General features: G+C 71.6%; 55 protein-coding genes, 1 pseudogene and 1 riboswitch (2 of these 57 cut by a window edge). Of the genes and pseudogenes, 28 read left to right on the top strand and 28 right to left on the bottom strand.

Translation table 11 applies throughout. The annotated features are described in order from the left end of the window. The 5 genes in view from ACWC09_RS21810 to ACWC09_RS21790 are tightly spaced (at most 34 nt apart) and all read left to right on the top strand, a layout consistent with a single transcriptional unit that may run on beyond the window. Window positions 1-617, top strand: partial view of a sodium:solute symporter family protein gene (locus ACWC09_RS21810; RefSeq protein ID WP_450852224.1) — the 3' end only. It extends 925 nt beyond the left edge of the window; only the last 617 of its 1,542 coding nucleotides appear in the window; the start codon falls outside the window, past its left edge; its stop codon occupies window positions 615-617. Further along, window positions 614-1,180 carry a sigma-70 family RNA polymerase sigma factor gene (locus tag ACWC09_RS21805; RefSeq protein WP_450852223.1) on the top strand — a complete coding sequence of 189 codons (567 nt, stop codon included), beginning with the start codon at window positions 614-616 and terminating at the stop codon, window positions 1,178-1,180. Before ACWC09_RS21810 ends, ACWC09_RS21805 begins: the two co-directional genes overlap by 4 nt. Further along, window positions 1,177-1,437 (top strand): hypothetical protein, encoded by a 261-nt coding sequence (locus tag ACWC09_RS21800; protein ID WP_450852222.1) that lies wholly within the window; start codon window positions 1,177-1,179, stop codon window positions 1,435-1,437. The genes ACWC09_RS21805 and ACWC09_RS21800 overlap by 4 nt, the downstream gene beginning before the upstream one ends. A gap of 34 nt (window positions 1,438-1,471) precedes the next feature. After that, window positions 1,472-3,259, top strand: coding sequence for a glycoside hydrolase family 15 protein (locus tag ACWC09_RS21795; RefSeq protein ID WP_450852221.1), 1,788 nt, complete (start codon window positions 1,472-1,474; stop codon window positions 3,257-3,259). Between the two features lie 5 nt (window positions 3,260-3,264). Further along, window positions 3,265-4,020 carry an SDR family oxidoreductase gene (locus tag ACWC09_RS21790; RefSeq protein ID WP_450852220.1) on the top strand — a complete coding sequence of 252 codons (756 nt, stop codon included), beginning with the start codon at window positions 3,265-3,267 and terminating at the stop codon, window positions 4,018-4,020. 28 nt (window positions 4,021-4,048) lie between these two features. Here the strand turns inward: ACWC09_RS21790 and amaP are convergent, their stop codons facing one another. The 5 genes from amaP to ACWC09_RS21765 are packed head-to-tail and all read right to left on the bottom strand — an operon-like array spanning window position 4,049 to window position 6,381. Continuing rightward, window positions 4,049-4,627, bottom strand: a complete 579-nt coding sequence (amaP, locus tag ACWC09_RS21785; protein ID WP_450852219.1) for an alkaline shock response membrane anchor protein AmaP — start codon at window positions 4,625-4,627, stop codon at window positions 4,049-4,051. Between the two features lie 5 nt (window positions 4,628-4,632). Further along, window positions 4,633-5,274 (bottom strand): DUF6286 domain-containing protein, encoded by a 642-nt coding sequence (locus ACWC09_RS21780; protein WP_450852218.1) that lies wholly within the window; start codon window positions 5,272-5,274, stop codon window positions 4,633-4,635. Further along, window positions 5,271-5,660, bottom strand: a complete 390-nt coding sequence (locus ACWC09_RS21775) for an Asp23/Gls24 family envelope stress response protein (RefSeq protein ID WP_450852217.1) — start codon at window positions 5,658-5,660, stop codon at window positions 5,271-5,273. The genes ACWC09_RS21780 and ACWC09_RS21775 overlap by 4 nt, the downstream gene beginning before the upstream one ends. Next, complete coding sequence (locus tag ACWC09_RS21770) at window positions 5,657-5,842, bottom strand: hypothetical protein (protein WP_450852216.1); 186 nt, start codon at window positions 5,840-5,842, stop codon at window positions 5,657-5,659. The genes ACWC09_RS21775 and ACWC09_RS21770 overlap by 4 nt, the downstream gene beginning before the upstream one ends. A 44-nt stretch (window positions 5,843-5,886) precedes the next feature. After that, complete coding sequence (locus ACWC09_RS21765; RefSeq protein ID WP_450852215.1) at window positions 5,887-6,381, bottom strand: Asp23/Gls24 family envelope stress response protein; 495 nt, start codon at window positions 6,379-6,381, stop codon at window positions 5,887-5,889. 88 nt (window positions 6,382-6,469) lie between these two features. Here ACWC09_RS21765 and ACWC09_RS21760 point away from each other — a divergent pair, with 88 nt between their 5' ends. After that, a complete protein-coding gene (locus ACWC09_RS21760) occupies window positions 6,470-7,240 on the top strand; it encodes a nucleopolyhedrovirus P10 family protein (RefSeq protein WP_450852214.1) in 771 nt (256 codons plus the stop codon). A 4-nt stretch (window positions 7,241-7,244) separates the two neighbouring features. Here ACWC09_RS21760 and ACWC09_RS21755 read toward each other — a convergent pair whose 3' ends face one another. The 6 genes from ACWC09_RS21755 to ACWC09_RS21730 form a co-directional block, all read right to left on the bottom strand. After that, window positions 7,245-8,048 (bottom strand): enoyl-CoA hydratase/isomerase family protein, encoded by an 804-nt coding sequence (locus ACWC09_RS21755; RefSeq protein ID WP_450852213.1) that lies wholly within the window; start codon window positions 8,046-8,048, stop codon window positions 7,245-7,247. 124 nt (window positions 8,049-8,172) lie between these two features. Further along, window positions 8,173-8,394 (bottom strand): helix-turn-helix domain-containing protein, encoded by a 222-nt coding sequence (locus tag ACWC09_RS21750; protein ID WP_004002281.1) that lies wholly within the window; start codon window positions 8,392-8,394, stop codon window positions 8,173-8,175. Between the two features lie 335 nt (window positions 8,395-8,729). Then, complete coding sequence (locus tag ACWC09_RS21745; protein WP_450852212.1) at window positions 8,730-10,328, bottom strand: ABC-F family ATP-binding cassette domain-containing protein; 1,599 nt, start codon at window positions 10,326-10,328, stop codon at window positions 8,730-8,732. A gap of 189 nt (window positions 10,329-10,517) precedes the next feature. Next, on the bottom strand, window positions 10,518-11,924 hold the full coding sequence (locus ACWC09_RS21740) for a hypothetical protein (protein ID WP_450852211.1): 1,407 nt from the start codon (window positions 11,922-11,924) through the stop codon (window positions 10,518-10,520). Between the two features lie 166 nt (window positions 11,925-12,090). Further along, window positions 12,091-13,209: an alpha/beta hydrolase gene (locus ACWC09_RS21735; RefSeq protein ID WP_450852210.1), complete on the bottom strand. Its 1,119-nt coding sequence runs from the start codon at window positions 13,207-13,209 to the stop codon at window positions 12,091-12,093. A gap of 214 nt (window positions 13,210-13,423) precedes the next feature. Further along, window positions 13,424-14,155 (bottom strand): class II aldolase/adducin family protein, encoded by a 732-nt coding sequence (locus tag ACWC09_RS21730; RefSeq protein ID WP_450852209.1) that lies wholly within the window; start codon window positions 14,153-14,155, stop codon window positions 13,424-13,426. 196 nt (window positions 14,156-14,351) lie between these two features. Here ACWC09_RS21730 and ACWC09_RS21725 point away from each other — a divergent pair, with 196 nt between their 5' ends. The 10 genes from ACWC09_RS21725 to cobI all read left to right on the top strand — a co-directional run bounded on the left by ACWC09_RS21725 (window position 14,352) and on the right by cobI (window position 27,987). After that, a complete protein-coding gene (locus ACWC09_RS21725; protein ID WP_450852208.1) occupies window positions 14,352-15,101 on the top strand; it encodes a lysozyme in 750 nt (249 codons plus the stop codon). A gap of 98 nt (window positions 15,102-15,199) precedes the next feature. Continuing rightward, entirely contained in the window at window positions 15,200-16,438 is a 1,239-nt protein-coding gene (locus tag ACWC09_RS21720; RefSeq protein WP_450852207.1) for an anion permease, read from the top strand. 28 nt (window positions 16,439-16,466) lie between these two features. After that, window positions 16,467-16,694, top strand: coding sequence for a hypothetical protein (locus tag ACWC09_RS21715; protein ID WP_450852206.1), 228 nt, complete (start codon window positions 16,467-16,469; stop codon window positions 16,692-16,694). A 138-nt stretch (window positions 16,695-16,832) separates the two neighbouring features. Then, a riboswitch (cobalamin riboswitch) is annotated at window positions 16,833-16,972 on the top strand. A gap of 101 nt (window positions 16,973-17,073) precedes the next feature. Continuing rightward, window positions 17,074-18,015: a cobalamin biosynthesis protein gene (locus ACWC09_RS21710; protein ID WP_450852205.1), complete on the top strand. Its 942-nt coding sequence runs from the start codon at window positions 17,074-17,076 to the stop codon at window positions 18,013-18,015. Next, entirely contained in the window at window positions 18,012-19,586 is a 1,575-nt protein-coding gene (locus tag ACWC09_RS21705) for a cobyric acid synthase (protein WP_450852204.1), read from the top strand. Before ACWC09_RS21710 ends, ACWC09_RS21705 begins: the two co-directional genes overlap by 4 nt. Continuing rightward, window positions 19,583-23,239 (top strand): cobaltochelatase subunit CobN, encoded by a 3,657-nt coding sequence (gene cobN, locus ACWC09_RS21700; RefSeq protein WP_450852203.1) that lies wholly within the window; start codon window positions 19,583-19,585, stop codon window positions 23,237-23,239. Before ACWC09_RS21705 ends, cobN begins: the two co-directional genes overlap by 4 nt. Continuing rightward, a complete protein-coding gene (locus ACWC09_RS21695; protein WP_450852202.1) occupies window positions 23,236-25,233 on the top strand; it encodes a putative cobaltochelatase in 1,998 nt (665 codons plus the stop codon). Before cobN ends, ACWC09_RS21695 begins: the two co-directional genes overlap by 4 nt. After that, the gene (gene cobO, locus ACWC09_RS21690) at window positions 25,233-25,832 is read left to right on the top strand and encodes a cob(I)yrinic acid a,c-diamide adenosyltransferase (protein ID WP_450852201.1); all 600 of its coding nucleotides are present in this window, start codon (window positions 25,233-25,235) and stop codon (window positions 25,830-25,832) included. The genes ACWC09_RS21695 and cobO overlap by 1 nt, the downstream gene beginning before the upstream one ends. Then, the gene (locus ACWC09_RS21685; protein WP_450852200.1) at window positions 25,832-27,253 is read left to right on the top strand and encodes a cobyrinate a,c-diamide synthase; all 1,422 of its coding nucleotides are present in this window, start codon (window positions 25,832-25,834) and stop codon (window positions 27,251-27,253) included. Before cobO ends, ACWC09_RS21685 begins: the two co-directional genes overlap by 1 nt. Beyond that, window positions 27,238-27,987, top strand: coding sequence for a precorrin-2 C(20)-methyltransferase (cobI, locus tag ACWC09_RS21680; RefSeq protein ID WP_450852199.1), 750 nt, complete (start codon window positions 27,238-27,240; stop codon window positions 27,985-27,987). The genes ACWC09_RS21685 and cobI overlap by 16 nt, the downstream gene beginning before the upstream one ends. 11 nt (window positions 27,988-27,998) lie before the next feature. Here the strand turns inward: cobI and ACWC09_RS21675 are convergent, their stop codons facing one another. Then, complete coding sequence (locus ACWC09_RS21675) at window positions 27,999-28,733, bottom strand: ZIP family metal transporter (RefSeq protein ID WP_450852198.1); 735 nt, start codon at window positions 28,731-28,733, stop codon at window positions 27,999-28,001. Between the two features lie 105 nt (window positions 28,734-28,838). Here ACWC09_RS21675 and cobM point away from each other — a divergent pair, with 105 nt between their 5' ends. Genes cobM through cobC form a run of 6 tightly spaced genes read left to right on the top strand, consistent with a single transcriptional unit; the run spans window position 28,839 to window position 35,207 of the window. Continuing rightward, the gene (gene cobM, locus ACWC09_RS21670; protein WP_450852197.1) at window positions 28,839-29,657 is read left to right on the top strand and encodes a precorrin-4 C(11)-methyltransferase; all 819 of its coding nucleotides are present in this window, start codon (window positions 28,839-28,841) and stop codon (window positions 29,655-29,657) included. Window positions 29,658-29,662: 5 nt separating this feature from the next. After that, entirely contained in the window at window positions 29,663-30,904 is a 1,242-nt protein-coding gene (gene cbiE / locus ACWC09_RS21665) for a precorrin-6y C5,15-methyltransferase (decarboxylating) subunit CbiE (RefSeq protein ID WP_450852228.1), read from the top strand. Beyond that, a complete protein-coding gene (gene cobJ / locus ACWC09_RS21660; RefSeq protein WP_450852196.1) occupies window positions 30,901-32,625 on the top strand; it encodes a precorrin-3B C(17)-methyltransferase in 1,725 nt (574 codons plus the stop codon). Before cbiE ends, cobJ begins: the two co-directional genes overlap by 4 nt. Further along, window positions 32,622-33,224, top strand: coding sequence for a precorrin-8X methylmutase (locus ACWC09_RS21655; protein ID WP_450852195.1), 603 nt, complete (start codon window positions 32,622-32,624; stop codon window positions 33,222-33,224). Before cobJ ends, ACWC09_RS21655 begins: the two co-directional genes overlap by 4 nt. Further along, a complete protein-coding gene (locus tag ACWC09_RS21650) occupies window positions 33,221-34,150 on the top strand; it encodes a sirohydrochlorin chelatase (RefSeq protein ID WP_450852194.1) in 930 nt (309 codons plus the stop codon). The genes ACWC09_RS21655 and ACWC09_RS21650 overlap by 4 nt, the downstream gene beginning before the upstream one ends. Continuing rightward, the gene (cobC, locus tag ACWC09_RS21645; protein WP_450852193.1) at window positions 34,140-35,207 is read left to right on the top strand and encodes an Rv2231c family pyridoxal phosphate-dependent protein CobC; all 1,068 of its coding nucleotides are present in this window, start codon (window positions 34,140-34,142) and stop codon (window positions 35,205-35,207) included. Before ACWC09_RS21650 ends, cobC begins: the two co-directional genes overlap by 11 nt. Here cobC and ACWC09_RS21640 read toward each other — a convergent pair. From ACWC09_RS21640 to ACWC09_RS21605, 8 genes are all read right to left on the bottom strand, one after another. Next, entirely contained in the window at window positions 35,155-36,999 is a 1,845-nt protein-coding gene (locus tag ACWC09_RS21640) for a DUF2264 domain-containing protein (protein ID WP_450852192.1), read from the bottom strand. The two genes, cobC and ACWC09_RS21640, sit on opposite strands and share 53 nt — an antisense overlap. Beyond that, the gene (locus tag ACWC09_RS21635) at window positions 36,996-38,042 is read right to left on the bottom strand and encodes a LacI family DNA-binding transcriptional regulator (protein ID WP_450852191.1); all 1,047 of its coding nucleotides are present in this window, start codon (window positions 38,040-38,042) and stop codon (window positions 36,996-36,998) included. Before ACWC09_RS21635 ends, ACWC09_RS21640 begins: the two co-directional genes overlap by 4 nt. Window positions 38,043-38,088: 46 nt before the next feature. Then, entirely contained in the window at window positions 38,089-39,726 is a 1,638-nt protein-coding gene (locus tag ACWC09_RS21630) for an extracellular solute-binding protein (RefSeq protein ID WP_450852190.1), read from the bottom strand. Between the two features lie 17 nt (window positions 39,727-39,743). Next, window positions 39,744-40,631 carry a carbohydrate ABC transporter permease gene (locus tag ACWC09_RS21625; RefSeq protein WP_450852189.1) on the bottom strand — a complete coding sequence of 296 codons (888 nt, stop codon included), beginning with the start codon at window positions 40,629-40,631 and terminating at the stop codon, window positions 39,744-39,746. After that, a complete protein-coding gene (locus ACWC09_RS21620) occupies window positions 40,628-41,482 on the bottom strand; it encodes an ABC transporter permease (RefSeq protein ID WP_450852188.1) in 855 nt (284 codons plus the stop codon). Before ACWC09_RS21620 ends, ACWC09_RS21625 begins: the two co-directional genes overlap by 4 nt. A 184-nt stretch (window positions 41,483-41,666) precedes the next feature. Further along, on the bottom strand, window positions 41,667-42,608 hold the full coding sequence (locus ACWC09_RS21615; protein WP_450852187.1) for an SCO1860 family LAETG-anchored protein: 942 nt from the start codon (window positions 42,606-42,608) through the stop codon (window positions 41,667-41,669). Between the two features lie 220 nt (window positions 42,609-42,828). After that, window positions 42,829-43,920: an amidohydrolase family protein gene (locus ACWC09_RS21610; RefSeq protein ID WP_450852186.1), complete on the bottom strand. Its 1,092-nt coding sequence runs from the start codon at window positions 43,918-43,920 to the stop codon at window positions 42,829-42,831. A gap of 30 nt (window positions 43,921-43,950) precedes the next feature. After that, complete coding sequence (locus ACWC09_RS21605) at window positions 43,951-44,133, bottom strand: hypothetical protein (RefSeq protein ID WP_450852185.1); 183 nt, start codon at window positions 44,131-44,133, stop codon at window positions 43,951-43,953. 953 nt (window positions 44,134-45,086) lie between these two features. Here ACWC09_RS21605 and ACWC09_RS21600 point away from each other — a divergent pair. The 5 genes from ACWC09_RS21600 to thpD all read left to right on the top strand — a co-directional run bounded on the left by ACWC09_RS21600 (window position 45,087) and on the right by thpD (window position 49,165). Then, a complete protein-coding gene (locus tag ACWC09_RS21600) occupies window positions 45,087-45,614 on the top strand; it encodes a DinB family protein (RefSeq protein WP_450852184.1) in 528 nt (175 codons plus the stop codon). 317 nt (window positions 45,615-45,931) lie between these two features. Next, complete coding sequence (gene ectA, locus ACWC09_RS21595; RefSeq protein ID WP_450852183.1) at window positions 45,932-46,459, top strand: diaminobutyrate acetyltransferase; 528 nt, start codon at window positions 45,932-45,934, stop codon at window positions 46,457-46,459. 65 nt (window positions 46,460-46,524) lie between these two features. Next, window positions 46,525-47,796 carry a diaminobutyrate--2-oxoglutarate transaminase gene (ectB, locus tag ACWC09_RS21590; RefSeq protein ID WP_450852182.1) on the top strand — a complete coding sequence of 424 codons (1,272 nt, stop codon included), beginning with the start codon at window positions 46,525-46,527 and terminating at the stop codon, window positions 47,794-47,796. Window positions 47,797-47,826: 30 nt separating this feature from the next. Beyond that, window positions 47,827-48,261, top strand: coding sequence for an ectoine synthase (locus ACWC09_RS21585; RefSeq protein WP_450852181.1), 435 nt, complete (start codon window positions 47,827-47,829; stop codon window positions 48,259-48,261). 7 nt (window positions 48,262-48,268) lie between these two features. After that, complete coding sequence (thpD, locus tag ACWC09_RS21580; RefSeq protein ID WP_450852180.1) at window positions 48,269-49,165, top strand: ectoine hydroxylase; 897 nt, start codon at window positions 48,269-48,271, stop codon at window positions 49,163-49,165. A gap of 39 nt (window positions 49,166-49,204) precedes the next feature. Here the strand turns inward: thpD and ACWC09_RS21575 are convergent, their stop codons facing one another. The 8 genes and pseudogenes from ACWC09_RS21575 to ACWC09_RS21540 form a co-directional block, all read right to left on the bottom strand. Next, on the bottom strand, window positions 49,205-50,200 hold the full coding sequence (locus tag ACWC09_RS21575) for a maleylpyruvate isomerase family mycothiol-dependent enzyme (RefSeq protein ID WP_450852179.1): 996 nt from the start codon (window positions 50,198-50,200) through the stop codon (window positions 49,205-49,207). Between the two features lie 25 nt (window positions 50,201-50,225). Continuing rightward, window positions 50,226-50,831: an RNA polymerase sigma factor gene (locus ACWC09_RS21570; protein WP_450852178.1), complete on the bottom strand. Its 606-nt coding sequence runs from the start codon at window positions 50,829-50,831 to the stop codon at window positions 50,226-50,228. Between the two features lie 127 nt (window positions 50,832-50,958). Then, complete coding sequence (locus tag ACWC09_RS21565) at window positions 50,959-52,014, bottom strand: aminotransferase class V-fold PLP-dependent enzyme (protein ID WP_450852177.1); 1,056 nt, start codon at window positions 52,012-52,014, stop codon at window positions 50,959-50,961. Window positions 52,015-52,121: 107 nt separating this feature from the next. Further along, window positions 52,122-52,838 (bottom strand): DsbA family oxidoreductase, encoded by a 717-nt coding sequence (locus ACWC09_RS21560; protein ID WP_450852176.1) that lies wholly within the window; start codon window positions 52,836-52,838, stop codon window positions 52,122-52,124. Between the two features lie 68 nt (window positions 52,839-52,906). Then, a complete protein-coding gene (locus tag ACWC09_RS21555) occupies window positions 52,907-53,410 on the bottom strand; it encodes an N-acetyltransferase family protein (protein WP_450852175.1) in 504 nt (167 codons plus the stop codon). Further along, window positions 53,407-53,685: pseudogene (locus ACWC09_RS21550) on the bottom strand (helix-turn-helix domain-containing protein); the annotation flags it as partial. The pseudogene ACWC09_RS21550 and the gene ACWC09_RS21555, both read right to left, overlap by 4 nt. Window positions 53,686-53,699: 14 nt before the next feature. Further along, the gene (locus ACWC09_RS21545; protein ID WP_450852174.1) at window positions 53,700-54,308 is read right to left on the bottom strand and encodes a DUF1349 domain-containing protein; all 609 of its coding nucleotides are present in this window, start codon (window positions 54,306-54,308) and stop codon (window positions 53,700-53,702) included. Window positions 54,309-54,355: 47 nt separating this feature from the next. After that, on the bottom strand, window positions 54,356-55,885 hold the full coding sequence (locus ACWC09_RS21540; protein WP_450852173.1) for an aldehyde dehydrogenase (NADP(+)): 1,530 nt from the start codon (window positions 55,883-55,885) through the stop codon (window positions 54,356-54,358). A gap of 130 nt (window positions 55,886-56,015) precedes the next feature. Between ACWC09_RS21540 and ACWC09_RS21535 the strand changes: the two genes are divergently transcribed. Beyond that, on the top strand, window positions 56,016-56,306 hold the 5' portion of the coding sequence (locus ACWC09_RS21535) for an IclR family transcriptional regulator (RefSeq protein WP_450852172.1). The gene runs 483 nt beyond the window's last position; 291 of the gene's 774 nt are visible here — the first part of the coding sequence; it begins with the start codon at window positions 56,016-56,018; its stop codon lies off the right edge, out of view.

Below are 56,306 nucleotides of genomic sequence, written 5' to 3'. Positions count from 1 at the left end.
AGGCGGCCGTACCGATGCTGGTCGACCGGCTGATGCCCGGGCCGCTCGCCGGGCTGGTGTTCGGCGCGATCACCGTGGGAGCTCTGGTCCCGGCCGCCGTCATGTCGATCGCGGCCGCCACCAGCTTCGTACGCAATGTGTATGTCGAGTACGTGCATCCGACGGCCACGCCCAAGCGGCAGGTCCGTATCGCCAAGGCCGTCTCGCTCACCGCCAAGGTCGGAGCCGTGGCCTTCGTGTTCGGGCTGCGCGACCAGGACGCGATCAACCTCCAACTGCTCGGCGGGGTCTGGATCCTGCAGATCTTCCCGGCCGTGGCCGTCGGCCTGTTCACCGGGCGGCTGCATCCGCGGGCGCTGCTCGCCGGGTGGGGCGTGGGAATGCTGGCCGGGACCTTCATGGTCGTACGCGAGGGGTTCTCCTCCATCGTCCGCCTCGGTTTCGGACCGCTCCAGGTCTACGCCGGCCTCGCCGCCCTGCTGCTCAACCTGACCGTCGCGGTGGCCGGCACCGCCCTCCTCGAACGTCTCGGCGTCCCGCGCGGCGCCGACCTGACCGACCTGCCGTCCCGCCTGACCGTCAGGCGGCGCCCCGAGACGGGAGCGAACCAGCCGTGAGACGCAGACCCCCGATACCCGTGCCGGAGCCGCGCGTGGAGCCCCTCGCGCCCGCGCCGGCCGATCCGGCCGAGCTGGAGCGCGAGGCAGGGCTCGCGCGCCTGTTCGAGCTGCACTACTCCTCGATGCTGCGGCTGGCCGTGCTGCTCGGCGCGGACGACCCGGAGAACGTGGTCGCCGAGGCGTACTACCAGATCTACCGGAAGTGGCGGCGCCTCAGGGACGTCGAGGCGGCGGAGGCGTATCTGCGCTCCACGGTGTGCAATCTGACCCGGATGCGGATACGGCATCTCCAGGTGGCCCGCAGGCATGTGGAGAACCCGCCCGAGGAGACCGCCGTCTCCGCCGAGAGCGCGGCGCTGCTCCGCGACGACCAGCGCGTCCTGATCGACGCGCTCCAACAGCTGCCCTCCCGGCAGCGCGAGGCGCTGGTGCTGCGGCACTGGCTCGGGCTGAAGGAGAGCGAGATCGCCGCCGCGATGGGCATCTCCGGCGGCTCGGTCAAGACCCACACCTCCCGCGGCCTCGCCGCACTGACCCAGGCGATGGAGGCCCGGCGATGAACGACACCGAGCGCGAGTTGAGCGAGGCCCTCGCCGCCCTCGCCGACGGGGTGCGGCCCGCGTCCGACGCCTATCGCACGGCGCGGGGCGAGTGGCTGCGGCGCGAGCGGAGACGTCGGCTCGTCCTCGCCGTACTGATCACCGTGGTCTTCGCCCTGGCCACGCTCATCGGCCTGTGGGTACTGAACCAGACCCCCTCGCACCCGGGGGTGATCTTCTCCGGCCTGGGACCGTCACTCACCCGGCCCACGCCCTGATTGCCCCCCGGCCCCTCCGGGAACCCGGAACCTCGTGCACCCCCGCATCGAGGACTACGCCCTCATCGGCGACGAACAGACCGCGGCCCTGGTCGGCCGGGACGGCTCCGTCGACTGGCTGTGTCTGCCCCGCTTCGACTCCGCGGCCTGCTTCGCGCGGCTGCTCGGCGACGAGGACAACGGCCACTGGCGCATCGCCCCCAAGGGCGCCGACGGGCCCTGCACCCGGCGCGCCTACCGCCCCGACACCCTTGTCCTGGACACCGAGTGGGAGACGGACGAGGGCGCGATCCGCGTCACCGACCTGATGCCACAGCGCGACCGGGCCCCCGATCTCGTACGCGTCATCGAGGGGTTGAGCGGCAGGGTGACCGTCCGCAGCACCCTGCGCCTGCGCTTCGACTACGGCTCGATCGTGCCGTGGATGCGCAAGTCCGACGGACACCGCGTCGCCATCGCCGGGCCGGACTCGGTGTGGCTGCGCAGTGAGCCCTCCGTGCGCACCTGGGGCGAGGACTTCGGCACGCACTCGGAGTTCGCCGTCGAGGAGGGCGAGAAGGTCGCGTTCGTGCTGACCTGGCACCCCTCGCACGAGTCACGGCCGCCGCTCGTCGACCCGTACAAGGCGCTGCTCGCCAGCGTCCGGGGCTGGGAGAAGTGGGCGTCCAAGTGCCGCTACGACGGCCCCCACCGGGACGCCGTGATGCGTTCCCTGATCACTCTGAAGGCCCTCACCTACCGGCCGACCGGCGGCATCGTCGCCGCCGCGACCACCTCCCTGCCGGAGGAGCTCGGCGGAGTGCGCAACTGGGACTACCGCTACTGCTGGCTGCGCGACTCCACTCTCACCCTCGGCGCCCTGCTCACCTGCGGCTACCACAAGGAGGCCGAGGCCTGGCGGAACTGGCTGCTGCGCGCGGTCGCGGGCGACCCGGCCGACCTGCAGATCATGTACGGCCTGGCGGGCGAGCGACGGCTGCCGGAGTTCGAGCTGCCGTGGCTGTCCGGCTTCGCGGACTCGGCGCCCGTACGGATCGGCAACGAAGCCGTGAAGCAGCTGCAGCTGGACGTGTACGGCGAAGTCCTCGACTCGGTGTTCCTGGCCCGGCGTTCGGGCCTGCCCACCAAACCCCATATGTGGGACATCCAGGCCGCCCTGCTGGAGTGGCTGCAGTCGGAGTGGCGACAGCCCGACGAGGGCCTGTGGGAGGTACGCGGCGGCCGGCGCCACTTCGTCCACTCCAAGGTCATGGTGTGGGTGGCCGCCGACCGTGCCGTACGCGACCTGGAGACCAACCCCAAGCTGAAGGGCGACCTCGACGGCTGGCGCACCCTGCGGGACGAGGTGCACCGGGAGGTGTGCGAGAAGGGGTACGACGCCGAGCGGAACACCTTCACGCAGTCCTACGGCTCCCGCGAACTCGACGCCGCGCTGCTGCTGATCCCACGGGTCGGGTTCCTGCCGCCGGACGACCCCCGGGTGATCGGCACCATCGACGCGATCCGCGAGGAGCTGGGGCACGGCGATCTCCTGCGGCGGTACAGCACCGACGAGACGACGGTCGACGGACTCCCGGGCGACGAGGGCACCTTCCTCGCGTGCTCGTTCTGGCTGGCGGACGCGCTGCACATGACGGGCCGGACGAAGGAGGCGCGGGAGCTGTTCGAACGGCTGGTGGGGCTCGCCAACGACGTGGGGCTGCTGTCCGAGGAGTACGACCCCGTCGCCGGCCGCCAGCTCGGCAACTTCCCGCAGGCCTTCAGCCACGTCGGCCTGGTGAACACCGCCCTCGCCCTGTTCGGGGACGGGGAGGCAGGATAGGGGCCATGGATCTTGGACTGAAGGACCGGGTGTACGTCGTGACGGGGGCCACACGGGGGCTCGGCAACGCGGTGGCGCGGGAGCTGGTGGCCGACGGCGCGAAGGTGGTGGTGACCGGGCGCGACGAGGCGCGTGCGCTCGCTGCCGCGGGTGAGTTGGGGCCGAATGCGTGGGGAGTGGCCGTCGACAATGCCGATCCGGAGGCGCCGGCGCGGCTCATCGCTGCCGCGCGGGAGCGGTTCGGGGGGTTCGACGGGATTCTCGTGAGCGTCGGGGGGCCGTCGGCGGGGTTCGTCGCCGACAACACGGACGAGCAGTGGCGGGCCGCGTTCGACTCGGTGTTCCTGGGAGCGGTCCGGTTGGCTCGGGCCGCCGCGGAGGAGTTGGAGGCGGGGGGTGTCATCGGGTTCGTGTTGTCGGGCTCGGTGCATGAGCCGATTCCCGGGTTGACGATTTCGAATGGGCTGCGGCCCGGGCTCGCCGGGTTCGCGAAGTCGATCGCGGACGAGTTGGGGCCGCGGGGTATTCGGGTGGTGGGGTTGCTGCCGGCTCGGATCGATACGGATCGCGTGCGGGAGCTGGACTCGATGTCGGCGGATCCTGAGGCCACTCGGGCTGCGCATGAGTCTCGGATTCCGTTGCGGCGGTATGGGAGGCCGGAGGAGTTCGGGAGGGTGGGGGCGTTCTTGTTGTCGCCGGCCGCTTCGTATCTGAGCGGGATCATGGTGCCTGTGGACGGGGGGATGCGGCATGGATTCTGAGTGCCCCGCGCCCCTCAAACCAGGAACCTCAGCTGACCCTCTCCTGGCGATGTTTGACTGCCTTCATACGGACCTCTGCCGGCATTTTCTCCAGGCCTGCTGAATTGCGGGCGTGGGTCAGGGCTTGAACTGCCAGGTGGTGCAGGGCTGTCGAGGGGTCCACGTGGGGTTCCAGGAGCAGGTGGACCCTGGCCTCCGGGGCCGTACGAGTGCCGGTCAGGTGGGCGTGGGCCTGGGCCACGCCGTCCAACTCGCCTGCCTCGCTTGCCAGTACGCCCTCCAGGGCCCGGCCCCGCAGCAGCGCGCCCTCGCCGTCTCCCGTGTCCACCAGGACCTCGGTCAGGCGGCGTCGGCGCAGGACTGCCGTCAGCCACCACAGGGCCAGCAGGACGAGGACGGCCAGGGCCGCGATGACTGTCGGCCACCACCAGCCGTGGTCCTGCCATTTCGTGCGCTCGGCGTTGCTGAGCAGTACGTCGTGTCGGCCGTTGTGGATCCACCATGACGGGGCCGGGGCCCCCAGACCGATCGCGAGGACCGAGCCGCCGACCACGAGCAGTACGAGGCCCACGATGCCGATCAGTACGCGGTTGACGATGCGGAGCATGCCGGTCATCCCTTTCGGCCGGGGCGTCGTACGTGCACCGACAGCGACGGTGGGCGGGACAGGCCCAGGCCCCTGATCGCCTCGTCCAGGATCTCGTTCAGATCGGCCCGTACGTCGCCCAGTTCGCGGAAGTGGGCGACCGCGCGCACATCGGCGCGGGCGCGGCCCATACGGACGCGTACCGACTGCACGCCGGCCACCTCCATGGCGCGGTCGCGCAGGGCGAGGGCCGCCGCCTCGCGGTGAAGGCCGGCTCGGACGTCGGCCTCGGGGCGTCGCATCGGGAGGACGGCGCGCAGGCCGGGCGTGGCCGCCAGCAGCAGGAGCCAGAGGCCCAGGACGGCGGCGACTGAGGCGCCGACCAGGACCCAGGTGTCGTCGAGGGGGCGTGTGGCGAGTTGGTGGGCCAGTTCGCGGCGCCAGGCCATCGCGGGACGGTGCGCCCGTACCGCCGCGATGTCGTAGAGGAAGGTGCCGGTGACGGCCAGGAGCAGCACCGCCACGACGGCCGCGGGGACGCGGCGCGCGGACCAGAAGCGGCCCTCCCTGCCGCCCTCGAACTCCTGCACCGGCGGGGGCTCGTACTCCGCCTTCTCGATGACCGGCAGTCGTTGTGTGGTGCCCTCGGAGCCCTGGAGCTCGCTCATCGCGTCCTCCCCTTGCCCGGTACCGCGCCGTGCGCCGGAGTCAGGTGCAGCCGCTCCACTTGGACGGCGACCTCCGGCACCTCCATGCCCACCAACGCGCGTACCCGCGAAGCGACATGTCGACGCACATCCGCGCAACGGGCGCCGATATCGGTCGGGTAGTCGAGTTCCAGGTGGACTCGGATGTGGGCGGCATCATGGTGCACGACCACGGTGGCACGGGGCCGCGCGGTCTCCCCGGACTGGTCGGCGAGCCGTTCTCGGGCCGCCTGCCCGGCGATCTTCGCCACGACCCGGTCGGCGATCCTGGTGGCACCGCGCTCGCCCGGCGCGACAGCGGCCCGGGGTCTGCCCAGCTCACCGACGCCGCCGCTCACCGAGGTCACCGCCGGCGGTCTTCACGCGTACGGAAGAAGTCGCCGATCTCCAGATCTCCCTCCAGGAAGCGGCCGGCCACGAACCCGACCGCGCCCAGCGCGGCCACCAGCAGGAAGGCCCCGAACCCGCCGAAGTATCCGGCGAAGCCCAGTGCCATCCCGGCGATCATGCCGACCACGGCCTTGCTCATCGTGCGCTCCCCTCAAGCGGTGCGGTTGTCCGGTCGCCGACCGGTCACTGAAGCCGGGGCTCCGACTCCTCGTCCTCTTCCTCCGGCAGCTTCACATCGCTCACCGCGATGTTGACCTCGACGACCTCGAGACCGGTCATCCGCTCCACCGCCGCGATCACGTTCTCCCGGACGGCGCGGGCGACATCGGAGATCGACACGCCGTAGTCGACGACGATCTCCAGGTCGAGCGCCGTCTGCACCTCGCCGACCTCGACCTTCACCCCACGCGTCACGGACTTGGAACCGCCGGGCACCCGGTCCCGCACGGCCCCGAAGGTACGGCTGAGCCCGCTGCCCAGGGCGTGCACGCCGAGTACGTCCCGCGCGGCCAGCCCGGCGATCTTCTCCACGACCCCGTCGGCGATCGTCGTCCGGCCCCGGCCGCCGGGATCTCCCCCGCCTCGCCGGGTCACTTGTGCCTTGTGCGCCCCAGGGGTCTCCGGCACTTCCCTCTCGACTCCGGGGGTCCTCGTCCGGTTCTGCTCCGTGTCGGTCATCGCCGTACGTCCCTTTCCGTTCGTCGTCCTGTGACCACCGTAAGCGGGGTTACGCCATCGCGCGCCGGGGATGCGGCAGGCTGGAGGAATGACGGCGGAAAGATGGGCACAGGTCGTGCGGCACCAGGTGGGGCTGGGCAGACTCCTGCCCCTGGGCGGCTCGCGCGACGGCGCGTGGATCTCCGAGCAGGCGGCCGAAAGCGTGCTACGGCGTGCGGTCGATGACCTTCGCGGGGTACGGGTGGATGCCCTCCGCATCGCCCTCGCCGACCCCGAGGACGTGACCGACCCGGCCGTACCGCCCCCGCCGAGCGCCCTGCCGCCGGGACCGCTACGGGTGACGGCGGAGTTCGCGGCGACGGCCGCCGAGCCGCTGCCGTCGACGGCCGCTCTCCTGCGTACGGGGCTGGCGACCGCGGCGACGGAGCGGCTCGGGCTGATGGTGGAGGAGGTCGACCTGCGGGTCACGGCCCTGCTGGACGAGGAACCGGAAGCGGTTCCGGCACGAGCGGCAAGAGCCCGGACGGCCGACGGGCCAGCGGCTCCCGACGGCGAGCGCGGCTCCGTGGAACCGCGCGCGGTCGCGGCGCCGGACACCCCCGACGAGGAGCGCGTGATGGCGGCCGTCCTGGCCGTGCCGGGCGTGGCCCGGCTGACGTGCGACCTGAGCCGCCGGGCCGTCCACCTCGAGGAGCGCCGCGAGGCCGAGGGCACGCTGCCTCGCCGGCACGCGCGCGTGGAGCTCGCGGTCGACACGGACCACCGGGCCCTGGACGTGGCCCGGCAGGTCCGCGCGGCCGTCTCCGAAGCGCTGCCGGATCACCCGACGGTGGCGGTACTGGTGACGGCGGTCGGCTGAGGGATCAGTCGCCGAGGCCCGCCAGGTCCCGCAACCGCCGCGCCTGGGCAGCGCGCTCCGCGGCGCGCTGGTCGTCGTAGGAACGGCCCTGCGCGCCGCGGATCAATGCCTTCGTCTCGACGACGGCGTCCCGAGGTGCGGCCAGGATCGCCGTCGCCAGGTCCTGTACGGCGCTGTCGAGCTGGTCGGCGGGGACGGCGAGGTTGGCGAGGCCGGTGCCGACGGCCTCCTCGGCCCGGACGGCGCGGCCGGTGATGCAGATCTCGAGCGCGCGGGCATACCCGAGCAGCCCGACCAACGGGTGCGTGCCCGTCAGGTCCGGCACCAGGCCCAGGCTGGTCTCGCGCATGGCGAACTGCACGTCGTCGGCGACGACGCGCAGGTCACAAGCGAGGGCAAGCTGGAAACCGGCTCCGATGGCATGCCCCTGGACGGCGGCGATGGACACGAGGTCGCTCCGCCGCCACCAGGTGAAGCCCTCCTGGAACCCGGCGATGCTCGCGTCGAGTTCACCGTCGCTGCTGCGCGCGAGGTCGATGAACGTCGGCTCGCCCTCGATTCCCTCGGGCGTGAACATCTGCCGGTCGAGACCCGCCGAGAAGGACTGCCCCTCGGCACGCAGCACGACGACACGGACGGACCCCGGCAGGACCCGCCCGGCCTCGGCAAGCGCTCGCCACATCGCGGGGCTCTGCGCATTGCGTTTGGCCGGGTTGGTCAGCGTCACCGTGGCGATCGCGTCGTCGACGGTGAGCCGTACGCCGTCCTTGTCGAGTACGGGACCAAGGTCCTTGGTGGGCGTGGCCATGGGGCGCCTCCGATGAGTGCGGTCAACAGAGCAGAGCAAAGCTAGCTAAGTGACTGCACAGTAACCACCCGGCCGGTCGGCTGACCGACCGGGTGGCCACCATCGAAGCCGATGGGCCGCCCGGTCAGGACGAGGCGGCCTTCTTGCCCCGTGTCGCACCGCCACGCCCACGAAGCGTGACGCCCGACTCGCTGAGCATCCGGTGCACGAAGCCATACGAGCGGCCGGTTTCCTCGGCCAGTGCCCGAATGCTCGCACCGGAGTCGTACTTCTTCTTCAGGTCTGCCGCGAGCTTGTCGCGCGCGGCGCCGGTTACCCGGCTGCCCTTCTTCAGAGTCTCGGCCACCCGTGCCTCCTCATGGGAAGTGCGCTCTGGTCCCCTCATGATCACCCCTCCAGGGCTTCATGGCCACCCATTCGGCAAGGTCCGTGAGACAGGGTTTTGACGACAGGAGCGCATCCCCACAAGCGGAATCTGTAATTCCACCATGCGGCGTTCGTACCGCCGAACGAGTTCCTTTGTGAAGTACCAGGTCAGCGACGTACGACGGCCGAGCCCTTGTCGATAAAGGACTCGGCCGCGAAATGGATGTAGGACACACGACGGTACGAGGAGATCTCACACAGATGATGGATCACCGATCGGCCGAATGATCCATACGCCGTTGATCACGTATTCGATCAAGCGAGGGCGACGAGGTCCGCGTAGTCGGAGCCCCACAGGTCCTCGACGCCGTCCGGCAGCAGAATGATCCGCTCGGGCTGGAGTGCCTCGACGGCGCCCTCGTCGTGGGTGACGAGGACGACGGCGCCCTTGTAGGTGCGCAGCGCGCCGAGGATCTCCTCGCGGCTGGCCGGGTCGAGGTTGTTGGTGGGCTCGTCGAGGAGCAGGACGTTCGCGGACGAGACGACCAGGGTGGCGAGGGCGAGGCGGGTCTTCTCGCCGCCGGAGAGGACTCCGGCCGGCTTGTCGACGTCGTCGCCGGAGAACAGGAAGGAACCCAGCACCTTGCGGACCTCCACGAGGTCCATGTCGGGGGCGGCGGAGCGCATGTTCTCCAGGACCGTGCGGTCGGCGTCGAGCGTCTCGTGCTCCTGCGCGTAGTAGCCGAGCTTGAGGCCGTGGCCGGGGACGACCGCGCCGGTGTCGGGCTGTTCGGCACCCGCGAGGAGCCTCAACAGGGTTGTCTTTCCCGCGCCGTTGAGGCCGAGGATGACGACCCTCGATCCCTTGTCGATGGCCAGGTCGACGTCGGTGAAGATCTCCAGGGAGCCGTACGACTTCGACAGGCCCTCGGCCGTCAGCGGGGTCTTGCCGCAGGACGCGGGCTCCGGGAAGCGGAGCTTGGCGACCTTGTCGGAGACGCGGACCGCCTCCAGGCCGGAGAGCAGCCGGTCGGCGCGCTTGGCCATGTTCTGCGCGGCGACCGTCTTGGTGGCCTTGGCGCGCATCTTGTCGGCCTGCGAGTGCAGGGCGGCGGCCTTCTTCTCGGCGTTCTGCCGCTCGCGCTTGCGGCGCTTCTCGTCGGCCTCTCGCTGCTGCTGGTAGAGCTTCCAGCCCATGTTGTAGACGTCGATCTGGGCACGGTTGGCGTCCAGGTAGAACACCTTGTTGACGACCGTCTCGACCAGGTCGACGTCGTGGGAGATCACGATGAAGCCGCCGCGGTAGGTCTTGAGGTAGTCCCGCAGCCAGATGATCGAGTCGGCGTCGAGGTGGTTCGTCGGCTCGTCGAGGAGCAGCGTGTCCGCGTCGGAGAACAGGATCCGGGCCAGCTCGATACGGCGGCGCTGACCGCCGGAGAGCGTATGGAGCGGCTGGCCGAGCACGCGGTCGGGCAGGTTGAGCGCGGCGGCGATCGTGGCGGCCTCGGCCTCCGCGGCGTACCCGCCCTTGGTGAGGAACTCGGTCTCCTGGCGCTCGTACTGCTTGAGTGCCTTCTCGCGGGTGGCGCCCTGGCCGCCCGCGATGCGCTGTTCGTTGTCGCGCATCTTGCGGATCAGTACGTCGAGGCCGCGGGCGGACAGAATCCGGTCCCGGGCGAGGACGTCGAGGTCGCCGGTGCGGGGGTCCTGCGGGAGGTAGCCGACCTCGCCGGAGCGGGTGATGGTGCCGGCCGCGGGGATGCCCTCGCCGGCCAGGCACTTGGTGAGGGTGGTCTTACCGGCGCCGTTGCGCCCGACCAGACCGATGCGGTCGCCCTTGGCGACCCGGAAATTGGCGGACTCGATGAGGACTCGGGCGCCGGCGCGCAGCTCGATACCGGAGGCGGAGATCACGGACAGACTCCAGGGCGGACAGAGGTTGACGGATGGGCGGCTGAGGACGTTCCCGCCGTCTAATGCGCGAGGAGAATGGCCATGGGACAAGTCTAACGGGGCCGTGCAAGCACTTTTTCTGCGTTCGGGCGTTCGGTACCGGGGCCCCGGCGTGAGCTACGGCACGCCGGGCAGCGCGGCGGAGATCGCCTAGCTTCCGCCGGTGTGCACCTGGAAGGCGGCCCGGCGGACTGCCTTGGCCAGGGCCGGGTCGGGGTGGGCGGCGGCGAGGGCGACCAGGACCTGGACGGTGCGGGGGTGGCCGACGGCGCGGACCTCGTCCAGGAGCATCGGGACCGTGGGCTGCACCGCCGACTCCAGGTGGCGTACCAGCATCGGGGACTCGCCGTGGTCGGCGACGGCGGCCGCGGTGTCGACCCACAGCCAGGTGGCCTCCTCACGGGTGAGCACCTCGTGGGCGTCCTCGGGGTCGATGCCGTCGTGCTCGGCCAGCCAGAGCAGGGCGTACGGCCGCAGGGTGGGCTCGTCGGCCACGGAGCGGACGTCGGGCTCGGCGGGGGCGCCGACCACGCGCAGTGCCTCGAAGGCGAGGCCGCGCAGCAGGGCGTCGTCGCCCCGGGCCGCGTCGATGAGTTCGGTGACGGCGCTGCCCACGGTGCGGGCGGCGAGCCAGGCGCGGTACTCGGCGCGGGCCGCGTTCGGGCGGAGCTGGGCGCAGCCGCGGAGCATCTCCTCGGCGACGGCCTCGATGTTGCCGGCGGGGCTCTGCGCGGCCACGCAGATCTGCTCCAGCTTGACCCACACCGCCCAGCTGCCGAGCGGGGTGAGCGTGGCCTGCGCGGCGTCGTAGGTGAGGGCACCGACGGAGGCGAGGGCGTGCAGGGCCCATTCGAGGAGGGGCGCGAGGGGCGCGAGCGGGGTGTCGGCCGTGGGCTGCGGCACGGGTTCGGCCTGCGGGCCGTAGGGGATCTCGCAGCGCTCGGTGCGCAGTTCGGTGACGCGCTGCTCCAGAAGGTCCAGGAGCTGCTCCACGGGAACCGGGCCGGCGGACAGCTGGAGGAAGGAGAGCACCTGCGGCATGGCCGAGACGACTTCGGCGACGGCGGCGGGCTCGTGGTCCGCGGGCTCGGGGTGGGCGAGCGACCAGGCGTCGAAGAGAGCGACCCAGCCGCGCAGTACGGCGCTGTCGTCGCGGTCCCAGGCGCGCAGCCGCCAGCCGGGACGGGCGCTGTCCCCGTGCACCTCGACGAGGCCGGCCAGACGGGCGGTGTCCCAGTCGGCGCGGACCTGAGCGACGGTCAGGGCGAGGTCGCTCGCCGCCCGTTCGGCGGTCGCGTCGGAGAGGGTGGCCTTGCCGTCGGCTGTCGCCGCGTCGCCGCCGGGGCCGAGGGCGGTGTCCGCCCAGCGGGCGACGCGAGCCGCGTCGGCCAGACCGGAGCGAGCCATTCTGGCCAGTTCCGCGGGTGCCGGTGTGCCCTCCGGCGGGCGGGGCGCGGGGCGGCGTGGGCGCCGCTGGTTCACAGCTGAGGGGGCGGCGGCCAGGGGTCGCGGGCGGACGAGTCGAAGCCTGGAGTCGCGCGGGATACGGGACGTCACGGGTGCAGTCTTCCGGTTGACGGTCCGAAAACCCAAACGGAAGGTCACCGCGGGCGACGGGACTGGCCAACGCCGGGCCCGTGCGGGGCGCTCGGGGCCTGGATCCGGCCAGCGGTTCGACGTTAAACGGAACCGGGGCGGACGGTTCGCCACGACGCCCGCGAGCTCACATCAGCGGGGTCAGGAAGCGGCGCAACGCCTCTTCGTAGGCTTTGGGGTCGGCGTTCCACATCGCCGCGTGCGGGGCCTGGCGGACGGTGTGGAGGGCGACCAGGTGGGGGTGGGCGTCGGCGAGGCGGCGGGAGTGGGCCCAGGGGGCCAGGGTGTCGTCGGGGCCGTGGAGGATCAGGGTCGGGACGGTGAGGCGCGCGGTCTCGGCGGTGTGGCCGGTGTCCAGGCCGGTGCGGCCCTGTGCCGCCCGTACCGCGAGCGGGAGCAGGGCACCGGGGGTGCGACGGGCCGCGGCGAGGGCGCGCAGGGTCGTCGGCCAGTCGAGGACGGGTGAGTCCAGGATCAGGCCGGAGACACGGTCGCGTACGCCGGAGTGGGCTGCGGCGCGCAGCGCCATGGTGGCGCCGGTGGACCAGCCGTGCAGGACGACGCGCTCGGCGCCGTAGCGCACCGCGTAGCGGATCGCCGCGTCCAGGTCGCGCCACTCGCTCTCGCCGAGGTGGTTCAGGCCGTCCGGGGAGCGGGGTGCGCCCAGGTCGCCGCGGTAGGCGAGGTCGAGCACCGGGAAGCGCTGGCGGTGCAGGAACTCCATGACGTTCATGGGGTGTTCGCGGGTGGCGCCGAGGCCGTGCACCGTGATCACCCAGGTGGGCCGCACCCCGGGGACGAACCAGGCGGGCAGGGAGCCGAGTTCGCCGGGGATGTCGACGTCGGCGTGGTCGAGGCCGAGGGCGGTGCTCGGGTTGCCCACGTGCACGTTCGGGGTGAGCCACACCTTGTCGCCGGGTTCCAGGGTGCCGTGCGTGACGCGTTCCAGGCGGCGTACGACGGTGTCGACGGAGTGGGCCGCGGCGGTCAGGACGGGGCCGACGACCGCGTGGGAGGCGTCGCCGGCCAGGCCGTAGGTGCCGGGGCGCAGGGCCGCGAGGTCGCGGGTGAGGGCGATCTGGCCGGCCGCCGTGGCGTGCACGGTGAGGCGGGGTTCGGTGGGCAGGGGTTTGCCCGGTGGCGCCTTGAGCGCGGCGCCGCTGGCGAAGCGGCCGGCGGCCACGGAGGCCGCGCCGGCGGCGAGGGCTACGGTGACGGCCGCGGCCGTTGCTTTGACGGTGCGCACCTGTCCAGTGTCCTGGCCGACCTCGCTTGCGGCCAGCGGGAGGGCGGGGGCGAGTGACGGGGGGTGCGGGGAGGTTGGGCACCGCCGGGTACGTGCGTCGTGGCCGGGCGCCGTCGCGGCGGGACGAGAAGACCGGCGTGGCGAGGGAAGCCGACCTGGGGAGCGGCGAGCGGCGGAGGCGGTGGACCGACCCGGCCGAGCGGACGGCCCCCGTTCAGCCCCGCTGCCCGTACCCCCTCAGCTTCTCCCCCGCCTCGGCCACCTGCTCCGGGGACAGCAGTGTCGGCGACAGTCCCGGTACCGAGGACGCCGTCAGCCACAGGCGGCACATCCACTCCAGTTGGGCCGTGCGGTCGTAGGCCTGGGTCAGGGTCGTGCCGTAGGACATCGTGCCGTGGTTCTGGAGGAGGCAGGCGGTGCGGTCGGCGAGGGCGCGGAGCATGTTCTCGGCCAACTCGTCGGTGCCGTACGTCGCATAGGGGGCAACTCGGACGGGTCCGCCGAGGCCGGCGGCCATGTAGTGGATCGCCGGGAGCTCGGGGACGAGCGTCGAGACGGCCGTCGCGTGCACGGCGTGGGTGTGGACGACGGCGCCCGCGTCGGTCGAGCGGTAGACGGCGAGGTGCATGGGGAGTTCGCTGGTCGGGACCAGGGTGCCGAGGACCTGTCGGCCGCCGAGGTCGACGCCCGTGATGTCGTCCGGCGCGAGGCGGTCGTAGGGGACGCCCGACGGCGTGACCAGCACGGTGTCGCCGACGCGCACGGAGACATTGCCGGAGGTGCCGACGACCAGGCCGTCGGAGACGGTGCGGCGGGCGGTCTCGACCAGAGCCTCCCAGGCGCGCGCCTCCTCGGGGAGCGCACACCTCCCCCTCACCTCGGGCACATCCTGTGCGCCCGCCCGGGCGCCCCGCTCGTCACCCTGTTCCCGCCGCTGCTCAGCCATGCCGCGATCCTGTCAAACGGAGCGCCAAGTCGCCCGCGGGCCGGGGCACTTTAGGGCGGAAGCCACGCCTTCGAAAGAGCACAGATGAGGACATATCACTCTGTTGCCGTGCTTGGCCTGAGATCAGCGAACATGCGCTGATCTTCCAGTAATCTCCCCGTGTTTTGTCGTGCACGTCGCCATTCCGGGGGGAAGCATGGCCCGTGATCGCCAACCGTTCCGCCGCCGCACCCGCGTCATCGCGGTCTTCGTGGCGGCGCTCGCCGTCGGAGGGACCGCGGCCACCGGGCTGCCGGCGTCCGCCGCGAGTCTGCCGAAAGGACACGACGTCTCCTCGCACCAGAAGAACGTCAACTGGTCGAGCGCGAAGGCGAAGGGCGCCAGGTTCGTCTACGTCAAGGCGACCGAGTCCACGAACTACGTCAGCCCGTACTTCGGCCGGCAGTACAACGGCGCCCGCAACGCCGGCATCATCCGCGGGGCGTACCACTTCGCGGTGCCGAACAGGTCGTCGGGCCGGACGCAGGCGGCGTACTTCGTGAACCACGGCGGCGGGTGGCGGGCGGACGGCTGGACGCTGCCGCCCGCGCTCGACATCGAATACAACCCGTACGACACGAAGCACCGGTGCTACGGGATCAGCAAGGCGAGCATGGTCGGCTGGGTCCAGTCGTTCAGCGACGAGGTCAAGCGGCTCACCGGCCGCCGCCCGGTGATCTACACGACCGCCCACTGGTGGAACACCTGCACCGGCGGCAGCCGCGCCTTCGCCTCCAACCACGCACTGTGGATCGCCCGCCACGGCTCGGCGGACGCCGGAGCGCTGCCGAGCGGCTGGTCGTTCTGGACCTTCTGGCAGTACGACAACAGCGGCAGCCTGCCGGGTGATCAAAATCTCTTCAACGGGTCGCAGGCCCAACTGAGGAAGTTCGCTCGCGGCTACTGACGGTTCTGGACACCGTGTAGCCCACCTCAGTTCATCTTCCGTTTACCCAGGTTGCCTACGGTCAACCGACCGATGACTTCGAACGATTGCCTGGGTAAATGGAAAACTTCTCGCTGATCCTCGCGATTGTGGTGGTAACCGCACTTGCGTTTGATTTCACGAACGGTTTCCACGACACCGCCAACGCGATGGCCACGACCATCTCGACCGGTGCGCTCAAGCCCAAGGTGGCCGTGGCCATGTCCGCCACGCTCAACCTTGTGGGCGCCTTTCTCTCGGTGGAGGTCGCCAACACGATCTCCAAGGGTCTCGTCGACGAGACCGGCATCCGTCCCGAGGTCATCTTCGCCGCGTTGGTCGGCGCGATCCTCTGGAACCTGCTGACCTGGCTGGTGGGCCTGCCCTCCAGTTCCTCGCACGCCCTCATGGGCGGTCTGATCGGCGCCACCATCGCCTCGGCCGGCACGGGTGCCGTCCACGGCGACGTGCTCGTGACCAAGGTGCTCATCCCGGCGCTGGCCGCCCCGATCGTCGCCGGTGTCGCCGCGATGCTCGCGACCCGCCTGTCCTACACCGTCGGCAAGAAGGCCGACGGCAAGGCCGCCGAGAAGGGCTTCCGCGTCGGCCAGATCGCCTCCGCCGGCCTGGTCTCGCTGGCCCACGGCACGAACGACGCGCAGAAGACGATGGGCATCATCACCCTCGCCCTGGTCGCCGGCGGCGTCGTCGCCCCCGACGCCGACCCGCCCACCTGGGTCATCCTCTCCGCCGGTCTCGCCATCGCGCTCGGCACCTGGCTCGGCGGCTGGCGCATCATCCGCACGATGGGCAAGGGCCTGACCGAGCTTCAGCCGCAGCAGGGCTTCGCCGCCCAGACCAGCGCGGCCACGGTCATCCTGGCCTCCTCGCACCTCGGCTTCTCCCTCTCCACCACCCACTCGGTCTCCGGTTCGGTGATGGGCGCGGGCCTGGGCCGCAAGGGCGGTGTCGTGCGCTGGTCGACCGCGACCCGGATGCTGGTCGCCTGGGTCCTCACCCTCCCGGCCGCCGCCCTGGTCGGCGCGGGCGCCGAGTCCGTCACCGACCTCGGCGACTGGGGCACCGGTGTGGTCGCCGTCTTCCTGGTCGCCTCCAGCGCCGCGATCTGGAAGATCTCCCGCCGCGAGGTCGTGGACGCGTCGAACGTCAATGACACCGACGAGCCGGCCGGGGTCGTCACCACGGCGATCGCCGCCGTGACCCCGCCGCCCGCGGGCACGGTCGCCGAGGACCTGACGGCCACGATCCCCGCTCCCGCCACCGGCACGGAGTCGGCCACCCCGCCGGCCACCGTCTGAGCCCCCGGTACGAAGGAAGAGAAGCAGCATGAAGATCGACTGGGCAGCTCTCGGCTCCGTCTTCGGCGTCAGCCTCGTGGTCACCGTGGGCCTCGTCGCCCTGTTCACCCTCGGCATCATGGGCCTGTCCCGCCGCGAACGGGCGGTGGCCGAGGGCAACTCGGCGACCCTCGCGGTCGCGGGCGCGTACGTGGCGTTCGCCGGGTGCGCGGCGGCGGTGGCGTACGGCATCAACCTGATCATGGCGAAGAGCTGACGCCCGACTCACAACAGATGTGCGCGTGGTGCCGGGACGGTGATCCGTCCCGGCACCACGCGTTTCCGTGACCCCGGCGACCACCTGCGTGTGGGCCTCAGCACACTCTCCCGTCGCAGGTCAACGGCAAGTTGACGGGTCTTCCAACCCCGTGGTGGACTGCCGGAGCCATATACGGCGGCAAGGGAGGAAGCCGGTGCGAGTCCGGCGCGGTCCCGCCACTGTCACCGGGGTAGCCATCCCCGGGAGCCAGGAACTCCCACCGCCGGTCTCGTCGAACCAGGGCGCGGACACCCTGAGTGAGGACATGTCGCCATGCCAGCCTGCCGATTGAGGCACAGCACCAGGTCACTGCCCGAACCCACGGCCGGCTGAGCCGATGCGTGCCGATCGCGTCTTCGCGTACGGCGCCGCCGCCGGACTCCTCGGTGACCATCTCCTCGGCGATCCCCGCCGCGGGCATCCGGTCGCCGCGTTCGGACGGGCCGCGGGTGCCGTGGAGAGAGTGCTGTGGCGGGACCACCGCGGGTGGGGTGCGCTGCACACCGCCGTGTGCGTGGGCGGTGCGGTGGGCCTGGGTGCCGTCGCGGCTTCCGTCGTACGTCCGTCCCGTACCGCCTCCGTCGCGCTGACCGCCGCCGCCACATGGGCCGTTGTCGGCGGGACCTCGCTCGCGCGCGAGGCCCGCGCCATCGGGCGGGCCCTGGAGGCCGGGGACATCGAGGGGGCGCGGGAGCGGCTGCCGCATCTGTGCGGGCGGGATCCGCAGGCGCTGGACGCGGACGGGATCGCGCGGGCCGTCGTCGAGTCCGTCGCCGAGAACACGTCCGACGCGGTCGTGGGGGCGCTGGTGTGGGGAGCCGTCGGCGGAGTGCCGGGGCTGCTCGGGTTCCGGGCCGTGAACACGCTGGACGCGATGGTCGGGCACAAGTCGGCCCGGTACCGGCGGTACGGGTGGGCCTCGGCGCGGCTGGACGACGTCGCCGGGTGGCCGGGGGCCCGGCTGACGGCTGTTCTGGCGACCGTCGCCGGAGACGACCCCCAAGGGGCGGTACGGGCCTGGCGTGCCGACGCCGGCAAGCACCCGAGCCCCAACGCGGGGCCGGTGGAGGCGTCGTTCGCGGGGGCGCTGGGCGTGCGGCTGGGCGGGACCCTGTCGTACGGGGGGCGGGTCGAGCACCGGCCCGTGCTCAACACGCCGGGACGCGCCGTCTCGGTACCCGACCTCGAGCGAGCCGTACGGCTCTCCCGGCGCGTCGGTCTGCTCGCGCTCGGCGTCAGCGCCGCCGCGCGCCTTGTCGTGAAGGGACGTAGGTCATGAGCGGTGGTGGTCTTCTCGTCGCCGGTACCACCTCCGACGCCGGCAAAAGTGTCGTCACCGCCGGGATCTGTCGCTGGCTGGTGCGGCAGGGCGTCAAGGTCGCGCCCTTCAAGGCGCAGAACATGTCCCTCAACTCGTTCGTGACACGCGAGGGCGCCGAGATCGGGCGGGCGCAGGCCATGCAGGCCCAGGCGTGCCGGATCGAGCCGACGGCGCTGATGAATCCCGTGCTGCTCAAGCCCGGTGGCGAGCAGAGCAGTCAGGTCGTGCTGATGGGCAAGCCGGTGGGCGAGCTCAGTGCGCGCGGTTTTTTCGGGGGGTCCGGGGGGTCATCCCCCGGGGAAAGGCTGCACGGGGGGCGCCAGCAGAAGCTTCTCGGCACCGTTCTCGACTGTCTCGCCGAGTTGCGGGGCACGTATGACGCGGTGATCTGTGAGGGGGCGGGCAGTCCTGCCGAGATCAATCTGCGGCGGACCGACATCGTGAACATGGGGATCGCGCGCAATGCGCGGCTGCCCGTGGTCGTGGTCGGCGACATCGATCGCGGCGGGGTGTTCGCCTCCTTCTTCGGGACCGTCGCGCTGCTCTCGCCCGAGGACCAGGAGCTTGTCGCCGGTTTCCTCGTCAACAAGTTCCGGGGGGATGTCAGCCTTCTGGAGCCCGGGCTCGACATGCTGCACGGGCTCACCGGGCGGCATACGTACGGCGTCCTCCCCTTCCGGCACGGCCTCGGCATCGACGAGGAGGACGGGCTGCGGATGTCCCTGCGGGGCACGGTCCGGGAGTCGAACACCGCTCCGCCCGTCGGGGAGGACGTGCTGCGGGTCGCCGTCTGTGCGATCCCGCTCATGTCCAACTTCACCGATGTCGACGCGCTGGCCGCCGAACCGGGTGTCGTCGTGCGGTTCGTGGACCGGCCCGAGGAGCTGGCCGACGCCGATCTCGTGGTGATTCCGGGGACGCGGGGGACCGTGCGCGCGCTGGAGTGGTTGCGGGAGCGGGGGTTGGCGGAGGCTCTGCGGCGCAGGGCGGCCGAAGGGCGGCCCGTGCTGGGCGTCTGCGGTGGCTTCCAGGTGCTCGGTGAGCACATCGAGGACGACGTCGAGTCGCGCGCCGGGCAGGTCGAGGGCCTCGGCGTGCTCCCCGTCCGGGTGCGGTTCGCCCGGGAGAAGACCCTCACCCGGCCGGTGGGCCAGGCCCTCGGCGAGCGGGTCGAGGGGTACGAGATCCATCACGGGGTCGCCGAGATCAACGGGGGTCAGGCGTTCATCTCCGATGACAACGGACACAGCCTGGACGGGATCCGGGTCGGGCAGACCTGGGGCACCCACTGGCACGGTTCGCTGGAGTCGGACGGTTTCCGGCGGGCCTTTCTGCGCGAGGTGGCGGCCGCCGCGGGCCGCCGTTTCGTGCCGGCCGAGGACACGTCGTTCGGCGCGCTGCGCGAGGAGCAGCTCGACCGGCTCGGCGACCTGATCGAACAGCACGCGGACACGGACGCGCTCTGGCGGCTCATCGAGTCGGGCGCGCCGCAAGGACTGCCCTTCATTCCACCGGGAGCGCCCGCATGAGCACAGTGTTGTTGTTGTCGACCGCCGACACGGATCTGTTGGCCGCCCGGGCCGCGTCCGGCGCCGACTACCGGATCGGCAACCCGATGCGGGTGGATGTCGAACAGGAGCTCCCCGGTCTCCTCGACGGCACCGACATCGCCGTCGTACGGCTGCTCGGTGGCAAGCGGGCCTGGGAGGACGGGCTGGCCGCGCTGAAGGCGTCCGGCGTTCCGACCGTGCTGCTGGGCGGCGAGGCCGTGCCGGACGCGGAGTTGATGGCCGAGTCGTCCGTGCCGGCGGGTGTGGTGGCCGAGGCGCTCAGGTACCTCGTCGAGGGCGGGTCCGCGAACCTCGTGGAGCTCGCGCGGTTCCTGTCCGACACCGTGCTGCTGACCGGTGAGGGGTTCGTCGAGCCGCAGAAGATGCCCGAGTACGGCGTCCACGGTGAGCGGGAGCTCGTCGAGGGTCGGCCGACCGTCGGCGTGCTCTTCTACCGGGCCCATGAACTGAGCGGCAACACCGCCTTCGTGGACACCCTGTGCGACGCGATCGAGGCGCGGGGCGCGTGCGCCCTTCCCGTGTACTGCGGTTCGCTGCGCGGTGCGGACGCCGGGCTGTACGAGATCCTCGGCCGGGCCGACGCCGTGGTCGCCACCGTCCTGGCCGCCGGTGGCACACACGCCTCGCAGGCCTCGGCGGGCGGCGACGAGGAGGCCTGGGACATCGGGGCGCTCGCGGACCTCGACATCCCTGTGCTCCAGGGGCTTTGCCTCACCTCGTCGCACGCGGCCTGGGACGAGTCGGACGCCGCCGTCTCCCCCATGGACGCGGCGATGCAGGTCGCCATCCCGGAGTTCGACGGCCGGCTCATCACCGTGCCGTTCAGCTTCAAGGAGCAGGGGCCGGACGACGTCCCGGTGTACGTCGCGGACCCCGAGCGGGCCGCGCGGGTCGCCGGAATCGCCGTACGGCACGCGCAGTTGAAGCACAAGGCGAACGCCGAGAAGAAGCTGGCGCTCGTCTTCACCGCGTACCCGACCAAGCACTCGCGCGTCGGCAACGCGGTCGGTCTGGACACGCCCGCTTCGGCGGTACGGGTGCTGGACGCGCTGCGGGACGCGGGGTACGTCGTCGAGGGGCATCCCGACAACGGTGACGAGCTGATCCACCGGCTGATCAACGCCGGTGGGCACGACGTCGAGTGGCTCACCGAGGAGCAGCTGGCCGCCGCGCCCGCGCGTGTGCCGCTCGCCGACTACCGGGCGTGGTTCGACGAGCTCGACCCCGAGTTGCGGGACGGGATGCTGGAGGCGTGGGGCGAGCCGCCGGGCTCCCTCTACGTCGACGGGGACGACATCGTGCTCGCGTCCCTCCAGTTCGGGAACGTCGTCGTGATGATCCAGCCACCGCGCGGCTTCGGCGAGAACCCGATCGCGATCTACCACGACCCCGACATGCCGCCGTCCCACCACTACATGGCCGCGTACCGGTGGCTGGAGAACAGTTTCGGCGCCGACGCGATCGTCCACATGGGCAAGCACGGCACGATGGAGTGGCTGCCGGGCAAGGGACTCGGGCTCAGCGGGGGGTGCGCTCCGGACGCCGTCCTCGGGGATCTCCCTCTCATCTACCCGTTCATCGTCAACGACCCCGGTGAGGGCACCCAGGCCAAACGGCGCGGGCACGCCACGGTCGTCGACCATCTCGTGCCGCCGATGGCCCGTGCGGACACGTACGGCGACCTGGCCAAACTGGAGCAGCTGCTCGACGAGTACGCGCTCGTCTCCGACCTGGATCCGACGAAGGCGCCGGCCGTGCGCGCGCAGATCTGGACGCTGGTGAAAACGGCCGAGCTGCATCACGACCTGCACATCGACGAGCAGCCGGACGACGGCGACTTCGACGAGTTCGTCATGCACATCGACGGCTATCTGTGCGAGATCAAGGACGTGCAGATCCGCGACGGCCTGCACATCCTGGGTGGCGGGCCGGTCGGTGAGCCGCGCGTGAACCTCGTGCTCGCGGTGCTGCGTGCCTCGCAGGTGTGGGGTGGACAGGCGAACGCGCTGCCGGGGCTGCGGGCCTCGCTCGCCGCTCATTTCGGGCTCAGCGAGAAGGAGTTGCTGGCCGAGCCCGGCGTTCCGGTGAAGGTGCCGGTCGAGCTGACGGACCTCGTCGAGGGGCCCTCCCGTACGGGCGCCGACGCGATCGACCTGCTGGAACAGTTGTGCCGGCGGTTCGCGGAGGGCATGGAGGAGCGCGGGTGGGACGTCACCGAGAGCCGGCCCCTCGCCCGTGACGTCCTCGGCACCGAACTCCCGGACGCCGTAGCGGTGTTGGAGTTCGCCTGCAACGAGGTCGTGCCCCGGCTGGAGAAGACGACCGACGAGATCGGCCACATCCTCAAGGCACTTGACGGCGGATACGTCCCGGCGGGGCCGTCCGGCTCACCGACACGCGGTCTGGTCAACGTCCTCCCGACCGGCCGGAACTTCTACTCCGTCGACCCCAAGGCCATTCCCTCCCGGCTGAGTTGGGAGGTCGGCCAGTCCCTCGCCGACTCGCTCGTCCAGCGGTATCTGCAGGACACCGGCGAGTACCCGAAGTCGGTCGGCCTGACGGTGTGGGGTACGTCCGCGATGCGCACCCAGGGCGACGACATCGCCGAGATTCTCGCCCTGCTGGGCTGCCGTCCGGTCTGGGACGACGCCTCGCGCCGGGTGACCGGCTTCGAGGTGATCCCCCTCGACGAGCTGGGCCGACCGCGCATCGACGTCACCGTCCGCATCTCCGGCTTCTTCCGGGACGCGTTCCCGCACGTCGTCGGGCTCATCGACGACGCGGTCCGCAAGGTGGCCGAGCTGGACGAACCCGCCGACCTCAACTTCGTCCGCGCCCACGCCGACGAGGACACCGCCGAGCACGGCGACCGGCGGCGCGCGACCGCCCGTATCTTCGGCTCCAAGCCGGGCGCGTACGGCGCCGGTCTGCTGCCGCTGATCGACGCCCGCAACTGGCGTTCCGACGCCGACCTCGCCGAGGTGTACGCGGTGTGGGGCGGTTACGCGTACGGGCGCGGGCTCGACGGGCGGGCGGCGCGCGGGGACATGGAGACGGCGTTCAAGCGGATCGCCGTGGCCGCCAAGAACGTCGACACCCGCGAGCACGATCTCGTCGACGCCGACGACTACTTCCAGTACCACGGAGGCATGGTCGCGATGGTGCGCCATCTGACGGGCGCCAGCCCCGAGGCGTACGTCGGCGACTCGGCCGTCCCCGACCAGATCAAGACCCGGACGCTGGGCGAGGAGACGCACCGCGTCTTCCGCGCGCGGGTCGTCAACCCCCGCTGGATGGCGGCCATGCGCCGGCACGGCTACAAGGGCGCCTTCGAGATGGCGGCGACCGTGGACTACCTCTTCGGGTACGACGCCACGGCCGGTGTCGTCGACGACTGGATGTACGAGAAGCTCAGCGCCGAGTACGTCTTCGCCCCGGAGAACCGGGAGTTCATGAAGCAGTCCAACCCGTGGGCGCTGCGCGGGATCACGGAACGGCTCCTGGAGGCCGCCGACCGTGGACTGTGGGCCGAGCCGGACGCGGAGACGCTGGAGCGGCTGCGCGCCACCTACCTGGAGCTCGAAGGCGACTTGGAAGGCGACGACCAGTGACCACCCCCTTCCCCTTCACGGCCGTTGTCGGCCAGGACGACCTGCGGCTCGCGCTGCTGCTGAACGCCGTCTCCCCGGCGGTCGGCGGTGTGCTGGTGCGCGGCGAGAAGGGCACCGCCAAGTCGACGGCGGTACGAGCCCTTTCGGCGCTGCTGCCCGAGGTCGCCGTCGTCCCCGGCTGCCGTTTCTCCTGCGACCCCACGGCGCCGGACCCGTCCTGCCCGGACGGACCGCACGAGGTCGGGCCCGGCGCTCGACGCCCCGCCCGTATGGTCGAGTTGCCGGTCGGCGCCTCCGAGGACCGGCTCGTCGGCGCCCTCGACATCGAGCGGGCACTGGCGGAGGGCGTGAAAGCCTTCGAGCCCGGGCTCCTCGCCGACGCGCACCGCGGAATCCTGTACGTGGACGAGGTGAATCTCCTTCACGACCACCTCGTCGACCTGCTGCTCGACGCCGCCGCGATGGGCGCCTCCTACGTCGAGCGCGAGGGTGTGTCCGTGCGGCATGCCGCCCGCTTCCTCCTCGTAGGGACCATGAACCCCGAAGAGGGCGAGCTGCGGCCGCAGTTGCTCGACCGGTTCGGGCTGACCGTGGAGGTCGCGGCCTCCCGGGAGCCGGACCAGCGGGTGGCGGTCGTACGGCGGCGGCTCGCGTACGACGACGATCCGGCCGGTTTCGCGGCCCGTTGGGCGGACGAAGAGACTTCCGTACGTCAACGGATCGTCGCGGCACGGGAGTTGTTGCCGTCGGTGCGCCTGGGCGACGGGGCACTGCGGCAGATCGCGGCGACCTGTGCCGCCTTCGAGGTGGACGGTATGCGGGCCGACATCGTGATGGCGCGGACCGCCACCGCGCTGGCGGCGTGGGCCGGGCGGACCGAGGTGCTCGCGGAGGACGTGCGGCAGGCGGCTCTGCTCGCGCTGCCGCATCGGCGCCGGCGCAATCCCTTCGACGCGCCGGGGCTCGACGAGGACAAGCTCGACGAGACGCTGGAGGAGTTCGGCGAGGGCGACGACGATCCGGACCCCGGTGACGGCGGGCCGGGCGGCGGAGGCGGACAACCGTCGCCGGACGCGGGCCCGCAGGACGGCGGTGACACGGGTGCGCGGACCGAGGCCGGTGAGGGCGGACAGCCGCAGGCCTCCGGCGCGGCCGAGCAGTCCGCCGTACGGGCCTCCGAGCCCTTCCGGACCAAGGCGCTGAGCGTGCCGGGGATCGGCGAGGGGGCCGCGGGGCGGCGTTCGCGGGCGCGGACCGAGCACGGTCGGACGACCGGGGCACGGCGACCGCGAGGTGCCCTGACCAAGCTGCACCTGGCGGCGACCGTGCAGGCCGCGGCGCCGCATCAGCGGGCGCGGGGTCGGTCCGGTCCGGGGCTCGTGGTGCGGCGGGACGATCTGCGGCAGGCGACGCGGGAGGGGCGCGAGGGGAACCTCGTGCTGTTCGTGGTCGATGCCTCCGGGTCGATGGCGGCCCGGCAGCGGATGAGCGCGGTGAAGGGGGCTGTGCTGTCGCTGCTGCTGGACGCCTATCAGCGGCGGGACAAGGTGGGGCTGGTGACGTTCCGGGGAGCGGCCGCCGATGTGGCGTTGCCGCCGACCTCGTCCGTGGACGCTGCGGCGACCCGGCTGGAGTCGTTGCCCACGGGTGGGCGGACTCCGCTGGCCGCGGGGCTGTTGAAGGCCCATGAGGTGCTTCGGATCGAGCGGTTGCGGGATCCCGCGCGGCGGGCGCTGGTGGTCCTGGTGACGGATGGACGGGCCACCGGTGGGCCCGAGCCTGTGGCGCTCGCGGGACGGGCGGCCCGGCTGTTCGCCGCCGAGGGTGTCGCGTCGGTGGTCGTGGACTGTGAGTCGGGGCCGGTGCGGCTGGGGCTCGCCGGACAGCTCGCGGGTGAGCTGGGCGGGACGGCGGTGACGCTCGACGAGTTGCGGGCGGACAGCATCGCCGGGCTGGTGAGGGATGTGCAGGGGACTTCGAGGAGGGCCGCGTAATGCCGCAGGGGCAGCCGAGTGTCGTACCGGATGACGGGCTCACGACGCGTCAGCGTCGCAACCGTCCGCTGGTCGTCGTCCACACCGGGATCGGGAAGGGCAAGTCGACCGCCGCCTTCGGGCTCGCGCTGCGGGCCTGGAACCAGGGGTGGCCCATCGGGGTGTTCCAGTTCGTCAAGTCGGCGAAGTGGAAGGTCGGCGAGGAGAACGCGCTGCGGGTACTGGGCGCGTCCGGGGAGGGCGGCTCCGTCGACTGGCACAAGATGGGTGAGGGGTGGTCCTGGGTTCAGCGGGACGAGCAGCTGGACAACGAGGAGAAGGCCCGGGAGGGCTGGGCGCAGGTCAAGCGGGACCTCGCCGCCGAGACGTACAAGCTGTATGTGCTGGACGAGTTCGCCTACCCGATGCACTGGGGGTGGGTCGACACCGACGAGGTCGTCGACGTGCTCCGGAATCGGCCCGGGACCCAGCATGTCGTCATCACCGGGCGGAACGCGCCCGAGAAGCTCGTCGACTTCGCCGATCTCGTGACCGACATGTCCAAGGTGAAGCATCCGATGGACGCCGGGCAGAAGGGGCAGAGGGGCATCGAGTGGTGATGTCTTCCGTCCCCCGGCTGGTCATTGCCGCGCCTTCTTCGGGCAGCGGCAAGACCACCGTCGCCACGGGGTTGATGGCCGCGTTCGCCGCGCGGGGGCTTGTCGTGTCTCCGCACAAGGTGGGGCCGGACTACATCGATCCCGGGTATCACGCGCTCGCGAGCGGGCGAGTGGGGCGGAACCTCGACGCGTATCTGTGCGGGGCGGAGTTGGTGGCTCCGTTGTTCCAGCACGGGGCGCGGGGCTGCGATGTCGCGGTCGTCGAGGGGGTGATGGGGATGTACGACGGGGCCGCGGGAGAGGGCGAACTGGCGTCCACCGCGCATGTGGCGAAGTTGCTGCGGGCGCCGGTGGTGCTTGTCGTCGATGCCTCCTCGCAGTCCCGGTCGGTGGCCGCGCTGGTGCATGGGTTCGCGTCCTGGGATCCGGAGGTGCGGGTCGGGGGCGTGATTTTGAACAAGGTGGCGTCGGACCGGCACGAGGAGCTGTTGCGGGAGGCGTTGGACTCGGCGGGTGTGCCCGTGTTGGGGGTGCTGCGCCGGGTGGCTCAAGTGGACACGCCTTCACGGCACTTGGGGCTGGTGCCGGTCGCCGAGCGGAGCGCCGCCGCTGTCGAGGCCGTGGGGGCGATGGCGGCGCAGGTGGCTGCCGGGTGCGATCTGGAAGGGTTGCTGAGGCTGGCGCGGAGTGCCGGCGGGTTGTCGTGTGCGGCTTGGGATGCGGCTGAGGTCCTGGGGGCTGCGCCCCCAGACCCCCGTCGGCCCGAAGGGCCTCGTCCTCAAACGCCGGACGGGCTGGGTTTGCCTGGACTGGGCTCAGAAGTGCGCGTTGCCATCGCCGGCGGTCCCGCCTTCACCTTCTCCTACGCCGAGCACGCCGAGCTGCTCACCGCCGCCGGTGCCGAAGTCGTCTCCTTCGATCCCCTTCGTGATGAGCAACTGCCCGATGGAACAAGTGGGTTGGTCATCGGGGGCGGGTTCCCCGAGGTGTACGCCTCCGAGCTGTCCGCCAACGAGTCCCTCCGCAAGGCCATCGGTGAGCTCGCCCTCGGCGGGGCCCCCGTCGCCGCCGAGTGTGCCGGGCTGCTCTATCTGTGCCGGGAGTTGGACGGGCAGCCCATGTGCGGGGTGTTGGACGCGACCGCCCGGATGTCCGAGCGGCTCACTCTCGGGTATCGGGATGCCGTTGCCGTGAGTGACAGTGTGCTGGCCGTCGCCGGGACGCGGATGCGGGGGCACGAGTTTCATCGGACCGTCGTCGAGCCGGGGGCGGGGGCGGCTCCCGCGTGGGGCGTGCGCGCCCCTGACCGGCGGGTCGAAGGTTTCGTACAACAAGGTGTGCACGCGAGTTATCTGCACACGCACTGGGCGTCCGAGCCCGGTGTCGCCCGTCGGTTCGTGGAGAGGTGCCGGACGTCATGAGCAACAGCAGCAGGCTGATCGGGGTCGGGGTCGGGCCCGGCGATCCCGAGTTGGTGACGGTCAAGGGCGTCAATGCGCTGCGGGCCGCCGATGTCGTCGTCGTGCCCGTCATGGACACGGGTGAGAAGGGGCGGGCCGAGGCGACCGTTCTGCACTACGTGCCCGAGGAGAAGGTCGTCCGGGTCGTGTTCGCGCTCAACGAGCGGAGTGACCGGGGGCGGCGGGAGGCCGCGTGGGATGCGGCCGGGGAGCAGGTCGCCCGGTTGCTGGGTGAGTACGGGAGCGTCGCCTTCGCGACCATCGGCGATCCGAACGTGTACTCCACCTTCACCTATCTCGCTCAGACCATCGCCGAGCTCGTGCCGGGGACCGTCGTGGAGACCGTGCCCGGGATCACCGCCATGCAGGACCTCGCGGCGCGGTCCGGGGCTGTGCTGACCGAGGGCACCGAGCCGCTCACCCTCGTCCCCGTCACCGCGGGTGCCGCCGTGCTCAAGGACGCGCTCAACGGGCCCGGCACCGTCGTCGCCTACAAGTTCGGCCGACAGGCCGCTGAGGTCGCCGAGGCGCTGCGGGAGACCGGGCGGATCGGTGACGCGGTGTGGGGGTCGGCGCTCGGGCTGGAGAGCGAGTCCATCCGGCCGGCCGACGAGCTCGACGGCGGCCCGCTGCCGTACCTCTCGACGCTCATCGCGCCCGCGCGGCGGGACGGCGGGCGGGGCGGCAAGTTGTGACCAGCCGCGGATCAGCTCGCCATGCCGACGACGAACCAGATGAACAGCACGCCCGCGACCGTGCACAGCAGGGTCGAGCGGGCGGGGTGTTCGTGGTGGGCCTCGGGGAGGATCTCGGCGGCGGCCAGGTAGAGGAGTACGCCGCCGAAGAGGCCGAGATAGCCGCCGAGCAGGCCCTCCGGGATGGTGACGAAGGCCGTCGAGGCGGCGCCGATCACCGGGGCCGCGGCGTCCGCGAACAGCATGGTCAGGGCTTTGCGGCGGGCGTTTCCGTACAGGCTGGTGATCGTGTACGTGTTGAAGCCGTCCGCGAAGTCGTGGGCCACCACGGCCAGGGCGACCGCCGCGCCCATGCCGCCGCCGACCTGGAAGGCCGCGCCGATCGCCACGCCGTCCATGGCGCTGTGGCCGACCATCGCGGCCGCCGCCGTCAGGCCCACCTCGGGCGCCCGGCCGTGGGCCTCGGACTCCTCGCCGCCGTGCGCGGCCTGGCGGGCGGCGAGCAGGCGCTCGACCAGATGAGCCAGGAGGAAGCCGGCCACGAAGAGGAGCAGGGCCGCCGGCACGCCGAAGACCTCGTCGCCGGCCGCCTGAAGCGCCTCCGGCAGCAGGTCCAGGCCGACCACGCCCAGCATCAGTCCGCCGGCCAGTCCCAGGACGAGATGGCGACGGTCGGTCACGCGCTGTGCCGTCCAGCCGCCGGCCAGCGTCATCAGGAACGCGCCGAGCGCGACGAAGACCGCCATGGGGCCTTGTTATCCGATCAACGGCCGTTCGTGCACATCGTGCGGCCTCCACGGCCGCGATCGTAAGACGTTTTGACCGAGTTGTACATGAGAGGACCGATTTTCATGGCCGATGCCTCCACCGGCAAGGTGACCTTCGTCGGTGCCGGCCCCGGCGCCGCCGACCTGCTGACGTTCCGTGCCGCGCGCGCCATCGCCGAGGCCGACGTGGTGATCTGGGCCGCGAGCCTGGTCCAGGCAGAGGTCCTCGAACACGCGCGCGATGGTGTGGAGATTCTCGACTCGGCGACGATGTCGTTGGAGGACGTGGTCGCCGTCTACGAGCGGGCGCGGGAGGAGGGGCTGCGGGTTGCCCGCATCCACTCCGGGGACCCTGCCCTCTGGGGCGGTACGCAGGAGCAGCTCGACCGGTGTGCCCGGATCGGCATCGAGACCGAGGTCGTCCCCGGTGTCTCCGCCTTCTCCGCAGTCGCCGCGCTCGCGCGGCGCGAGCTGACGATTCCCGAGGTCGCGCAGTCCGTCGTCCTGACGCGGCTGGGCGGTGGCAAGACACCGATGCCGCCCGGGGAGGAAGTACGGGAGTTCGCGCGGCACGGCACCACCATGGCGATCTTCCTGTCGGCCGCGCGCAGTGGGCAGCTGGTGCGGGAGCTGCTGGAGGGCGGCTATCCGACCGCCACCCCGGTCGTCGTCGCCTATCAGGCGACCTGGCCGGAGGAGCTGCTGGTCCGCTGCACGATCGGGACGCTGGAGGAGACGGTCAAGGAGCACAAGCTCTGGAAGCACACGCTCTTCCTGGTCGGCCCCGCGCTGGACGCCGAGGGCACACGCTCGCACCTCTACCACCCCGGCCATTTCCACGGGTTCCGCAAGGCCGACCCCCAGGCCCGTCGGGCGCTGCGCGAGCGAGGGGCGAGTACGTGAGCGGCCTGATCACGGTCGTCGGTACGGGGACGGGGGCGCCGCTCCCGGCCGACGTACGGGAGGTGCTGGCGGGGGCCCGGCTGGTCGTCGGCGGGCGCCGGCACCTGGCCGCGGCTCCGGTGCCGGACGACGCCGAGCAACTCGTCCTCGGTCCGCTGGCGCCGGCGCTGGACGTCGTCGAGCGGCACCTGGAGAAGGAGGGCCGGGTGGTCGTGCTGGCCTCCGGCGACCCCGGGTTCTTCGGGATCGTACGGGTGCTGGCGGAGCGGTTCGGGCCGGAGCGGCTGGAGGTGCGGGCGGGGGTGTCGTCCGTCGCCGCCGCGTTCGCGCGGGTCGGGTTGCCGTGGGACGACGCGGTGGTCGTGAGCGCCCATGGGCGGGAGCTGCGGACCGCGGTGAACGTGTGCCGGGCGCGGGCGAAGGTGGCGGTGCTGACGGGGCCGGGGGCGGGGCCCGCGGAGTTGGGGGCGGCGTTGCCGCACACCTCGCGCACTCTCGTCGTCGCCTCCTCGCTCGGTTCCGAGAACGAGCGCGTGGAGTGGGTCACGCCTGCCGAGGCCGCGGTACGGGACTGGGGATCGGACGTCAGTGTGGTGCTGTGTCTCGACGAACGGCAGGTCCTCGGCGGTGTGCGTACCGTCGCCGGAGCGCCGGCCGGGCCCTCCCCATGGGCCCTGGACGAGACCGAGTTCGCCCATCGCGACTCGATGATCACCAAGTTCGAGGTGCGGGCCCTGGCGCTCGCCCGGCTCGGGCCGCACCTCGGTGAGCTGGTGTGGGACATCGGCGCGGGCTCCGGTTCCGTGGCCGTGGAGTGCGCGCGGTTCGGGGCCGCCGTGGTCGCCGTGGAGAAGGCGGCGGACGGCGTCGAGCGGATTCGCGCCAACGCCCTCGCCCACGGCGTCGACGTACAGGTCGTGCACGGCTCGGCGCCCGCCGTGCTGGACGGACTCGACGATCCCGACGCCGTGTTCGTCGGCGGTGGCGGGCGCGAGCTGTCCGACATCGTCACCGCGTGCGCGCACCGCGCCCGGCGGACCGTCGTCGTCGCCCTGGCCGCGCTGGACCGGGTGCCGGCGGTGCGCGAGGCGCTGACCGGTGCCGGGTTCGACTGCGACGGGGTGCTGCTGCAGTCGTCGCGGCTCGCGCCGTTGCCCGGGGACGTGAGCCGGCTCGCGGCCACCAACCCCGTGTTTCTGTTGTGGGGAGTCCGAACTCCCGCCTCTCGTGAAGGAGTTGCCCAGTGATCGGCCTGATTTCCGCCACCTCGGCGGGGGCGGCGGCGCGCGACCGGCTGGCGGCCGCGTGGCCGGACCGTACGCGCGTGTACGAGGGTCCCGTCGGGGACGCCGTACGGTCCGCGTTCGCGGAGTGCGAGCAGCTCGTGTGCTTCCTGGCCACGGGGGCGGTGGTACGGCTCGTGGCGCCGCTGCTGGGTGACAAGAAGACCGACCCGGGTGTGGTGTGCGTCGACGAGGGCGGACGGTTCGCCGTGTCGCTGGTCGGCGGACACGGGGGCGGCGCCAATGAACTCACCGCAGAGGTCGGGGAGTTGCTGGGGGCGCAGCCTGTGGTGACGACGGCGACGGACGCGGTGGGCGTGCCGGGGCTGGACACGCTCGGGTTCCCCGTCGAGGGCGATGTCGCGGGGGTCTCCCGGGCTCTGCTGGACGGTGAACCAGTGGCGTTGAAGGAGGAGTTGGCCTGGCCGCTGCCTGCTCTGCCGGTCTCCACCGAAGGTTCGTACGCCATCCGCCTGTCGGATCGTGCCGTCGAGCCCGGCGACAACGAGGTCGTTCTCCGGCCCCCGTCCCTCGTGGTCGGCGTGGGCGCCTCCAAGGGAGCCCCCGCCGACGAGGTCCTGGGCCTCATCGAGACCGCCCTCCACGACGCCGGCCTCTCCCCCGCCTCCCTCGCCGAGCTCGCCACCGTCGACGCCAAGGCCGACGAGCCCGGGATCGTACGGGCCGCCGAGCGGCTGGGGGTGCCCCTGGTGACGTACTCCGCCGAGGAGTTGGCGTCGGTCGAGGTGCCCAACCCCTCCGACGCCCCGCTGGCGGCTGTCGGCACGCCGTCCGTCGCCGAGGCCGCAGCCCTCGTACGTGGGGGTGAACTCCTCGTCCCCAAGCGGAAGTCGGAGCGGGCCGACGGACAGCCGGCGACGGCGACCTGCGCCGTCGTCCGACGCCCCGCCCGCGGCCGCCTCGCCGTCGTCGGGCTCGGACCCGGCGCCCGCGACCTGCTCACCCCGCGCGCCAAGGCCGAACTGCGGCGCGCCTGCGTGCTCGTCGGCCTCGACCAGTACGTCGACCAGATCCGCGACCTGCTGCGCCCCGGCACCCGCGTTCTGGAGTCGGGGCTGGGCGCCGAGGAGGAGCGGGCCCGTACCGCCGTCGCCGAGGCGCGGCGCGGACAGGCCGTCGCGCTGATCGGCAGCGGGGACGCCGGCGTCTACGCCATGGCCTCGCCCGCGCTCGCGGAGGCGTCGGACGACATCGACGTGATCGGCGTTCCGGGCGTGACCGCGGCACTCGCCGCCGGGGCGATCCTCGGCGCGCCGCTCGGCCACGACCATGTCTCCATCAGCCTCTCCGACCTGCACACGCCGTGGGAGGTCATCGAGCGGCGGGTGCGCGCCGCGGCCGAGGCGGACCTCGTGGTCACCTTCTACAACCCCCGTTCCAGGGGCCGGGACTGGCAGCTGCCGAAGGCGCTGGCGATCCTCGCCGAGCACCGGGAGCCGACGACGCCGGTCGGTGTCGTACGGAACGCGTCCCGGCCGGACGAGTCCAGCCGTCTGACGACCCTGGCCGCCCTCGACCCGGCGACGGTCGACATGATGACGGTCGTGACCGTGGGCAACACGGCGACCCGCGACATCGCGGGGCGTATGGTGACGCCGCGCGGCTATCGCTGGCAGGCTCCATCGATCAGTGGCTCCGCCACAGGCCCGGAGGGCGCCCGGTGAACCGTGTGATCCACCCCATCGAAGTGGAGTCCTACCGGCGCCTGCGCGCCCGTCTGGACACCTCGCACTTCCCGCCGCTGACCCGGGCGGTGGTGGAGCGGGTCATCCACTCCGCCGCCGATCTCGACTACGCCGGCGATCTCGTCATGGACGAGGGCGAGTTGGAGAAGGCGCACGCGGCGCTGCACGCCGGTGCGCCCGTCGTCGTGGACGTGGAGATGGTGGCCGCGGGCATCACGCGCCGCGAGACCGTCTGCCGTCTGCGGGACGCCAAGGCCGAGGAGGGGCTGACCCGTTCGGCGCACGCGATACGCCTCGCCTACGAACAGGTCGGGCCCGGCGCCCTGTGGGTGATCGGCAACGCGCCCACCGCGCTGGAGGAGTTGCTGACCCTGGACGCCTCCCCCGCGCTCGTCATCGGCCTGCCCGTCGGCTTCGTCGGCGCGGTCGAGTCCAAGGCCGCGTTGCGCGAGAGCGGGCTGCCCGCGGTGAGCAACGTGTCCGAGAAGGGCGGTTCGGCGGTCGCCTCCGCCGCGCTCAACGCCCTGCTGTACCACCCCGTTCCCCACCCCGAATCCCTCGACAAGGAGACCTCGTGACCACCCCGCCGCCCGCCCTGCTCATCGCCGGTCATGGCACCCGGGACGATGCCGGAGCCGAGGCGTTCCGCGACTTCGTACGGGAGTTGGGCCGCCGCCATCCCGAACTGCCCGTCGCGGGCGGCTTCATCGAGCTCTCGCCGCCGCCGCTCGGCGAGGCGGTCACCGAGCTGGTGGAGCGGGGCGTACGCCGTTTCGCCGCCGTACCGCTGATGCTGGTGTCCGCCGGGCACGCCAAGGGCGACATCCCGGCGGCTCTCGCCCGCGAGAAGGAACGGCACGCCGGGATCTCGTACACCTACGGCCGCCCCCTGGGCCCGCATCCGTCCCTGCTCGCCGTCCTGGAGCGACGCCTGGACGAGGCGCTCGGTGGCACCGCGCGCACGCCGGAGGACCGGGCCGACGTGACCGTGCTGCTGGTCGGGCGCGGCTCGACCGACCCGGACGCCAACGCCGAGGTGTACAAGGCGGCGCGGCTGCTGTGGGAGGGGCGCGGTTACGCGGCTGTGGAGACGGCGTTCGTGTCGCTCGCGGCGCCGGACGTGCCGAGCGGCCTGGACCGCTGCGTCCGGCTCGGCGCCCGCCGGATCGTCGTCCTCCCCTACTTCCTCTTCACCGGCATCCTGCCGGACCGGGTGAAGCAGCAGACCGAGGGCTGGGCGGCCGCGCATCCGGCGGTCGAGGTGCGGTCGGCCGAGGTCATCGGCCCGGAGCCGGAGCTGCTCGACCTGGTGATGGAGCGGTACGAGGAGGCGGTGAAGGGCGACCTGCGGATGAACTGCGACTCGTGTGTGTACCGGATCGCGCTGCCCGGGTTCGAGGACAAGGTCGGTCTGCCGCAGCAGCCGCACTTCCACCCGGACGACGACGGCCACCATCACCACCACGGGCACCACCACCACGGCGGACACGCCCATGCACACTGACAGAAGCTCCCATGATCTGCGGCACCACGGTGACGTGGAAGTGCGGGACGACGGCGCGCGGCTGGTCGACCTCGCCGTCAACGTCCGCGCGGACACGCCCCCGGCCTGGCTGCGGGCCCGGATCGCCGAGTCGTTGACCGGCCTGGCCGCCTACCCGGACGGCCGGGCCGCTCGCGCGGCGGTGGCGGCACGGCACGGGCTGCCGGTGGAGCGGGTGCTGCTGACAGCGGGCGCGGCGGAGGCCTTCGTGCTGCTCGCCCGCGCCCTGAAGGTCCGTCAACCCGTCGTCGTGCACCCGCAGTTCACGGAACCGGAGGCGGCGCTGCGGGACGCCGGCCACACGGTGGACCGCGTACTCCTGCGCGAGGAGGACGGCTTCCGCCTCGACCCGGCGGCGGTCCCCGAGGAGGCCGACCTCGTCGTCATCGGCAACCCGACGAACCCGACGTCCGTCCTCCACCCGGCCGAGTCGATAGCCCAACTCGCGCATCCGGGGCGGACGTTGGTGGTGGACGAGGCGTTCATGGACGCGGTGCCGGGCGAGCGGGAGGCACTGGCCGGCCGGACCGACATCCCCGGTCTGGTCGTCCTGCGCAGCCTCACCAAGACCTGGGGCCTGGCCGGTCTCCGCATCGGCTATGTCCTCGCCGCTCCGGAGACCGTCGCCGACCTGGAACGCGCCCAGCCCCTCTGGCCGGTCTCCACCCCGGCACTCGCCGCAGCCGAGGCCTGCGTCGGCTCGCAGGCCCTCGCGGAGGCGGCCCACGCGGCCCACCGCATCGCGGCCGACCGGGCCCATCTGGTCGCAGGGCTGGGCGAGTTCGCCCCGGACGGACTCCGGGTGGTGGAACCCGCCGAGGGCCCCTTCGTCCTCGTACGACTGCCGAGGGCGACGGCCGTCCGCCGCCATCTGCGGGACCTGGGCTTCGCCGTACGACGAGGCGACACGTTCCCGGGACTCGGCGAGGAGTGGCTGCGCCTGGCGGTACGGGACCGGCCGACGGTCAACGCCTTCCTGCAGGCCCTGGACCAGGCGATGACGCTGGCGGACCGCTGAGACGCGGCACCCGTTCGCGGGTGCCGTCCGGAAAGCACACCTGAACGGTGCCGTCGGCCTCGACCGTCGCGCTCGCTCCCGCGACGACGGGGTCCACGCCCAGGACGACCAGGGTGACCAGGAGCGGACCGGTGCCTTCGAGGACCGGGGTCGCGGAGTGCCGTCCGCAGGCGTTGGCGTCGAGGGCGTGTACGACGGCGCCCTCGGCGTCGCCCCAGCCGTGCAGGCCGACGAGCGCGCTGGTCAGTCCGTCGGCACGGCGGGCCGTGGCGCGGCCCGGTCCGCTCTCGGCCACCGGCGGCGCGGAGTCGTCGGCGATGGCCCAACCACCCTCCCGTACGGGCGTGTTGGCGCCCGCGTCGATCCGATGGACCCTGATCTCCCAGGGCCCGTGCACCACACTGACGGTCTCGACACCCCCCTCCTGCCAGGACCCGGCACGACGCCCTTCGGCGCCCAGCGGATGGATGCGCCCGCGCTGGGACGGCGTCCCGTCGGGGGCGAGCAGGGCGATGTGGTTGTCGGGGCCCGTCGGAGTGTCGGGGGCGGTGGCGGTGGAGTAGGCGAGCTTCGCGTAGTGCGGGCTGTCCTCGTCGGTGGCCGGCGGGGGCGGCAGCCGATCACTCCCGTGGTTGACGAGCCGTACGATCCCGTCGGCCGCCGTGGAGTGCAGCAGCCAGCCCGGGGCCGGCAGGGCGAGGGTGGTGTCGGCCGTGTCGACGGGGCCGGGCTCCTCGGGGGCCGTCCACACGGGGTGGCTCTCGGGCAGGAGCAGCCCGAGGAAGGCCTTGCTCGCCCAGTACGGGGAGGCGGGGCCCGAGTAGCGCTGGGTGACCGGGAGGAAGGGCCGGTACCAGCCGAGCGAGAGCAGACCCTGCTCGTCGGGGACCCCGCGTTCGGTGAAGTGCTTCAGTGCGCCCGAGGCGAGACGCCGGGTACGGCCGGGCGACAGCGGGGTGGCGTCGGCGAGGGCGCCGGCCCACAGCGGTGCGGCGGCCGCGAACCGGTACGTGAGGGACCGCCCTTGATGGACCGGAGCGCCGTCGGAGCCGAAGAAGTACTGGTGCACGCCGAGGAATGCGTGCAGCCGCGTGCGGTGCCGGGCGACCGTGTCGGGGTCGGCGCGCGGGCCCGCGATCCGCGCCCAGAGCACCGGGTAGAGGTGCAGCGCCCAGGCGTTGTAGTAGTCGAACTTCCGCCCGTCGCCGTCGGTGTACCAGCCTCCGCCGCGGTACCAGTCGTCCAGCCGGGCAAGCCCCGCGTCGATCTCGGCCCGGCAGTGCGGAGCGCCGACCGAGGCGAGGAACTCCTCCGCGATGACCTGGAAGAGCCGCCAGTTGGAGTCGTTGACGTCGGCACCGACGAAGTCACCGAGCCAGTGCGCCACCTGCTCACGCACGCGGTCGTCGAGGTGGTCCCACAGCCACGCACGAGACTCGTGCAGGGCGATGGCCAGGGAAGCCGCCTCGACCATGGGCTGGGCGCGAGCGGTGATGGGCGGCCAGTGCTCGGGGTGGTGCGGGTCGGTTCCGGCGGCGAGCCCGGTGGCGTACCGCTCGATGAGGGCGGGGCTCACCCGGCCGCCGGAGCCCGCGATGCGGAAGGAAGCGAGCAGGAAGGAGCGGGCGTAGCCCTCCAGCCCGTCCGACCAGGGGCCGGAGTGGCTGGGCGGACCGGGCAGCCGGAACTGGGCGAAGTGCGGGGTGGCGTACGGGAGCAGCCCGTCGAGGAGCCGGTCGGCGGTCGTCTCCCAGTGGGCACGCGTCCAGCCGGTGAAGGGCGACAGGGTCATACGGTTTTGGGCCCTCCCACACTTCGACGTACGACGATGTGCGTGCCGAGCAGGTGGTGACGGGCAGCAGCGTTCTCCGGATCACGCAGCGCGATCCGCACGGCCGCCCGCCCGAGTTCCTCGGCGGGAGTACGCACCGTCGTGAGCGGTGGATTGAAGTCCTCGGCGAGCGGAATGTCGTTGTAGCCGACGACGGAGAGGTCACCGGGCACACTCAGCCCGGCATCGGAAATGGCTCGCAGTGCACCCGCGGCGACCATGTCGTCCCCGGCCACCACCGCGGTGAACTCCCGTGTCTCCTTGAGGAGTTCCGCCATCGCCCGCAACCCGGCCGCCCGACCGAGGCCGCAGTCGACGACATACCCTGCGTCGTCCGGCAGACCGTGCTCGGCGAGCGCCGCACGGTATCCCGCGACACGCGCGTCCAGCGCCGTGTTGCCGGGCAGCCCGCCGAGAAAGACGATCCGCCGATGCCCCGCCGACAGCAGATGCGCCGTGACCGCCCGCGCTCCGGCCTCGTTGTCGAACTCCACGACCAGCGCCGGGATCTCGGGGTCGGGTGAGGGTCTGCCGCACAGCACGAGCCGCGCCCCGGAGGAGTCCAGCGCCTGTGCGTAGTGGGCGACCCGCTCCCGATACGCGTCGTCCTCGACCACCCCGCCCACCAGGATCACCAGCCGCGCCCCCTCCTCCCGCATCAACTGCACGAACTCCATCTCGCGCTGCGGATCACCACCGGTCGCGCCCACCACGCACAGCCACCCCCGGTCGGCGGCCTCGGCCTCCACCCCCTCGGCGACCTGGGCGTAGAAGGGGCTGGTCACCTGGCGTACGACGACCGCGGCCATCTTCCGGCCGCCCCCCACCAGCGCCCGGGCGTGCGCGTTGGCGACATAGTCGAGATCGCGCGCGGCACGCAGCACCCGGGCGCGGGTCGCGGCCGGTACCGGATGGTTCCCGCTCAGCGCACGCGAGGCCGTGGCGATGGACACGCCCGCCCGCTCGGCGACCTCCCGGATCGTGACCCGCCCCTTGCCCGCCATACCGTCGTCTCCCCTCCCCCGTGTCGCCTGTTCCGCCCCAGCGGCGTCAGGTGTTGGCCGCATAGTCCTTCGCATACTCCTCGGCCATTCTGTCGCCGCCCCTGGCCCGCCATTTCCTCACGGTGGCGTCCCACTCCGACAGCGGCAGCCGCCCCGCGACGATCCCGGTCACGGTGTCGTCGAGCAGCGCCTTCAGGGTCGTCCCCTGGGCGTTGTTCGTGGCGGACTGCAGACCGTAGGAGGCGTTCCGTATCGCGTACGGCACCGTCTTCCGCTGCCAGGCGTGCAGCGCCCGTACGGCGTCCGGCATCCCCGGCACGAACAGCACCTGCGGGCCTTCGGCGAGGTACTTGAGCGGCAGGTTGGTGTTGTTCTCGACATCGCCCAGCCCGGTCGGCTCGGGCGAGCCGTCGGCGCCCCGGGTGAAGTGGGTGCCCTCGACGCCGTAGTGGACGAGTTCCCACTCCTTGCTGCCGAACGGGGCGGCGAGGTAGTCGAGGACGCGCAGCAGCAGCTCGATGCGCTCCTTCTTCGCCTTCTTGAGGATGGTGTAGCCGAAGGACCGGCGCGCGGCGACGATCCCGCCGGGGGTGCCGTCCACGCTGTACGGGAGTGCGGCGGCCGGGGTCAACTTGCCCTTCGAGTCGAGGTACTTGGGCAGATACGCGCCGAAGCCGTCCTGCATCGAGCCGACCGTGCCGTTGTAGTAGAGGGTGGTCAGGTCGATCTGGGAGACGGACGTGGAGTCGGGGTAGTAGGAGCCGGCCTTGCGCAGCCCCGTCTGGAAGGCGATGGCCGCCTTGTAGCGCTCGTCGGCACAACCCGGCTGGAAGACACCGGACTTGGTGACCGCCCATCCCTGGGGCGCGTGGTGCGCGGCGGAGTGCACGGCGTTCCCGAACAGCGAGCCCTGCGCGGCGCCGAGCGCGTACGTGTGACCGCTCGTCGCCTTCTTCGCCACGGCGGCGAAGTCCTCGGACGTCCAGCCCGCCTTCATGCCCGCCTCGGTGAACATCCGCTGGTTGATCCAGAGCGTGGAGCCGGGCAGCGGACGCTCCAGCGGGATGCCGTAGATCCGGCCGCCGATACGGCCCATGTCGCGCCAGGCGTGGGTGGGGATGTTGGCGAGGTTGGGGTAGTCGGCGACCGCCGCACCGGACAGATACGGCGTGAGGTCCTCCGCCCGCGTCTGCACGAACTGCGCCTCGCGCGGCAGCACGAACCCGGAGAACATGTTGATGACGTCGGGCAGAGCGTCGGCGTCCCCGGCCATCACCGTGGCCATCTTCTTCTGGTAGTCGGCCTGGGAGATGATCGTGTACTCGATCTTCACGCCGAGTGCCTTTTCCACGGCGGCCCAGAACCGGTTGGCGGAGGCCGGCTTGGGCGGTACGCCGAAGGACACCGACATGACCTTGACGGTCGAGCCGTCGCCCGGGGTGCGGGCGACGGACCGGACGAGGTCGGCGGGGTAGGCGGTGTAGCCGGCCTGGACTCCGGCCTCGGTGGGGGCGAGGTCGGGCTGCGGGCCCTTGGCGGGGCGGTAGGCGGGCCAGGGGGCCAGTTTCTTGCCGGCGTTGGAGACGTCTCCGCCGCCGGAGCTCGTGGAGCAGGCGGTCAGCACGCCGGGGAGGGAAGCCGCGGCCACGGACGCGATCAGGGTACGTCGGGACATGCTGGGCATGGGTGAATCACCTCGTGTCAGCTCTTGATGGCGCCGGTGAGCACGCCCTTGGTGAAGTACTTCTGCAGGAAGGGGTAGACGACCAGGATCGGCACGGTGGCGATCACCAGCACCGCCATCTGCACGGTCTGCGGCGCGGTGACCGTGCCCTCGCCCGTGGTCGCGTCGGTGAGTCCGGAGCCGGCCACCACATAGGTGCGCAGCACCTGTTGGAGAGGCCAGTGATCGCTCTCCAGGTAGAGCGAGGCGTAGAACCAGGAGTTCCAGTAGGCGACCGCGTAGAAGAGGCCGACGACGGCCAACGCGGCCTTGGACAGGGGCAGTACGACCGACCGCAGCACCCGCCAGTCCCCCGCGCCGTCCAGTCGCGCGGCCTCGTACAGCTCTTCGGGGATGCCCTGGAAGAAGCCACGCAGGACGACGAGGTTGAAGACGTTCACCAGCACCGGGAAGATCAGCGAACCGTAGTTGTCCAGCAGTCCCAGGTCCTTGACCAGCAGAAAGCTCGGGATCATGCCGGGCGGGAACAGGAACGTGAACAGGATCAGGAGCAGCACCGGTCTGCCGCCGAAGGCGCCGGGGCGGGAGAGCGCGTAGGCGAGGGTGATCGTGCAGGCGAGGCTGAGCAGGGTGCCCACGAGCGTGACGCCGACGCTGACTCCGAGGGCGTGGGTGACGATGCCGCCGTCGAGGATGTCGCGATAGGCCTTGAGCGTCGGGTGCGTCGGCCACAGGACCCAGCCGCCGTTGTCGACCACCTCGTCGGTGGAGGCGAGGGACGTCGAGACGATGACGAGGAACGGCACGCAGACCAGCAGTACGACGGCGGTCAGGGCGACGCCTTTGCCTGCCTGTGTGACGGGCCTCGGCTTCTCCATCCAGCCGGGCCGGGCATGGGCGCTCATCGGTAGACCCCCTGTTCACCGAGACGGTGGGCGACCTTGTTGGCGGCGTAGACGAGGAGCGCGCCGATCACGCCCTTGAACAGGCCCGCGGCGGCGGCGAATCCGTAGTCGCCGCCGACGATGCCCTGGTAGTAGACGAAGGTGTCGATGACCTCCGAGGCCTGCGGGCCGACCGCGTCCCGCTGGAGCAGCATCTGCTCGAAGCCGACGGAGAGGATGTCGCCGAGCCGCATGATGAGCAGCAGCACGACCACCGGGCGGATGGCGGGCAGGGTGATGTGCCAGAAGCGCCGCCAGGGGCCCGCGCCGTCGATCGCGGCGGCCTCGTACTGCTGCTCGTCGACCTGGGCGAGGGCGGCGAGGAAGATGATCGTGCCCCATCCGGCGTCCTTCCAGACGACCTGGGCGACCACGAGGGGCTTGAAGGCGTCGGGGTTGCCGATGATGTCGACGGTGTGCAGGCCCATGCCGTTCAGCGAGGAGTTCAACAGACCTGTGTCACCGAGGAGTTGCTGGAAGAGGGCGACCACGATCACCCATGAGATGAAGTGCGGCAGATACGCCACCGACTGCACGAACCGCCGGACGCTGGTGTGGGTCAGGCTGTGCAGCAGCAGAGCGAGGGCCAGGGGCACCGGGAAGTAGAAGACCAGCTGGAGGAGCGCGATCCAGAGGGTGTTGAGGACGGCCGCCCAGAACTCGCCGTCCTGGAACATCCGTTGGAAGTTGCCGAGGCCGACCCAGGGGCTGCCCCAGAGGCCGTCGAAGGGCACGTACTCCTTGAACGCGATGACGTTGCCGGCCAGGGCACCGTAGTGGAAGAGCAGGAAGTAGGCGAGGCCCGGAAGCATGAGGAGGGCGAGGGTGAGCGAGCTCCGGCTCTGAAAACCTTTTCGGGCCAAGGGTCCCCCTCACGTCTTGAAGTCGGAGTGAGGGGAAGTTAAACGTTTTCAGCAAGATGGGTCAACAGCCCTGACAGAAAAGGCTTTCCACCGTCTGTCAGGGCTGTGCCTCGACCGTCCGGGACCGCCGGTGTCAGCTGCGGCCGCGGCGCGCCAGCGCCACCGCTCCCCCGCCCGCCGCGACCAGGGCGACCGCGCCGCCCGCGAGGTACGGCGTGAGCGAACTGCCTCCGGTCTCGGCGAGGTCGGCCTCCTTGCCGGAAGCGCCCTGCGCCTTCACGCCACCGGAGTTGCCGGGGTCACCGGGGGCGCCGGAGGGGTCGGTGCTCGCGCCGCCCGGCGTCGAGGCCGCCGCGGCCGGTGCCTCGCAGGTCGCCTCGGCCAGCGTCAGGGTGCCCTCGACCTCGGCCACGTTGAGCTTCAACGGGTTGACGGAGACCTTGAGTTCGAGCGCGGTGGCGGCGGCCGTACGGGACGTGGTCTCCCGCTTGGACAGGTCGAGGCGGACCTCGCCGATGCCGGGAACCTTGACGTCGGTGGTGCCGCCGGTCGTGACGGTGACCTTCTTGCCGAGGACGTTCACCGCGCCGAGAAGGTCGGATTCGGCGACCGGGGCCTTGCCCGCCTCGCAGGTCGCCTTGGAGGTGACCTGGCCGATCTCGATCAGCGACAGCAGGGGCAGGCCGGGGACATGGAGCCTGGCGTGGGCGAGGTTGGTGTAGCCCTCGGCCTTGGCGGCGGTGACGGTCGCCTTCGAGGTCGCGACTTCGGCGTCCAGGACGCTGAAGGGCTTTCCGCCGTCCACGCCGTTCAACCGGGCGGTGAGCGCGGTCTTTTCGGCACTCCGTGGCGCCTCGACCTGGTTGAGCGAGACCGCGAGCGGGACGTTCACGGTCTTGTTGAGCAGGGACACGTCGAGCCCGGTGCGCAGGACGACGGCGCTCGCGCGACCCTGGTCACCGGTCGCGTGCGCGGCACCCGCGCCGGCCACGGCCGCGGGACCTGCGGCCAGGGCCGTGGCCGCCGCGACGGTGGCGAGACGGCGTGCGGGCATGCGGAAGTTCTTGCCGTTCAAGGTGGGGACCCCTCAGAGGAGACTTGCTCGGGACCCGCCAAGAATTACGCACGACGAGTGAACAGACGGCATTCCAGCGCCAGTTCACCCCAAGGTGCGTTCCGCGTGAACATTTTCGAATCGGTCGGCACAGGCGTTCCACTTCTTCACCGCCGTACCGCCTTCTGTCCGAGTACGGCGGTTGACCTACCGGCGCACGAGACGGCGCACAGCGCGTCAACTAGCCGATCACCCTCCCGTTCAGCACTACCCGCTGCGGGGCGGCCAACACCCGTACGTCGGCCCGCGGATCGGCCGCGTACACGATCAGGTCGGCCGGTGCCCCCTCCTCGAGGCCGGGCCGCCCGAGCCACTTGCGCGCACCCCACGCCGTCGCCGACAGGGCCTCGACGGCCGGGATGCCGGCGGTGACCAGCTCGGCGACCTCGCCCGCGACCAGGCCGTGGGCGAGGTGGCCGCCGGCGTCGGTGCCGACGAACACCGGGATCCCGGCGTCGTAGGCGTTGCGGACGGTGTCGTAGCGGCGTTCGTGCAGGCGGCGCATGTGGGCGGCCCACTCGGGGAACCTCTCCTCGCCGCCCGCCGCGAGCTGCGGGAAGGTGGCGATGTTGACGAGGGTCGGGACGATGGCGACACCGCGCGAGGCGAACAGCGGGATCAGGTCGTCCGTCAGACCGGTCGCGTGCTCGATGCAGTCGATGCCGGCTTCGACCAGGTCCTGGAGGGAGTTCTCGGCGAAGCAGTGCGCGGTGACGCGCGCGCCGATGCGGTGGGCCTCCGCGATCGCCGCCTCCACCGCGTCGCGCGGCCAGCTGGGGGCCAGGTCGCCCACCTCGCGGTCGATCCAGTCGCCGACCAGCTTGACCCAGCCGTCGCCGCGCCGGGCCTCCTGCGCGACATGGGCGACCAGGTCCTCGGGCTCGATCTCCCAGGCGTAACCGCGCATGTAGCGGCGGGTGCGGGCGATGTGCCGGCCGGCGCGGATGATCTTCGGGAGGTCCTCGCGGTCGTCGACCCAGCGGGTGTCCGAGGGCGAACCCGCGTCGCGGATGAGGAGGGTGCCCGCGTCCCGGTCGGTCAGCGCCTGCTTTTCGGCGACGTCCTGCTCGACCGGCCCGTGCGGGCCGAGCCCGACATGGCAGTGGGCGTCGACGAGGCCGGGCAGGGCCCAGCCCTCGACGGTACGGACGTCACGGGCGCCGACGGGACGGTCGTACGAGATCCGGCCGTCGACCACCCACAGCTCGTCCCGGACCTCCTCGGGTCCGACCAGGACCCGGCCCTTCACGTGCAGCACCGTGCGATCGCTCATGGACTGCACCTTAACCAGCCGCTGAGAGGGTCACTGCTCCCAGGGCTGCGGCCGTTCGAAGCTCAGCATGCGCACGTCGAAGAGGACCGCGGCCTCGACGCCGAAGGCGGGGCCACCGCGGCGGGCCACCCGGGTCAGGAAGTCGTCGGCACCGCCCGCGACGGCAGTCGACTGTGAGGTGCGGTGCTTCTTGGCCGAGTCGAGCGGGGTCATGGAGGTCCCCGTCGGGGGTTTCGCCCCCGTCGCCCTTACCCGTCCCCTCCCCAGGGGCTCCGCCCCTCCGACCCCACCACGGGCGCCGCCCCTTCGACCCCACCACGGGCGCCGCCCCTTCGACCCCACCACGGGCGCCGCCCCTTCGACCCCACCTGGGGCGCCGCCCCTGAACCCCGGCGGGGACTGCGTCCCCTGCACCCCGCTTCCGGGGGCCGACCCCCGCTCCCCGCACTCCGCCCCCCGGCCCCCAAACCCCAGCTCCCGGCCCCCAGCTCCTGGCTCCCGGCGCCCCCAGCTCCTTACTCCTAGGTCCCGGCACCCGGCACTCCGCTCCCGGCTCCCGGACCCCGGACCCCGGACCCCGGCCGGGACCTCGGCTCCCGACTCCCGGACCCTGGCCCGAACCCCGGCACCCGGCACTCCGCCCCCGGCCCCCAGACCACAGCTCCCGGCACCCGGCACTCCGCCCCCGACTCCCGGCCCCTGGCCCGAACCCCGGCACCCGGCTCCCTGCACTCCGCCCCCGGCCCTCAGACCCCAGCTCCCGGCACCCGGCACTCCGCCCCCGACCCTCAGACCCCAGCTCCCAGCTCCCCGCACTCCGCCCCCGACCCTCAGACCCCAGACCCCGGCACCCGGCACTCCGCCCCCGGCCCCCAGACCACAGCTCCCGGCTCCCCGCACTCCGCCCCCGGCCCCCAGACCCCAGACCCCGGCACCCGGCACTCCGCCCCCGACCCTCAGACCCCAGCTCCCGGCTCCCCGCACTCCGCCCCCGACCCTCAGACCCCAGCTCCCGGCTCCCCGCACTCCGCCCCCGGCTCCTCGGGGGTCCGGGGGTCGCCCCCCGGGCCCGCGCTCCTCAGGCGCCGGAGGGGCTGGAATCCTCTGATGCCGGAGGGGCTGGATTCGACCTTCCGATGTCAGTCCCCCGTGCCATGCTCCCCCGCATGACGACCAACACACCCCACACCCTCCCCGACGGCCGCCCCATCCCCCACCTCACCGGCGACGAGCGGCCCATGCTGGACAGTTGGCTCGACTTTCATCGGGCCACGCTGGAGCTGAAGTGCAAGGAACTGGACGACGCGCAGGTGCGGTTGGCGGCGGCGGAGCCGTCGGCGCTCACGTTGCTCGGGCTGGTGCAGCATCTTGCCGAGGTCGAGCGGAACTGGTTCCAGCGCGTGGTGGCGGGGCTGGACGTGCCGCCGGTGTACGGGGACGGGAACGGGTATGCCCTCGATCCGGCACGTGGGCTCGACGAGGCGCTGGACGTGTGGCGGCGGGAGATCGCCCGGGGACGGGAACTGTGTGCCGGGCGGTCGCTCGACTACGTCGGGCGGATCAGCGACGGGTTCATGGCCGGGATCGATGTGAGTCTGCGATGGGTGCTGATTCACATGATCGAGGAGTACGCCCGGCACAACGGCCACGCGGATATCCTGCGCGAGCGTATCGACGGGGTTACCGGGACCTGAATTCGAGATAATCAGGCATCCGGTTTTCAGAGAATTCCCGAGGCAGCTTCCCGTATTCTTCTGCCCGCTTTCTCCGAACCTAAACGCAAAGATTTCGCGAACACCACCGGGGGTAATTCGGGCAGATCTCGTGAGGGTTACACGGCTGTGACGCGTTACACATCGAGCCCGTTTTGTGCGGTATTTCCGGCACAAAACGGGCTCTTTTGGCGCCCCGCCACTCCCCTACTCGCGCCCGCGCGATAACACATGCCCAGCCCCTACGTAACCCCATCCGGCCATGCATTTTTGAATTCTCATCGGTAAGTTCAATTCGCATGACTGCCGCACAAGCAGACCCAGCAGCACCGCAAGCAGAACTGCAAATCGACCGCCCGTCCGTGACGGACGGCGCCGCGCTGTGGCGGATCGCGCGGGACTCGAAGGTGCTCGACCTGAACTCGTCCTACAGCTATCTGCTGTGGTGTCGCGACTTCGCCGCCACCTCGGTCGTGGCGCGTGACGGGCGCGGCGAGACCGTCGGCTTCGTCACCGGCTACCTACGGCCCGAGCGCCCGCGCACCCTGCTGGTCTGGCAGGTCGCGGTGGACGAGGCCCACCGGGGCCGGGGGCTTGCGGCCGCGCTGCTCGACGGGGTGGTCGCGCAGTCGTCCGCCGAGCACCGGATCACCGCCGTCGAGACCACCATCACGCCCGGCAACACCGCGTCCGAGCGCCTGTTCACGTCGTTCGCCGAGCGGCACGGCGCCGGCGTGGAGCGCGAGGTGCTGTTCGACGCGGGCCTGTTCCCCGACGGGCCGCACGACCCCGAAGTCCTGTACCGCATCGGTCCCCTCTCCCTCTGACACCCCCGACCGAAGCCCACTGACGACCCCCACGCACTCCCCCACGCAACGAGGAGCGATTCGTCGTGACCATCACCCAGCCCGACCTCAGCGTCTTCGAGACACTCGAGTCCGAGGTGCGCAGCTACTGCCGCGGCTGGCCCACCGTCTTCGACCGTGCGCACGGCAGCCGTATGTACGACGAGGACGGCCACGAGTACCTGGACTTCTTCGCCGGGGCCGGCTCACTCAACTACGGCCACAACAACCCCGTCCTGAAACGGGCGTTGATCGACTACCTGGAGCGCGACGGCGTCACGCACGGGCTCGACATGTCGACCACCGCCAAGCGCGCCTTCCTGCAGACCTTCCAGGATCTGGTGCTACGGCCGCGGGATCTGCCGTACAAGGTCATGTTCCCCGGGCCGACCGGGACCAACGCCGTGGAGTCGGCTCTCAAGCTCGCGCGGAAGGTGAAGGGGCGCGAGGCCATCGTGTCGTTCACCAACGCCTTCCACGGCATGTCGCTGGGCTCGCTCGCCGTCACCGGCAACGCCTTCAAGCGGGCCGGTGCCGGGATTCCGCTGGTGCACGGCACGCCCATGCCCTTCGACAACTACTTCGAGGGCACGGTCCCCGACTTCCTGTGGTTCGAGCGGCTCCTGGAGGACCAGGGGTCGGGGCTCAACAAGCCGGCCGCCGTGATCGTGGAGACCGTGCAGGGCGAGGGCGGCATCAACGTCGCACGGCCCGAGTGGCTGCGGGCGCTGTCCGAGCTGTGCGAGCGGCAGGACATGCTGCTGATCGTCGACGACATCCAGATGGGATGCGGGCGGACCGGTGCGTTCTTCTCCTTCGAGGAGGCGGGCATCACCCCGGACATCGTCACCGTGTCCAAGTCCATCAGCGGCTACGGACTGCCCATGTCCCTCTGCCTGTTCAAGCCCGAGCTGGACATCTGGGAGCCGGGTGAGCACAACGGCACCTTCCGCGGGAACAACCCCGCGTTCGTCACGGCCACCGCCGCCCTGGAGGCGTACTGGGCGGACGGGTCCGTGATGGAGAAGCAGACCCGGGAGCGCGGCGAGCAGGTCGAGCGGGCGCTCGCCGCCGTCGCCGAGGAGAACCGCGCCGACGTCAAGGAGTACCGCGGCCGCGGCCTCGTGTGGGGCATGGAGTTCCACGACAAGGAGCGGGCCGGGCGGATCGCCCACCGCGCCTTCGAACTCGGGCTGCTCATCGAGACGTCGGGCCCGGAGAGCGAGGTCGTCAAACTGCTGCCCGCGCTCACCATCACCGCCGACGAACTGGACGAGGGGCTCAGCGTCCTGGCCCGCGCCGTCCGCGAAACCGCCTAGCACCATCTACCGAGGAGGAAGTGCAGCACCGTGATCGTCCGTTCGTTCAAGGAGATCGAAGGCACCGACCGGCATGTGCGGTCGGCGTCCGGCACCTGGGAGAGCAAGCGCATCGTCCTGGCCAAGGAGCGGGTCGGGTTCTCCCTCCACGAGACCGTCCTGTACGCGGGTACGGAGACGTCGATGTGGTACGCGAACCACATCGAGGCCGTCGTCTGCGTCGAGGGCGAGGCAGAACTCACCGACCACGAGACCGGGAAGACGCACTCGATCACCCCCGGGACCATGTACCTCCTCGACGGACACGAGCGGCACACGCTGCGCGTCAAGGACGACTTCCGCTGCCTCTGTGTCTTCAACCCGCCCGTGACCGGCCGGGAGGACCACGACGAGAACGGCGTCTACCCTCCCCCAGATCCAAAAGACTGGGGGGACCCCCAGCTCACCGAGCCCGAGGAGGTGTGAGACCACCATGACCACCACGTCCACCGTCACCGATCTCTATCCCAGCCGCGGCACCACCGAGGTGTCGACCCCGCGCCGGGACCCCGTCGTCTGGGGCCCCCTCGACACGCCGGGCCCGATCCCGTCCGACGGTCTCCGGTCGTTCGAGCGCGACGGCTTCCTGGCCATCGACCAGCTCATCGCACCGGACGAAGTCGACGTCTACGCACGGGAGTTGGAGCGGCTCACCACCGACCCGGCGATCCGGGCCGACGAGCGCTCCATCATCGAGCCGAAGTCCAAGGAGATCCGCTCCGTCTTCGAAGTGCACCGGATCAGCGAGGTGTTCGCGAACCTGGTGCGGGACGAGCGGGTCGTCGGGCGGGCGCGGCAGATCCTCGGCTCGGACGTGTACGTCCACCAGTCGCGGATCAACGTCAAGCCGGGTTTCGGCGCCAGTGGCTTCTACTGGCACTCGGACTTCGAGACCTGGCACGCCGAGGACGGCCTGCCGAACATGCGGACGGTGTCCGTCTCGATCGCCCTGACCGAGAACTACGACACCAACGGCGGACTCATGATCATGCCGGGCTCGCACCGGACGTTCCTCGGCTGTGCCGGTGCCACGCCCGAGGACAACTACAAGAAGTCGCTGCAGATGCAGGACGCGGGCACGCCGTCCGACGAGGCGCTGACCGAGATGGCGAGCGCGTTCGGCATCAAGCTCTTCACGGGCAGGGCCGGTTCGGCGACCTGGTTCGACTGCAACTGCATGCACGGCTCCGGCGACAACATCACGCCGTTCCCGCGCAGCAACGTGTTCATCGTGTTCAACAGCGTGGAGAACAAGGCGGTCGAGCCGTTCGCGGCGCCGGTACGACGGCCTGAGTTCATCGGGGCGCGGGACTTCACGCCGGTGGGGTGAACGCCCTGATGTGAGCGGGCACTTGAGGAGCGGGCGGCGTCACAGCCATGCGAGTGACGCCGCCCGCTCCAGTACGTTCCGTACGGCGCCCGCGTCGCCCGCCTCCCGTCGCGGCACCTCCTCGGGGGCGTACCGGCCACCGACCAGCAGACAGAAGTCGACTGCATCCAGGGCGAGTTCGGCCCGCACCGGGTCGGAATCGGACCCCAGGACCCACTGCTCGCCCCCACTGATCTCGAACAGCACCGGCGCCGCGCCCGGCCCCAGCGCGAGCCCGAGAATCCGTACCGCCAGGCGCACCAGCCGGTCCAGGTGCGCGGCGGGTGGCGGCGGTACCGCGAGACCGAGGGCGCGGCCGATGTCGTCGGCGTGGATCCACGTCTCGAAGGCCCGCACCACGAAATGGTCGGCGACGGGCAGCCGTACGCCCATCAACATCGTCGCTCCGGCGGCGAGTTCGACGTCCCGGGCCTCGGGCGAGGCGAGCAGGGCATCGGCCTGCGCGGCCCAGTCGGCGACGGTCTCGTCGGGCGTACGGCCGTGCTCGTGCGCGATGACCTCGGCGGTACGCCGGTTCCAGGCGTCCACCCAGTCCCCCACCGCCTCCTCCGCACCGCCCGCCACCCGCGCCCCGACCCCGAGCCGCCCCGCGAGGGGCTCGTCGGCCGCGAGCAGATGGGCGACGGTGGCATGCACGTCCCAGTCGTGCACGACGGGCGTCGACCAGCGGCCCTCCGCCTCGGGCAACAACGCCTTGAGGCCGGCGACCGCGGCGGCGTAGGGGGCGGCGTGCGGGGCGACGCGGGGCGCGGGGGGACGGGCTCCCAGGAGAGAGGCCGACGGGGCCTGAGAGGCGACATCGTTCACCGGCGGCCCGTCCAACAGCCGTACGATCTCCCGCAGTTGTTCCGCCTCCGCCGCACAACTCGCGCACTCCGCGAGGTGCAGCGGTACCGCCTTCTCCTCGGCGGACGGCAGGGCGCCGAAGGCCCAGGCGGCCAGCAGGTCGCGAACGCCGTCGTGGTCGGTGGTCACCGGGAGCCTCCTTCCCTTGTCGCCATCATGCGCCCCTTTCCAGTGCGGGGTCCGGAGGGTCGGCCAAAGACTCGGCCAAGGTGCGTAGAGCCGTGCGCAGTCGCGTCTTGGCGGTGCCTTCGGGGATGCCGAGTTCGACGGCGGCCTGGCGGTAGGTGCGGCCCGCGAAGTAGGCGAGGTGCACCACCTCCCGCTGGGGCTGCGGGAGCTCGGCGAGGGCGCTGTGCAGGAGGAGGGAGCGTTCGCGGTCGACCACCGTCTCGTCGGGGCCCGGCGCGGCGTCCGGGATGGCGTGCAGTGCGGAGTCGTCGGCGTGGGCGTCCTTGCGGTGCCGGGCCTCGCTGCGCACCCAGTCCACGGCCCGCCGATGGGCGAGCACGGACAGCCAGGTGCGCAGCGAGCCCCGGCGCGCGTCGAAGGCGTACGGCCTGCTCCACAGCTGGGCGAAGACCTCCTGCGCCACGTCCTCGGCGGCGCCCGGGCTGTGCGTGACCCGCACGGCGATCCGCCGCACCAGCCCGCCGTACGCCCTGTACGCCTCGGCCAGCGCGGACTCGTCCCCGTACACGAGCCGCCGGTGCAGCTCCGCGTCGGTGAGCTGCGCTACGGGGGTACCGCCCGTGGACTCCACATGCCCTTCCTAGCGTCCCGGAAGGGCTCGCGCCAGTGGCAGGAGCCTTCCCGCGGCTTCCGGCCGAGGCAGCACAGGCCCGGCACGCCCCACGGAGCCCTGGCGCGCCCCTTGCGCCGGGCGTCCCCTAGGCGGACAGCACATCCAGCAGGCGGTCCACGTCGGCGGCCGTGTTGTACAGATGGAAGGAGGCCCGCAGGTTGCCCGCGCGGTCGGAGACCTCGATTCCGGCGCCGCTCAACTCGGGCTGGCGGTGGCCGAGTCCGGGCACGGAGACGATCGGCGAGCCGGGCGCGGGCAGGGGCTGGTGCCCCAGGTCGGCCAGTCCCGCACGGAAGCGGTCGGCGAGGGCCAGGTCATGTGTTCGCACCGCGTCCACGCCGAGTTCCTCGATGAGGGCGAGGGAGTGCCGCGTACCGGTGTAGGTGAACAGGGCGGGGCTGACGTCGAACCGCCGGGCGGAGTGCGCGAGTTCCTGGACGGGGCCGTAGCAGCTGTCCCACGGGATCTCGCCGGACACCCAGCCGGCCAGGATCGGCGTCAGCGCGCCGAAGTCCTCGGGCACCACCAGGAAGGCCGCTCCGTGCGGGCCGAGCAGCCACTTGAAGGTGGTGGAGACGGTGTAGTCGAACGCGTCGGCCTGCACGGGCAGCCAGCCGGAGGCCTGCGAGTAGTCCACGTACGTACGCGCACCGTGCGTGAGGGCCGCCTCCCGCAGCGCGGCCAGGTCGGCGATCCGTCCGTCCGCGGACTGCGCGGCACTGACGGCGACGAGCGCGGTGCCGGAGCCGACGGACTCGACCAGCCGCTCCAGCGGCACGGCACGCACCTTGAGGTCGCCGCGCGTGTGGAACGGGTTGACGACGGCGCTGAAGTCACCCTCGGCGGTGAGGACTTCGGCGCCGGCCGGCAGCGACGCGGCGACCAGCCCGCTCTGCGAGGAGACGGACGCGCCCGCCGCCACCCGGGACACCGGGACGCCGGCCAGCCGCGCGAAGGAGGCGCGAGCGGCCTCCACGTCCGCGAACAGGGGGTCCAGCGGCAGGCCCTCGGCCCGGATTCGCACGGCCTCGTGCAGGGCGGTCACGGTACGGGCCGGCAGCAGCCCGCTGCTCGCGGTGTTCAGGTAGATGTTCTTGGGAGTGAACTCGGCACGGACGAGGCTCTCGAAGGTCGTCTCCATGGGTTCCACTGTGGGGCCGGGAGAAGTCGTGGTCCATTGCCGATTTCTACGTGGTTTCACCAAGCAGCGCTTATAGATCAGCCGTGGACCGGCCCTCACCTGGGGTTTTACTGCTGCGGCACCGCACACCCGTCGGGACCGCACGCCTGGGCGCCCCCCTCGTCGAGGAGCTTGAGCGGCGAGCGCTCGCCCCATGCCTGGGTCAGCGCCTGGGCGAAGACCTCGGCGGGCTGGGCGCCGGAGACGCCGTACTTGCGGTCGAGGACGAAGAACGGCACGCCGTTCGCCCCGAGCTCGGCGGCCTCGCGCTCGTCGGCGCGGACGTCGTCGGCGTAGGCGGTGGGGTCGGCGAGGACTTTGCGGGCGTCGTCCGCGTCCAGGCCGGCGGCGACGGCCAGCTCCACCAGCCGCTCGTCGCCCTCGGAGAAGAGGGAGCGCTTCTCGGCGAAGTTGGCCTTGTAGAGGGCCTGGATCAGCGCGTCCTGCTTTCCCTGCTCCTTGGCGAGGTGGAGCAGACGGTGCATGTCGAAGGTGTTGCCGTGGTCGCGGTCACGGGTGCGGTACTCCAGGCCCTCGGCGGCGGCCTGTGCGCCCAGGTTCTCCTCGCCGGCCTGCGCCTGCGCCTCGCTCATGCCGTACTTCTTGGTGAGCATCCTGATCACCGGCTGGACGTCGCCCTTGGCGCGCCCCGGGTCCAGCTCGAAGGAGCGGTGCACCACCTCGACCTGGTCGCGGTGCGGGAAGGCGTCGAGGGCCTTCTCGAAGCGGGCCTTGCCCACGTAGCACCAGGGGCACGCTATGTCCGACCAGATCTCGACCTTCATGTTCTCTCCAGCTCGTACGGGTACGGAGGCCGCCTCCGCCAAGTGGATGAACGTTCAAGCAGCGGGGATCATTCCCCGGAGACGGAGTAGCGCAGGAGGAGGTGGTGGTCGCCCTCGGCCGGCGGGTTCTCCGGGTCGGGGATCCAGCCCTGGCGGGCGTAGAAGGCCTGGGCGCGCCGGTTGTCGACGTGCACGTCGAGGACGGCCGTACGTCTGCCGTCGGCCCGCCACTGTTCGACACAGGCGGTGTGCAGGGCCGTACCGACGCCGGATCGCCAGGCGTCGGGGTCGACGTGGAACTGGTAGAGCTTGACCGTTTCCGCGGGGGCGTCCTCCGGGGTGCGGAAGGAGGCGATGGCGACCATGCGGCCGTCCTCCACGAGGCACAGCACCTGCCCGTCCGGCCGCTCGACGGCACCCCGCCAGGCGGCGAGCCAGTCGGTGCCGTCCGCGGGGACCCCGTCCGGGTAGTACGTGGCCCGGGCGCGCGCGTGCAGTGCGGTGACGGCCTCGGCCTCGGCGGGCAGCACGGTGCGGATCACCCGGCCGCCCACGACTCGGTTACTGATCATGCAGCGGAGGACGAGCCGATGGCCTCCTCGGTTCCCAGGCGGCTGAACTGGGCCCGGTACGCGCTCGGCGTCAGACCGGTCCGGCGCACCACATGGGCGCGCAACGAGTCGGCGGTTCCGAGGCCGCAGCCGCGGGCCACCTGGTCCATGGGCAGGGTGGTGGTCTCCAGCAGCTCCTTCGCGCGCTCGATGCGCTGGTGGAGCAGCCACTGCAGCGGGCTGACACCGCTCTCGACATGGAAGCGGCGGGCGAGGGGCTTGTCGAGGTTGTGCATGAAAACAGCTGGAGTCAGTTGCCGTCCCTCAGATCCTTGGGCCAGTTCGGGCGGAACTCTATGTGGTCGTACGTCACCACACAGCCCTCGCCCATCGGCGACTGGGTCATGAAGCCGACGAGTGCCGCGTCGGCCTCCTTCTCGTCGCCCAGGGTGAACAGGCGGACGAAGATCCAGCGTTGGCCGTCACGAGAAGCGTGGAAGGCGAAGGCGCGGCCGGTGCGGCTGATCCGGAGCCATACCGAACTGCCGTCCACGGTGAAGGAGTTGGCGTCGTCGGAGTGTCCCCGGGTGACCACCGTGCAGACGGTGGGCACGTCCGGGGAGTACTCCAGACAGAGCTTGGCCCAGGCCCGCTCCCCGACATGGAGGTAGAGCACCCCCGCGTCGAAGGCCCCGGCGAAGCCGACGGTGACCCGGGCGATCAGCTGGAAGTCCCCTTCGGGCGACCCCAGCAGCCGGGGAGCGTCGGAGGCGGGCTCCAACGCCTCCCCGGTGGGCGGCACAAAACGATCCTGCCGAGGCCCGGCCCATCCGGTGAGCACACCGTCCTCGTACGACCAGTTGCCCTCGGGCCCGTAGGTGCGCAGCAGAAAAGGCAGTTCGGGAAGTTCCACGTCCATCCAGCGAGTGTGTCAGTTGCGCGTGCTCGATGCGGGTCCGGGGTCGTTCAGCGTTCGAGGCGGCCGTTGAAACGGCGCGGGAGGCCGAGCGGGTTGTCGTCCCGAAGCTCGGGCGGCAGCAACGCCTCGGGCGCACCCTGGTACACCACCGGCCGCATCCACCGCTCGATGGCCGTACCGCCGACGGAGGTCGAGGTCGACGTGGTCGCCGGGTACGGGCCCCCGTGGTGCTGGGCCGGGGCGACCGCCACACCCGTCGGCCAGCCGTTCACCAGCACACGACCGGCCAGCGGCGTCAGCTCGGCGAGGAGCTCCGCGCCCCGGCCCTCGCCGGCCGCCTCCTCCGCCGACAGGTGAACCGTCGCCGTGAGGTTGCCCGGCAGACGGGACAGCACGGACTGGACCTGGGCGTCGTCGTCGTAGCGGGCCACGACCGTCACCGGACCGAAGCACTCCTCCAGGAGCAGGTCGTACGCCCCCTCCGCGGCAAGCTTCTCCGCCGCCACCGTGAGGAACCCGGCGCTGACCGTGTGCTCACCGCCCGCCCCCGGCGTCACCGGCGACTCCACGTCCGGCAGCTCGCCGCGCTCGGCGACTCCTGCGATGAAGTTGTCGCGCATGCGGTGGTCGAGGAGCACCCCGGCGTCCGTGTCGCTCACGGCGTCGGTCAGGGACTTCACGAAGCGGTCGCCGGCCGCGCCGGCCGGGGCGAGGACCAGACCCGGCTTCACGCAGAACTGGCCGACACCCAACGTCATCGACCCGGCGAGACCGGTGCCGATCGCCTCGGCCCGCTCGGCCGCCGCGGCCTCGGTGACGACGACGGGGTTCAGGGAGCCCAGCTCGCCGTGGAAGGGGATCGGCGTGGGGCGGGCGGCGGCCGCGTCGAAGAGGGCACGGCCACCCCGTACGGAACCGGTGAAGCCGGCGGCGGCGACCAGCGGGTGCCTGACCAGCTCGACGCCCGCCTCGAAGCCGTGGACCAGGCCGATGACGCCCTCGGGGATGCCGTGCGCGGCGGCCGCCCGGCGCAGCACCTTGGCCACCAGCTCGGACAGGGCCGGGTGGTCGGGGTGGGCCTTGACGACGACCGGGCAGCCGGCGCCCAGCGCGCTCGCGGTGTCGCCGCCGGCGACCGAGAAGGCGAAGGGGAAGTTGGAGGCCGAGTAGACGGCGACGACGCCGAGGGACACCTTGTAGCGGCGCAGGTCCGGGATCGGCGGGGTCGCGGTGTCGTCGGGGTGGTTGATGATCACGTCGAGGAAGGCGCCCTCGTCGACGATGTCCGCGAAGGACCGCAACTGGAAGCAGGTGCGGGCGAGTTCGCCGTTGAGGCGGACCGGGCCGAGCGCGGTCTCCGCGTCGGCGGTCTCGACGAGCCCGTCCTTCGCCGCCTCGAGCTGCTCGGCGGCGGTGCGCAGGAAGGCCGCGCGGACCGCGCGGTCGGCGAGGGAACCGCGCGCGGCGTGCGCGGCGCGGACGGCGGCGTCCACCTCCTGGGCTGTGGCCTCCACCGCAACCTGTTCACGCTGCTTCCCGGTTCGGGGGTCGACACTCCAGACTGGTGCTGCTGCCACCGCGGGTCCCTCCAGGTATATCTGGGTCATTCACCAGGGTCGTTCGATATACTGAACGCTGTCTCTGATGATGAATATGCTGTTGGAGACTATAACTTCGGTTTCTCGTCCAACGAAGGGGTCAAGGGCGATGTCGGCAGGCGAGACAGGCGGCGGGGCACAGGTCAAGTCCGCGGTGCGGACGGTTGAACTGCTCGAATACTTCGCCGGCCGGCCCGGTATGCACTCCCTCGCCTCGGTCCAGGAGGCCGTCGGGTATCCCAAGTCCAGTCTGTACATGCTGCTGCGCACGCTGGTGGAACTGGGCTGGGTGGAGACGGACGCGACGGGCACACGGTACGGCATCGGGGTGCGGGCGCTGCTGGTCGGCACCTCGTACATCGACGGCGACGAGGTGGTCGCGGCGGCGCGGCCGACCCTG

The sequence above is a fragment of the Streptomyces sp. NPDC001617 genome (assembly GCF_053596855.1).
This window is presented reverse-complemented; position numbering and strand designations above follow the sequence as displayed.

Bases quoted from the DNA above. Each gene is read 5' to 3' on its own strand.
- ACWC09_RS21555 (WP_450852175.1), bottom strand. From the start codon at position 53,410: ATGATCAGTAACCGAGTCGTGGGCGGCCGGGTGATCCGCACCGTGCTG.
- ACWC09_RS21790 (WP_450852220.1), top strand. From the start codon at position 3,265: ATGGATCTTGGACTGAAGGACCGGGTGTACGTCGTGACGGGGGCCACA.
- ectA (WP_450852183.1), top strand. From the start codon at position 45,932: ATGACTGCCGCACAAGCAGACCCAGCAGCACCGCAAGCAGAACTGCAA.
- cobM (WP_450852197.1), top strand. From the start codon at position 28,839: ATGGCCGATGCCTCCACCGGCAAGGTGACCTTCGTCGGTGCCGGCCCC.
- ACWC09_RS21730 (WP_450852209.1), bottom strand. From the start codon at position 14,155: ATGGCTGAGCAGCGGCGGGAACAGGGTGACGAGCGGGGCGCCCGGGCG.
- ACWC09_RS21725 (WP_450852208.1), top strand. From the start codon at position 14,352: ATGGCCCGTGATCGCCAACCGTTCCGCCGCCGCACCCGCGTCATCGCG.
- ACWC09_RS21600 (WP_450852184.1), top strand. From the start codon at position 45,087: ATGACGACCAACACACCCCACACCCTCCCCGACGGCCGCCCCATCCCC.
- ACWC09_RS21720 (WP_450852207.1), top strand. From the start codon at position 15,200: ATGGAAAACTTCTCGCTGATCCTCGCGATTGTGGTGGTAACCGCACTT.
- ACWC09_RS21635 (WP_450852191.1), bottom strand. From the start codon at position 38,042: ATGGCGGGCAAGGGGCGGGTCACGATCCGGGAGGTCGCCGAGCGGGCG.
- ACWC09_RS21640 (WP_450852192.1), bottom strand. From the start codon at position 36,999: ATGACCCTGTCGCCCTTCACCGGCTGGACGCGTGCCCACTGGGAGACG.
- ACWC09_RS21675 (WP_450852198.1), bottom strand. From the start codon at position 28,733: ATGGCGGTCTTCGTCGCGCTCGGCGCGTTCCTGATGACGCTGGCCGGC.
- ACWC09_RS21620 (WP_450852188.1), bottom strand. From the start codon at position 41,482: ATGCTTCCGGGCCTCGCCTACTTCCTGCTCTTCCACTACGGTGCCCTG.
- ACWC09_RS21770 (WP_450852216.1), bottom strand. From the start codon at position 5,842: ATGAGCAAGGCCGTGGTCGGCATGATCGCCGGGATGGCACTGGGCTTC.
- cobO (WP_450852201.1), top strand. From the start codon at position 25,233: ATGCCGCAGGGGCAGCCGAGTGTCGTACCGGATGACGGGCTCACGACG.
- thpD (WP_450852180.1), top strand. From the start codon at position 48,269: ATGACCACCACGTCCACCGTCACCGATCTCTATCCCAGCCGCGGCACC.
- ACWC09_RS21705 (WP_450852204.1), top strand. From the start codon at position 18,012: ATGAGCGGTGGTGGTCTTCTCGTCGCCGGTACCACCTCCGACGCCGGC.
- ACWC09_RS21755 (WP_450852213.1), bottom strand. From the start codon at position 8,048: ATGGCCACGCCCACCAAGGACCTTGGTCCCGTACTCGACAAGGACGGC.
- ACWC09_RS21715 (WP_450852206.1), top strand. From the start codon at position 16,467: ATGAAGATCGACTGGGCAGCTCTCGGCTCCGTCTTCGGCGTCAGCCTC.
- ACWC09_RS21545 (WP_450852174.1), bottom strand. From the start codon at position 54,308: ATGGACGTGGAACTTCCCGAACTGCCTTTTCTGCTGCGCACCTACGGG.
- ACWC09_RS21605 (WP_450852185.1), bottom strand. From the start codon at position 44,133: ATGACCCCGCTCGACTCGGCCAAGAAGCACCGCACCTCACAGTCGACT.
- ACWC09_RS21560 (WP_450852176.1), bottom strand. From the start codon at position 52,838: ATGAAGGTCGAGATCTGGTCGGACATAGCGTGCCCCTGGTGCTACGTG.
- ACWC09_RS21625 (WP_450852189.1), bottom strand. From the start codon at position 40,631: ATGAGCGCCCATGCCCGGCCCGGCTGGATGGAGAAGCCGAGGCCCGTC.
- cobN (WP_450852203.1), top strand. From the start codon at position 19,583: ATGAGCACAGTGTTGTTGTTGTCGACCGCCGACACGGATCTGTTGGCC.
- ACWC09_RS21800 (WP_450852222.1), top strand. From the start codon at position 1,177: ATGAACGACACCGAGCGCGAGTTGAGCGAGGCCCTCGCCGCCCTCGCC.
- ACWC09_RS21610 (WP_450852186.1), bottom strand. From the start codon at position 43,920: ATGAGCGATCGCACGGTGCTGCACGTGAAGGGCCGGGTCCTGGTCGGA.
- ACWC09_RS21760 (WP_450852214.1), top strand. From the start codon at position 6,470: ATGACGGCGGAAAGATGGGCACAGGTCGTGCGGCACCAGGTGGGGCTG.
- ACWC09_RS21630 (WP_450852190.1), bottom strand. From the start codon at position 39,726: ATGCCCAGCATGTCCCGACGTACCCTGATCGCGTCCGTGGCCGCGGCT.
- ACWC09_RS21710 (WP_450852205.1), top strand. From the start codon at position 17,074: ATGCGTGCCGATCGCGTCTTCGCGTACGGCGCCGCCGCCGGACTCCTC.
- ACWC09_RS21685 (WP_450852200.1), top strand. From the start codon at position 25,832: ATGTCTTCCGTCCCCCGGCTGGTCATTGCCGCGCCTTCTTCGGGCAGC.
- ACWC09_RS21780 (WP_450852218.1), bottom strand. From the start codon at position 5,274: ATGAGCGAGCTCCAGGGCTCCGAGGGCACCACACAACGACTGCCGGTC.
- ACWC09_RS21765 (WP_450852215.1), bottom strand. From the start codon at position 6,381: ATGACCGACACGGAGCAGAACCGGACGAGGACCCCCGGAGTCGAGAGG.
- ACWC09_RS21565 (WP_450852177.1), bottom strand. From the start codon at position 52,014: ATGGAGACGACCTTCGAGAGCCTCGTCCGTGCCGAGTTCACTCCCAAG.
- amaP (WP_450852219.1), bottom strand. From the start codon at position 4,627: ATGCTCCGCATCGTCAACCGCGTACTGATCGGCATCGTGGGCCTCGTA.
- cobC (WP_450852193.1), top strand. From the start codon at position 34,140: ATGCACACTGACAGAAGCTCCCATGATCTGCGGCACCACGGTGACGTG.